The 57671-nt window shown below is 38.0% G+C and carries 37 protein-coding genes (2 of these 37 cut by a window edge); 18 read left to right on the forward strand and 19 right to left on the reverse strand.

From position 1 onward, the window contains the following. A protein-coding gene (locus tag MSVAZ_RS00705) for a DUF1616 domain-containing protein (RefSeq protein ID WP_048116774.1) crosses the window boundary here: on the reverse strand, positions 1-259 show its start. It extends 638 nt beyond the left edge of the window; only the first 259 of its 897 coding nucleotides appear in the window; the start codon lies at positions 257-259; its stop codon lies beyond the left edge, outside the window. A gap of 988 nt (positions 260-1247) precedes the next feature. On the opposite strand from MSVAZ_RS00705, the gene MSVAZ_RS00710 reads away from it, so the two are divergent. Beyond that, the gene (locus MSVAZ_RS00710) at positions 1248-2210 is read left to right on the forward strand and encodes a glycosyltransferase family 2 protein (RefSeq protein WP_048116777.1); all 963 of its coding nucleotides are present in this window, start codon (positions 1248-1250) and stop codon (positions 2208-2210) included. Between the two features lie 209 nt (positions 2211-2419). On the opposite strand, the gene MSVAZ_RS00715 is transcribed toward MSVAZ_RS00710, so the two are convergent. From MSVAZ_RS00715 to MSVAZ_RS00755, 9 genes are all read right to left on the reverse strand, one after another. After that, positions 2420-3913: a lipopolysaccharide biosynthesis protein gene (locus MSVAZ_RS00715; protein WP_048123467.1), complete on the reverse strand. Its 1494-nt coding sequence runs from the start codon at positions 3911-3913 to the stop codon at positions 2420-2422. Between the two features lie 640 nt (positions 3914-4553). Continuing rightward, the gene (locus MSVAZ_RS00720) at positions 4554-5600 is read right to left on the reverse strand and encodes a polysaccharide deacetylase family protein (RefSeq protein ID WP_048116780.1); all 1047 of its coding nucleotides are present in this window, start codon (positions 5598-5600) and stop codon (positions 4554-4556) included. Between the two features lie 57 nt (positions 5601-5657). Then, the gene (locus tag MSVAZ_RS00725) at positions 5658-7085 is read right to left on the reverse strand and encodes a nucleotide sugar dehydrogenase (RefSeq protein WP_048116783.1); all 1428 of its coding nucleotides are present in this window, start codon (positions 7083-7085) and stop codon (positions 5658-5660) included. A gap of 96 nt (positions 7086-7181) precedes the next feature. Continuing rightward, positions 7182-8120, reverse strand: a complete 939-nt coding sequence (locus MSVAZ_RS00730) for a UDP-N-acetylglucosamine 3-dehydrogenase (RefSeq protein WP_082090996.1) — start codon at positions 8118-8120, stop codon at positions 7182-7184. A 45-nt stretch (positions 8121-8165) separates the two neighbouring features. Further along, positions 8166-9248, reverse strand: a complete 1083-nt coding sequence (locus MSVAZ_RS00735) for a DegT/DnrJ/EryC1/StrS family aminotransferase (protein WP_048116786.1) — start codon at positions 9246-9248, stop codon at positions 8166-8168. A 63-nt stretch (positions 9249-9311) separates the two neighbouring features. Then, entirely contained in the window at positions 9312-9980 is a 669-nt protein-coding gene (locus MSVAZ_RS00740; RefSeq protein ID WP_048116788.1) for an N-acetyltransferase, read from the reverse strand. 503 nt (positions 9981-10483) lie between these two features. Continuing rightward, on the reverse strand, positions 10484-10732 hold the full coding sequence (locus MSVAZ_RS19890; RefSeq protein ID WP_048116790.1) for a hypothetical protein: 249 nt from the start codon (positions 10730-10732) through the stop codon (positions 10484-10486). Positions 10733-11280: 548 nt separating this feature from the next. Next, positions 11281-12123, reverse strand: a complete 843-nt coding sequence (locus MSVAZ_RS00750; protein ID WP_052727838.1) for a CPBP family intramembrane glutamic endopeptidase — start codon at positions 12121-12123, stop codon at positions 11281-11283. 2 nt (positions 12124-12125) lie between these two features. Beyond that, positions 12126-13025, reverse strand: a complete 900-nt coding sequence (locus MSVAZ_RS00755; protein WP_232316164.1) for a DUF1616 domain-containing protein — start codon at positions 13023-13025, stop codon at positions 12126-12128. An 889-nt stretch (positions 13026-13914) separates the two neighbouring features. On the opposite strand from MSVAZ_RS00755, the gene MSVAZ_RS00760 reads away from it, so the two are divergent. From MSVAZ_RS00760 to MSVAZ_RS00770, 3 genes are all read left to right on the forward strand, one after another. Next, the gene (locus tag MSVAZ_RS00760) at positions 13915-14814 is read left to right on the forward strand and encodes a glycosyltransferase family 2 protein (protein WP_048123474.1); all 900 of its coding nucleotides are present in this window, start codon (positions 13915-13917) and stop codon (positions 14812-14814) included. Positions 14815-14836: 22 nt separating this feature from the next. Continuing rightward, positions 14837-15850: a glycosyltransferase gene (locus tag MSVAZ_RS00765; protein ID WP_048116794.1), complete on the forward strand. Its 1014-nt coding sequence runs from the start codon at positions 14837-14839 to the stop codon at positions 15848-15850. 185 nt (positions 15851-16035) lie between these two features. Beyond that, positions 16036-18015, forward strand: coding sequence for a hypothetical protein (locus MSVAZ_RS00770; protein ID WP_048116796.1), 1980 nt, complete (start codon positions 16036-16038; stop codon positions 18013-18015). A gap of 513 nt (positions 18016-18528) precedes the next feature. On the opposite strand, the gene MSVAZ_RS00775 is transcribed toward MSVAZ_RS00770, so the two are convergent. Next, entirely contained in the window at positions 18529-19734 is a 1206-nt protein-coding gene (locus MSVAZ_RS00775) for a glycosyltransferase (protein ID WP_048116798.1), read from the reverse strand. A 202-nt stretch (positions 19735-19936) separates the two neighbouring features. On the opposite strand from MSVAZ_RS00775, the gene MSVAZ_RS00780 reads away from it, so the two are divergent. From MSVAZ_RS00780 to MSVAZ_RS00805, 5 genes are all read left to right on the forward strand, one after another. Then, positions 19937-21121 carry a glycosyltransferase family 4 protein gene (locus MSVAZ_RS00780; protein WP_048116801.1) on the forward strand — a complete coding sequence of 395 codons (1185 nt, stop codon included), beginning with the start codon at positions 19937-19939 and terminating at the stop codon, positions 21119-21121. Positions 21122-22174: 1053 nt separating this feature from the next. Next, the gene (locus MSVAZ_RS00785; protein WP_198146772.1) at positions 22175-23650 is read left to right on the forward strand and encodes a right-handed parallel beta-helix repeat-containing protein; all 1476 of its coding nucleotides are present in this window, start codon (positions 22175-22177) and stop codon (positions 23648-23650) included. A gap of 880 nt (positions 23651-24530) precedes the next feature. Then, positions 24531-26576 carry a right-handed parallel beta-helix repeat-containing protein gene (locus tag MSVAZ_RS00790; RefSeq protein WP_048116805.1) on the forward strand — a complete coding sequence of 682 codons (2046 nt, stop codon included), beginning with the start codon at positions 24531-24533 and terminating at the stop codon, positions 26574-26576. A 766-nt stretch (positions 26577-27342) separates the two neighbouring features. Beyond that, positions 27343-30249 carry a disaggregatase related repeat-containing protein gene (locus tag MSVAZ_RS00795; RefSeq protein WP_048116807.1) on the forward strand — a complete coding sequence of 969 codons (2907 nt, stop codon included), beginning with the start codon at positions 27343-27345 and terminating at the stop codon, positions 30247-30249. Between the two features lie 761 nt (positions 30250-31010). Then, on the forward strand, positions 31011-32480 hold the full coding sequence (locus MSVAZ_RS00805) for a flippase (protein ID WP_048116812.1): 1470 nt from the start codon (positions 31011-31013) through the stop codon (positions 32478-32480). A gap of 60 nt (positions 32481-32540) precedes the next feature. On the opposite strand, the gene MSVAZ_RS00810 is transcribed toward MSVAZ_RS00805, so the two are convergent. After that, positions 32541-33500 carry an NAD-dependent epimerase/dehydratase family protein gene (locus MSVAZ_RS00810; protein WP_048116815.1) on the reverse strand — a complete coding sequence of 320 codons (960 nt, stop codon included), beginning with the start codon at positions 33498-33500 and terminating at the stop codon, positions 32541-32543. A 210-nt stretch (positions 33501-33710) separates the two neighbouring features. Between MSVAZ_RS00810 and galU the strand changes: the two genes are divergently transcribed. Continuing rightward, on the forward strand, positions 33711-34598 hold the full coding sequence (galU, locus tag MSVAZ_RS00815; protein WP_156150925.1) for a UTP--glucose-1-phosphate uridylyltransferase GalU: 888 nt from the start codon (positions 33711-33713) through the stop codon (positions 34596-34598). 188 nt (positions 34599-34786) lie between these two features. Here the strand turns inward: galU and MSVAZ_RS00820 are convergent, their stop codons facing one another. Next, a complete protein-coding gene (locus MSVAZ_RS00820; RefSeq protein WP_048116818.1) occupies positions 34787-36070 on the reverse strand; it encodes a UDP-glucose dehydrogenase family protein in 1284 nt (427 codons plus the stop codon). A 233-nt stretch (positions 36071-36303) separates the two neighbouring features. Here MSVAZ_RS00820 and MSVAZ_RS00825 point away from each other — a divergent pair, with 233 nt between their 5' ends. From MSVAZ_RS00825 to MSVAZ_RS00850, 6 genes are all read left to right on the forward strand, one after another. After that, positions 36304-36582 (forward strand): hypothetical protein, encoded by a 279-nt coding sequence (locus tag MSVAZ_RS00825; RefSeq protein WP_048116821.1) that lies wholly within the window; start codon positions 36304-36306, stop codon positions 36580-36582. A 596-nt stretch (positions 36583-37178) separates the two neighbouring features. Then, positions 37179-38252: a DUF354 domain-containing protein gene (locus MSVAZ_RS00830; protein ID WP_048123480.1), complete on the forward strand. Its 1074-nt coding sequence runs from the start codon at positions 37179-37181 to the stop codon at positions 38250-38252. After that, positions 38236-39285, forward strand: a complete 1050-nt coding sequence (locus MSVAZ_RS00835; protein WP_084626037.1) for a polysaccharide deacetylase family protein — start codon at positions 38236-38238, stop codon at positions 39283-39285. Before MSVAZ_RS00830 ends, MSVAZ_RS00835 begins: the two co-directional genes overlap by 17 nt. 19 nt (positions 39286-39304) lie before the next feature. Further along, entirely contained in the window at positions 39305-40201 is an 897-nt protein-coding gene (locus MSVAZ_RS00840; RefSeq protein ID WP_269746815.1) for a glycosyltransferase, read from the forward strand. A 51-nt stretch (positions 40202-40252) separates the two neighbouring features. Next, the gene (locus MSVAZ_RS00845) at positions 40253-41467 is read left to right on the forward strand and encodes a glycosyltransferase family 4 protein (protein WP_048116831.1); all 1215 of its coding nucleotides are present in this window, start codon (positions 40253-40255) and stop codon (positions 41465-41467) included. A gap of 128 nt (positions 41468-41595) precedes the next feature. Next, positions 41596-42603, forward strand: coding sequence for a GNAT family N-acetyltransferase (locus MSVAZ_RS00850; RefSeq protein WP_048116833.1), 1008 nt, complete (start codon positions 41596-41598; stop codon positions 42601-42603). 282 nt (positions 42604-42885) lie between these two features. Here MSVAZ_RS00850 and MSVAZ_RS00855 read toward each other — a convergent pair whose 3' ends face one another. The 3 genes from MSVAZ_RS00855 to MSVAZ_RS00865 form a co-directional block, all read right to left on the reverse strand. Further along, entirely contained in the window at positions 42886-44370 is a 1485-nt protein-coding gene (locus MSVAZ_RS00855; protein WP_232316165.1) for a lipopolysaccharide biosynthesis protein, read from the reverse strand. A 72-nt stretch (positions 44371-44442) separates the two neighbouring features. Continuing rightward, positions 44443-46380: a hypothetical protein gene (locus MSVAZ_RS00860; RefSeq protein ID WP_048116836.1), complete on the reverse strand. Its 1938-nt coding sequence runs from the start codon at positions 46378-46380 to the stop codon at positions 44443-44445. Between the two features lie 185 nt (positions 46381-46565). Further along, positions 46566-47363 carry a polysaccharide deacetylase family protein gene (locus MSVAZ_RS00865; RefSeq protein WP_048116839.1) on the reverse strand — a complete coding sequence of 266 codons (798 nt, stop codon included), beginning with the start codon at positions 47361-47363 and terminating at the stop codon, positions 46566-46568. Between the two features lie 1015 nt (positions 47364-48378). Between MSVAZ_RS00865 and MSVAZ_RS00870 the strand changes: the two genes are divergently transcribed. After that, positions 48379-49980: a glycosyltransferase family 2 protein gene (locus MSVAZ_RS00870; protein ID WP_232316166.1), complete on the forward strand. Its 1602-nt coding sequence runs from the start codon at positions 48379-48381 to the stop codon at positions 49978-49980. A gap of 434 nt (positions 49981-50414) precedes the next feature. Here the strand turns inward: MSVAZ_RS00870 and MSVAZ_RS00875 are convergent, their stop codons facing one another. Continuing rightward, entirely contained in the window at positions 50415-52502 is a 2088-nt protein-coding gene (locus tag MSVAZ_RS00875) for a disaggregatase related repeat-containing protein (RefSeq protein WP_048116843.1), read from the reverse strand. Positions 52503-53469: 967 nt separating this feature from the next. Between MSVAZ_RS00875 and MSVAZ_RS00880 the strand changes: the two genes are divergently transcribed. Next, positions 53470-53856: a serine O-acetyltransferase gene (locus tag MSVAZ_RS00880; RefSeq protein ID WP_231592330.1), complete on the forward strand. Its 387-nt coding sequence runs from the start codon at positions 53470-53472 to the stop codon at positions 53854-53856. A 330-nt stretch (positions 53857-54186) separates the two neighbouring features. Here MSVAZ_RS00880 and MSVAZ_RS00885 read toward each other — a convergent pair whose 3' ends face one another. After that, positions 54187-55983 (reverse strand): hypothetical protein, encoded by a 1797-nt coding sequence (locus MSVAZ_RS00885; protein WP_048116847.1) that lies wholly within the window; start codon positions 55981-55983, stop codon positions 54187-54189. Between the two features lie 870 nt (positions 55984-56853). After that, positions 56854-57671, reverse strand: the 3' portion of a protein-coding gene (locus tag MSVAZ_RS00890; protein WP_048116850.1) for a polysaccharide deacetylase family protein. 79 nt of this gene lie beyond the right edge of the window; only the last 818 of its 897 coding nucleotides appear in the window; its start codon lies off the right edge, out of view; the stop codon is at positions 56854-56856.

Consider the following 57671-nt stretch of genomic DNA (forward strand, 5'->3'; position numbering starts at 1 on the left):
TAAGGCCAAGGCCTATTAGTGGCACAACTGCAATACTCAGTCCGAAAGAAAGAGCGACCCGTTCGATTCCGTCAAGATCAGATTTTGCAGGAAAAAGAGCTGCAATCAGAGCATACCCTGGCAGAAATAACACAAGAGGCAGTCCAAGTATGTTCCGGAACATTGTTTCATTTATTCCAGGAGTGAGCACAAAGATATCTGTTAGGAGCACGAGCCCCATAATAATAAACAGATCTGAGGAAATTTTTTTTACAGTCATGCAGGTCATCCAGCTTATAATAAAAATTATACTCTCTTCAGTTTCATTTAGATGAGTAAATATTTTTCTAATCCATTTTATTCTTTCGATCTATTTTTCCAAGATTTAAAATACTCAAATTTGAAATACTCAGGTTTTTTCTCCGATTTTTGTGCCCATCTTTTCCGATCCACGCCAATTGTCTTCCATTATCCTACAAAGTACTTTCTTCTTTATTTGCAGCTTCCTTTTTATTTCTTTTCCTGAATCTTTTTTCTCAACCTTTCTGGCTGATACTTTTTTAATAGCGCAGCTTAATTAATTTAGGCTCTTCGTTGTTTTATGTGGAATCCTCATAATGTCTTCATAAAAACCAATGCATTCTCGAATTTAAAATCATCTTACCACAGGGAATGACAAAGGACCTTAATTCACATCGAATATTTTTTATGCTGCTTCACTTTCTTAATAGCTCTCTTTTCCTCTAACTAAAACAAACTCTATAATTTATTTTATCTCATATGATTATCTTTATTTCTTATTTCTCAATATTAAAAATTGCGGCAAGTGGTGAGCAGGAATAATAGAGTTTTGAAACTTGAAATATTTCTAAATAGATTCTCACAAAGATCCAGAAGTTTGCGGGACTGAAATCTTAAAGGTCTGAGCTTCCATACTATTGATTCTCAAGCTTACTTTTTCATATATTTGTCTATATTTTTAGAATATGTCAGTTAATACAGATTTTTAATCGTCGATATTTCAATTGTCCAATTTTATATTTGTACTAACATAGGGTCGAAGCATACTGATGCCCACTACATACTATTCTTTTTAAAGTCGACCTGTCAATAAATTTATATATGTATTTTTCCAGATTTCACTTTAAAAACTAATCTTGTTGTAATGTTTAATAGATCTAATCTCTTTCCAGATTTAACAACTTTTAGGATCTTCATAACTAATCTTCTAAATATATACGTGGCTATACGAAGGGGGGTTATCAAGAATGAGTGATCAGTTACTTATGAAAAGTGGTACAGGGCCTATAATAAATAAAAGAAATAAATGTACTATAAGCAGAGTCTCTAAAAATGTCACAGTTGTCCTTTCTGCCTATAATGAAGAAACATCTATAGGAAGTATTGTACTTCTCACCAGGCTCTATGCTGATAGGGTGATTTTGGTTGATGACGCCAGTTCAGATCAAACAGCAGAGATAGCAAAAAAAGCCGGGGCTGAAGTGATGATAAACAAGACTAGTAGGGGCAAAGGTGCGTCTCTAGAAACAGGTTTTGAAGCTGCAGTACATCTCGGCGCTGATGTAATTGTGACAATGGACTCAAGAGGTCGCCATAACCCTGAAGACATCCCAAGGCTCATTGACCCGATAATAACAGGAGGTGCAGATGTGGTCAATGGGACTCGGTATTTAAACAAGGTGAGCAAGAACACTCCTGTTTACCGTCGTGTTGGGCAAACAATTCTGGGTAGATTCGCCAATAAAAAATCTGACAAAATTAGAGATTCTCAGGTCACTTTTCGCGCCTTTACAGCCTCTAAAAAAGATATTATCTTCGATGCCCGGGACCTGGCAACAGAAGACGAGATGCTTATAAATGCAGACAAATCTGGCCTTCGCATAAAAGAAATCGAGATAGGTACCCATTATACCTTTGAAGACCCAATACAAGCTCCAGTTAAGTATGTTCGTGGAGTACTAAAGACTGTAATCAGGGATATAGAGGCCAATAAGCCACTATACTTCTATGCAGTGCCAGGTTTTGCCCTTGCAACATGCGGTTTTTGTATGGGTGTGAAGTTTCTTGAAGTCTTAGTCCTTGGAATAGAAAGCCTTCATTTCTGGTATGTAATTATAATGATTTTTCTATCTGTTGCCGGAGTATATATGACAGTGAAAGGAATTGTACTGCATTCCCTGGCAGAGGTGACCCAAACTGAGGCTACATAATACCTGATACACAATTACTCAAGATCATATTCTGGGAATATCGTCAAATAGAACATGTTGAAATGAAAAATAAGATACAGAAAACGCTTTTAACGGTGTGCGAAGTAAAAAGTTCAGTTTTCTTTTAGTTTGCTTGAACAGGCTTTCTTGGGGTTTCTTAATTAAAGCCTGACTTCATGTTTTCAGGTTTCATTGTTTGAACGAATTCTTCAATTTTTGAATTCTCCAAATATCTTTTTTATCTGTTCATCGCTTTTCAAGATATACAGATAGTATAAACAGACAATTACACCGGAAAAGATAACAAGCAGTATCTGGTTTATTTCTATAATTTTAAGGGCAATAATGATAGCTCCTGCAGGAACAAAGAGAATAAAATTCGAAAATACTATTTTCAGGGCTCTCGAAGTCTTTACTCCGGCATAGGACATCATCTTTAGGCAAAGGTAACCGTATACTGCAATACCTGATAGTGAAAAAAGAATCAGTGCCGCACGGGCACTTCCAAGCAAGCCGCCGATTATAAGGGAAAGGAGGCGTGTTATCAGGTTGAATAAATTATAATGAAAACCGAAGTGATATTTTTCGACTACTACGTATATAGCAGTTAATGGAGAGGAGATAAACCATACAAAAGCCCAGAGACTAAGAATCTGAGCGTAGATGCCTGCTTCTGTCCAGGCTTTTCCAAAAATAACCGTAAAGACGTCGCCGCCGACAATTGTCAGGATAAGTATCGGGAACATGCCTATAACCACAAGCATTCTGAACACATTCTCAACAAGGGAAGGGAGAGTGCCCTCGGTGAAGGCTCTTGAGGCTCTCTGGAAAAATACCTCTGAAATCGAACCTCCAATGAAACTCATCGGCAGCTGCAGAAGGCGAAAGCCGAGAGAATAAAAACCTACTACTGCAGGAGTGAAGAAAGCCGAAAGAAGGAAGGCAGGAAGCTGCCAGGATACTGAGTTCATGAGGGCTCCCCATGTATCTACAAATGAAAACTTGCGGTACTTCTTAAACCCCTCATAAATTTTTTCCCAGCTCAGACTTTTTACAATTAATTTCCTGTCATCTCTCCAGATCTGTCCTCCAAGTACAAATGTTGCAATAGACTGACCGGCAAGGCTTCCAACTATCAACCCTCCTGCTCCAATCTTTTTTGTAACCCCCAGGCCTATCTGTGTTGCAGTACTCGAGAACGAACTGAAAACTTTTGCAAATGAAAGCCTTTTAAAAAGTTTTGTTCTTGTATTCCAGCTATTCAGTGCAAGAAATAACCCGTTTACAAAAATAAAAGGAGGTACAAGCCAGAGATAGTTTCCTATCTGCTGAGAATTTAGAATATTAACTATTGGTTCTTTAAAGTACCATATGACTGGAAAGGTCAAACCTGTTACGAACAGCACTGCTAGAAAACTCAGTCCCAACAGGTTTACAGCCTCTTCACTCGATTCAGGTAGCATTATGGAATATTCGTATCTCATGCAGGCAATAACACTGATAATGCTGGTGATAGAAAGGTAAAGAGCCCAAACTCCAAAATCATCAGGCCCATAGAGGCGAGTCAATACAGGAGCAGCTAAAATTGTAAGGATTTGAGCAAAGGTTGTTCCGCCTGCAAGTGTTATCACATCAAAAACAAAGCTTTCCTTTTTGCTGTTATCAGGCTTTTTCTCTGCTGCATCTGCTGTTCCTTCATCCATTTCCGGTACCTTAAAGAAATTTCCTTTAGAGCTGAAATCCATTTAGTCCTACATTTTCAAGCCGCGTCAAAACTTTAAAAATTAAGTTATATCTTATACTAATGTATGATATTCTCAAGCTGATACTGAATATTAGACTTTTTCCCTCTAGACCCCCTATAAATAAACACCTTGAAATAAATCTATCGGTTTCCTCAGTCTATATAAACGTTAACAACTGGAACCATATATTTTCTCCTGACTCCTCATTTTCTCTTCCGTTATCTTTAAAACCACTTTATCACATTTTTTTATAAATTCTAGCGAGTTACAGTCATAATGAATATTTTTAACGCAACGTCAGTGTTAATTTTTAAAGAATTTCGGTCCCAAAAACGGTAGTATCCGCTTTACCAACCTCAAGCCCGTTCTAAATTGAAAAAAGTTATTAATTATGCTTGTCTTCGGCGGTGATTTTATATTTTTTCAATGTGTTAATATATTTGGTTTAATTTGATAGTGTTAATTTGATAGTGTTAATTTGATAGTGTTAATTTGATAGTGTTAATTTGATAGTGTTATCTTGCTTATGTAGAGAAACTAATCTATCTTAGTGCCTCTGGTGATTATCAACTGATTCCGATCCTGTACCTGTTTTTTTTCAATATCGTGGTTCAATATTGGTAGACCACCAGTTATATATTTCCTCTCCACTTGCAAGCCAGGCTTTTTTGCCGGAAACATATTTGAGGAATTTTTCGTAGTATTTAAGGCCTTCTCCATCAATGGATGTATTGTTGTGCCATAGAATTGTGATTACACCATTGTACTGTTCAACTTTATCAACAAGGCTTTTTGTGAGTTCCCAGGCCGTTTTAACGTCAAACCGCATGTAACTTTTTAATAACGTCCGGTCCATAACTATGAGAGGAAGCTCAATGATATCTATTTGTTTTCCAGTGTTTATATTATATGGCCTGAAAGGATGACACATACCATTTCTAAAGCCTGCACAATCCGAATACCCAAATGTTGTGTCATACTTAAAGTTTGCTTTGCTTAATAATTCCCATGTGTCCGGTACTTTAAACCTTAAATAATGATTCCTGTACCCTATAATTTCCTTACCCAATACTTTTTCAAGTCTCTGCTTTTTTTCCTTTATATCTTCCAAGCTTCTGTAAGACTCATGCCCTCCATGCAACCCTACTTCCCAACCATGAGTGGATATATACTTCAATTCAGCTTCGAGATCCTCAATTTCATAATTGAAATCTTTCTCTCCAGGCCTCAAGGCCAGAAAATAAAAGCTGGATTTTGCATTATATTTTGCCTCCAGCTCCATTATTTCTCTAAAGTTCCAGCAAGGGTTAAACTTTTTGCAAATTCTACAAAAAGGCGTCTTTATAGCATCTGTTAAATTTCCTTTAGCAAAAGCTTTGGCAGTTCCAATGATCGTGTAGATCTTTTCCGGATATATCACATCAATATCATGAGTAAGGCAGACTGCGAATTTTTTTCCGTCTGGATACTCAGGGTGTAACCCGTTTTCTACCAGAAACCTGGAAACACTGGGATCAAAAATATTCCTCTGGCTGCTTAAATAGTACGGAAACCTATCGTACTGGTCAGTAAAGGTCAAATTGTATTCTTCTTTTTTGCTAAATAGATCCCAGAGTTCCTCATTTTGTTTCAGTTCCTCGATCATCTTTCATCCTTTTTCCAGATTTTAATGCCCTAACTTTTTTTTTAAATAAATTTTAGTTTACATTAATAAATGTTCGTTTTTATCGCCTCTCCCTATTCCCTTATAGACAAATCCCTTACTAATAAATTCGTCCGGTTCAATTACATTTCTTCCATCTACAATAACTGGGTTTTCTTTGTCTGTAATTTTCTTTACCCAATCAGCCTTTATATCAGAGTATGCACTGTGCCCTGCAAGAATGACCACAGCATCCGCGTCTCTGATAACATTTTCAAGATTATCTGAAATCTCAATTCCTGGATAGTTCACAACATAAGGATCATGCACAGTAACTATTGCACCTGCCTTCAGGCAGAGTTCCCTGTAAGGTTCTGAAGGCGTGTTCCTTGCATCATCCGAGTCCCGGATGAAAGCCCAGCCGAGAATTGCAATCTTTGAGCCTTTCATTTCCTTTCCAATCCTTTTAAGAGCTGCAACAGTCAGGTTGTACATATGGGCAGGCATGAAATCATTGACTTTTCTTGCGAGCACGTAGATTGAATCTGCACCTTCCGGATAGTCAAGCTGTCCATTACCTATCTTAACTCCTCTCTCCAGGTGGTATGTATCTTTTGTAAGGCAGTGGCCTCCAACACCTGCTCCTGGCCAGAGTATAGCTCTTGTAATGCCTTCTCCTTTTAGACTGTCTACTCCAGTCCTTACATCGTACACGTTTATTCCCATAGCTTCACAGTAAAGGGCAAGCTGGTTGATTGCTGCAATCTGGAGGTCGCGGAAAGTATTTTCTGCAGTTTTCGTTACCTCGGCTGCAGTTGCACTCATAGGAATTACTTTTCCCACAGTCAATACAGGAGAATAGAGCTCGATAGCCCTCCTGGTACTTGCTTCGTTTATCCCGCCTACAATTCTATCATGTTCCCTGATATTTTTTAAAAGCCTGCCTACCATTACTCTTTCAGGTGCATGGGCAAGAGCAAAGTCTTCTCCGGCTTTTAGGCCTGATTCTTCCTCAAGAATCTTTTTTGCCATACCTTCGGTTGTACCAGGGGTAATTGTGGACTCAAGAACTACGAGCATTCCTGGCCTCAGGTATTTTCCTACGTTTCTTATACCTTCAATAAGTGCGGAAAAGTCAGGTTCCAAATCTTTAGGATTTGCAAAAGGAGTTTGGATTGCAAGCGTTACAGCATCAAGTTCTGATATCCTTGAGAAGTCTGGGGTGCATTCAAATTTGCCGGCTTTTACAACTTTGTTAATAAGGTCTTCCAGACCAGGCTCCTCTCCTTTAAGAGGACTTTCTCCACGGTTGAGCATACCAATCTTGTAACTTGAACTTTTTGAATTGCGCTGGAAGCCAAGAACTTTATTGAAACATGGAGCATCTGCGAAAAGAACCGCTGAAGGAATACCTACATAGCCCATTCCAAGTACTCCAATTTTTTTTATCGGGCCTCTTTCCTGGAAAAGTTTTTCTAATTTACTCATGCATATCACTTTCTAAATTGTTTTTTTCAGATCTTTTCAAACCTTTCTCATTTTCAAAAGTTGTCGAGATTTTACTTTTTCAGAGTCTTTTTCGGCTTATTGTCCTACTTCAATTAATCTTCCTTCTTCATAGGATTTTATAGCGGCCATTGCCACTTCAAGGGCATGTTTTCCGTCTTCTCCGCAAGGGTTAGGATTTTTACCCTTCGTAGCACAATCTATGAAATAGGTGAGTTCGTTTTTCAGGGGTTCGCTATGTTCTACTTTGGCTTTTCTTATCCATTCGTTATCGTGTAGCTGTACTGTCTGATTAATATAGTCCAGATAGGCAACTCCCTTAACTCCAATCGCTGTTAGCTGCCTTATCTTGTGAGGAGTCAGCCAGTTTGTTTCCACAACCCCTGCAAAATTATGGTCCATACGCAGGATAATTGAGGCGTGATCTTCAAATGAGTGAATGTCAGCACCTGCAATTGCATAAACACTATTTATTTTCTTGCCGTAAAGATATGAGATCACATCAATATCATGGACACCAATATCCAGGATTACTCCCACGTCTCTTATTCTCGGGTTATAGGGTCCTACTCTTTTGGTTGAGATTGAGACTATCTTTCCCAAAATGCCTGAATTTATAATCTCTTTGAGTTTTATAACTGCGGGGTTAAAGCGCTCAATGTGCCCAACCATAAGGATTTTTCCCGCTTTTCTTGCAGCTGCTATCATCAGGTCCGCGTTTTCAGTCGTGTCTGCAATCGGCTTTTCTACAAGGACATGTACGCCTGCCTCAAGAGCATCAAGTACGACTTGCTTATGCAGTTTGGTGGGCACAACCACACTTACCGCATCAAGTCCTTCGGCTAACATTTCCTTATAATCTGTAAAGGCTTTTGTCTTGAACTGCGTAGCCATTGCTTCAACACGCTTCTGGTCTACATCCGAGATTCCGGCAAGCTCCACGTCATTCATTTCATTGTAAATCCTTACGTGGTTCTGCCCCATAGCACCTGTACCTATTACTCCTACTCTAATCAAAAGTTTCACTTCCTGATTCTGAGAATGCGGTGGCTGGAAAACTAATCAGTCCTTTACATAAAATTCTTTGGTCGCGTCAATTATTTTCTGTAAATCAGTTCTGGATAATGCAGGGTGCACAGGGAGAGATAGAACCTCGTCGGCTGCTTTTTCTGCGACAGGCAGTGAGTCCCTGTATCCAAGTTCCATGTAGAAAGGTTGCTTGTGAATAGATATAGGATAGTGGACTCCTGTTCCTATTTCTTTTTCTTTCAGGAAAGTTGCCAGTTGATCTCTCTTTTCTGCTCTTACCGTATACTGGTGGAATACGTGGGTGCAGCCGGTTCTTATTACTGGTGGCATAATTCCAGATATACCTTTTAACCCTGCTGAAAGAATCTCCGCATTCTTTTGTCTGGTTGCTGTAAAACCATCTAGCTTTCCGAGCTGTACAAGTCCGATTGCAGCTGCAACGTCAGTCATGCGCAGGTTAAAGCCCAGCATTTCGTGCAGATATCGTACTTTTGAGCCATGGGCTCGAATCATTTTTGCTTTCTCTGCAATTTCCTTATCGTCTGTAGTGAGCATTCCACCTTCGCTGGTTGTCATATTTTTAGTAGGGTAAAAGCTGAATGCTCCTGTTCCGAAGCTGCCCACTTTTTTTCCAAGGCATTCTGCGCCATGGGACTGGCAGGCATCCTCAATTACAATAAGCTTATTATCATCTGCAATTTCCATTATCGCTTTCATGTCTGCAGGGTGCCCATAGAGGTGAACAGGCAAAATTGCTCTGGTTTTTGGAGTTATTTTCTCCTGAATTCTTTCAGGATCTATATTATATGTATCTGATTCAATATCTGCAAAAACAGGTTTTGCCCCGGTATAAAGGATGCTGTTTGCTGTTGCAATGAAACTGAAAGGACTTGTAATCACTTCATCTCCTTTTTCTATACCATTGGCAAGAAGCGCAATGTGCAAAGCTGCAGTGCCAGAGTTCACAGCAACTCCATGCTCACAACCAGTGTATTCAGAAAAAGCAAGTTCAAATTCTTCGACTTTCGGGCCCTGTGCAATCATGCCTGATCTCAGGACCTCTGTTACTGCATCAACCTCTTCCTTACCCATCAGGGGCTTGGCAATTGGGATCATTTTAGAACCTCTTTTAATAATCTTGATAAAACTAATCTTACTTACGATTGAGTTTTTATAAGTTTATATCTGATTCAATTCCTTTAAATCTTTGGGGAGTTCTTGTATTCTGGCAGGCGCTCCAATTGCAAGTTTCCAGGCGGGCACGTTTTTTGTCACAAGTGCTCCCCCTGCAACCATTGCTCCTTCTCCTATTTCAACATCGGGAAGTAAGGTGGCGTTTGCACCGATAGACGCACCTTTTCTCAATACAGGACCCTTCAATTCGTATTTCTTTCGAATAGGATATTTATCGTTGGCCAGAACAGCACAGGGCCCAATAAATACATTGTCCTCGATAACAACATTGGTTGGAATGTAGACATTTCCCTGGATGCTTACGTTATTTCCTATTTTTACATGTCCATCTATGATGACATTGGTTCCAATAAGAACATTGTTTCCAATTTCTGTATTTTCTCTAATCATTACGTTATGCCCGGTTTTGAAGTTTTTTCCGGTTTTTACATTGGAAAATATCGTTGAGCCAGCCCTTACAATTGAGTTTGGACCTATGGTACACCCTGGAAAATCAAAGTTTTCAATTTCGACGTTTTGCCTCAGGATTTCCATCAGGACCCTATGTTCAGGGTATCCTAGAATCACATTTTCCATTATTACTGTGTCTTTCCCAATTACAGAGGTTCCGTATATCTTAGAGGAATTGTGAATTTTAAATTCAGTAGAGTTCATTGTTCCCCCCGTTCTTCTGGTTTTTCTTAGCCAGATAAACTTTCTGTTGGAGCATAAAAACATCTGCTTACTTTATGCAGTTTTTCATAATCATTCATTTCATAGTTTTTCATGTTCCCGAGAATCGGGCTATTCAAGCTCTCAGGACAAACCCAATATATTGTTATTGCTTTTTTTATATTCATTTCTTTGATTTTTCTAACTACCTCTAAATTTTTAGTTTAAAGGGCTCTTTAATTATTTAATGATTTGGTTCATTTTTCTACTCTTCTTTCCTATCTTTTCTAAGAATTATTCAATTATATTCTGCGTTTATATTTTTACAATATAATTTTTAATTTTATTCTTTTGATTGCAAACTCAAACTCATAGTATTTTCTTTATCTATTAAGGAAATTTCCTACCGTTTTCCAAAATTCGAATTTTATGCCTCTTCTCTTGATGTTTATCAATTGTATGAGGAGGATTTTTATATCTTATCGCGTATTTGTTCCTGTAATATGCTAATCAACTCTAGGAGTGCTGACTACGCTTACAAGTTTAATAACGTCCAACTCCGTTTCTTCAGGTGTGCTCTCAGTAACTACCGTAACACCGGGAATTCCTGAAGGCGCATCTGTGGCTGCGGCAGTTTTACTTTTATTGCTTTTGCTCAGGGACTTCCTCCCTGCATCGAAACACTGGGAAAGTACGGTAAAGGTTTCTTTGAATATGGGAATTATTCCACTGATGTTTTCCTTTGGTGCAATCATTCTCTTTAAGGTTGTCGCACTATTTTAATGGCTTTTCAGAGGGCTTCCGTCAGGTGTTCGCTCCGATTCCCATCTCGGCAGAGTGCGGCTCTGCAGTTCACTGCCCTTTCTGCTCCACTTTTCTTCGCTCATGAGGGCTGAACTATGGGTAAGTAACAGTAATCTTGTCTCATGAAGTATTTCTGGATATAATCACACTTTTTTAAGAATGATTGTCGTACTTGACTCGGTTTCGGCTGCCGGGGTAATTTTGGTTATACTCGGCAGTTGATGAGTTTCATTTACTTTTTTATTCTGGCAGAATACAGTTTATACCTGAATTCTCTGGTTAATTCTCAAAAATGTAAAAAACGCGAAAAGCATAGGGAACTGCTAATATTTACTCTATTCTGTCTCCATTATTGTAGAAACCTAAGTGAGTTTTTCCTGATTATAATCGAGAGTAAATCTGTAAAGAAGTTCCCGCTATATCGAAGATTTTGCCTTTGGCTTAATTTCCTTTGATCGAATCCTTTCTTTTTTGGAATACATTAGTAGACGTAGAGAGTTTAAAGGAGAAGGGGGATAATCCCGAAAAAGAACACATTCATAAACCCATGAATTAATGCAACCAGCGGTAGGCTTCGGGTTCCGTAATATAGGTAGCCTATAACAGCACCCACTAAGGTTATGTAAAATATTTCGTAAATGCTCCCATATCCTGAGTGCATTAACCCGAATAAAATACTTGTAACTATCAACGCTTCCCGGCCGCCTAATACTATTTCTAACCGGGTCTGCAGGACTGACCGGAAGATCATCTCTTCTATAGGGCTCACGAGAAATACCATAATTATGGTGAGATTTATGATGTTAAGGATTGAAAGATCCTGAATAAGAGGATTTTTTCCTACTATGATATATTCTCCTGCTCCTAATAAAAGGCCCATGAATATTGATAATGGAATATATATCCCTATTTTTTTGAAAGTTATCCCAAGCTGTGCGGGAGTAAACTCCTGATTAATGGCTGCAATGCTTACAGGAATTGCCAGAAGGCAGTATATGAAAATAAGGTTGTAAAGTTTTTCTTCATAGAAAAGAGGCATTGAAAAATCTACCAGACGCAGGATCGGTAGAAGGAGAAAACTCTGATAGGTTTTCTGAATGTCCTTGTTTTTTATATATATTATGGAAAAGGAAAGCCCAAGCAGAACTAATGCATGTATTTCCATGCCTGGGAGTTTCCTTCCCGAATATATCATCAGTTCCGCAAGAGCAATAGCTACAATCGGGATTCCGAGATAAACCCATTTGTTTTCGATCTCGGATGTTTTTTCCTTTAGATTCTCAGACATCTTCGTTTTTATGCCTTCCGGAGTCTCCACATTATAAATCTCAAATGCTCCCATCTTCACACCTCCTCTCCAACATTTATCCAGAGGCGCAGATCTTTGTATGGTATATTCTTTTCAGTTTCATTGAAAAGCAGGAACTCAAGCTTCATATTATCTCCTTCAACAGAAGGTGTAATCTCAAAAGGTTCTACAAGGGTCTTATTATTGGCAAGCCTGATATGCTGCAGATTTTCCGGAAGAGGCAGAGATTGATTTTTAAGCCTTACTTCCATTGTATAGTCCATTGTTCTGTGTTCATTATTTGTTATTCCTATAAAGTAGGTCCCACTTTCTCCCTGTATATAATCTGTTTTGTAGTCGTTAGCCGTTCCATTGGCCCCAAGAACGTAGAACTCCGTATATGGTTCTTTGTCCTGAGGCACAAGAACGACATAAACTCCAGTTCCTATCAAGATAAGGAAAGAAAGAGCTAGAATTATTCTAAGGTTTTTCTCTGTTCTAGATTCCGGCTTTCCTATTATTCCTGATAGCAGGGTGATAGCAAGATCCTTGAAAGGGACATCAAATTTACTGTCTGCAGGTAGATAGTTTCTTCTAACGTATGCTGTTGCCAACATGATCAGGGTAAATATGGAGATACTTGTTATGAGAGGTATCTCTTTGATTCCCCAGGAGGTATAATTGAGTGCAAGCCCTATCAAAGACACAATTGAGACACTCATTGCGACAGAAAGAGCTATCCTTTCCATTCCTTCAAGTCCGCTTTTTTCTGGAAAAAGCATGGCTATGAGAGCGTATCCTGGAAGGAAGAGTATCAGTGGTAGACCAAGAGCTGTGCGAATAAGGCTTCCGCTAAGTACAGGAATTAGTACGAAAATATCTGTAAGAATTACAAGGCCTGCTACTAACAACAGGTCAGATGGGAACTTCTGGTTTCCGGCCATATAACTCCTCATAAAACGGTTTTATGTTTTTTGGCTTCCCAGCCTTTTCGTTATTCGGGCTAATCTGCCAATTTCTCTGTTCCCTTATGAGGTTTTTCGGAAACCTTCCGATTTCCTCTTACCGGCTGCTTTTCAGTCTTCAATTGCGAAGAGTTACGCCGGAAAGGTGAAAGTTGTCCGAGCTTTAATCCCGGTTTTTTTCTTATTTAGCAGAATATATTTCCTGAATTATATTCGTTTTCAAGAATGTTTTAACCCGATCTACTCAATAACTTAGTTGTATAAAATATCTTTCCCTTTTCCTGAATTGTATTTAAAATACTTTTCCCTTTTTTTCTATATCCCTTAAAGAACTTTTAGCCTTTTGAGTCTCCCTCTTTCTACTTTTTTAAATATACTTTCGGGGTTGAATCCGCAGGGTTGCAAACGTTGACATCTAACAAGGAAGTCTTTGAGTTCTTATATCTGTATAATTTTTTCTTTTATTATTCTCTTATTTTTGTAAATAATTGATACCTTTTAAGCTACTATTATGGTTAACAGGCATTTCACATGGGTTTAATTATTTTTCGTTATCGGGGTTACTGGCTAATTATTTTTCGTGTCTAAATGCTTATATAGCTCGTATATTAAAACAGATACAGGTCTTGCATTAAATGCTGTGACTCACTTACGGAGTATTTATGTTCCTTCTTTTGGGTAAAAAGAGGAGAACAAGTCCCCCAATTGATTCTCTGTAAATGTAGCCGTAAAAGACCTTTTGAAACCCTCTAAAAATTATGGAGCGATGACTCTGAAAAATATATTTGCAGAATTTGGACTTTTTACTGATTTTTCCCTAATAAACTATGTTATCAAGGAGACTTCTTACCTTTATCTTCAAAGAGGTAGATGATTGCATATGGCCATTACGATTGCAGCCATACCTGCTTATAACGAAGCCCATGCCATTGCAGATGTTATCAAGGGTTGCAAAAAATACGTCGACAGAGTAGTAGTTGTAGATGACGGAAGCACCGATAATACTGTCGATATCGCCGAATCTCTTGGTGCCTATGTAGTTCGTCACGAAACAAATAAGGGATATGGAGCAGCCCTAAGAAACTGTTTTGAAACCGCCCGTAAGCTCGATGCAAATGCTATGGTCATAATTGACTCTGACGGTCAACATGACCCCTCCGAAATTCCCAAGCTCCTTGAACCCTTGAAAAATGGGTTTGATCTGGTAATCGGCTCAAGATTTGTCAATGGCAACGGTAAAAATGTCCCTATTTATCGTAAATTCGGGATGAAAGTCCTTGATATCGCAACCTATATTGCAGGCGGTCTGAATGTAACGGATTCACAAAGCGGATTTCGAGCTTATGGAAAAAAAGCTATTGAAAACATAAATTTGAATGGAACAGATATGTCTGCGGGCTCTGAAATTCTGATTCAGGCCAAGGATTATAAATTAAAGTTTACTGAAGTGGAAATCCATTGCAGATATGATCTTGAGGACTGCTCAAGTGAGCATCCTTTCATACATGGTCCTAGAGTCCTGTTCCGCATCCTTAAAGATATGGAGTACAGACGGCCTTTGTACTATTTCTCTGTTCCTGGCTTGATTATGACATCTACGGGCTTTCTTATGGGATTAATATTTTTACAGGATTTTCTTATGGGAGGATCCCTGCGCTTTGGGCCAACACTCCTTATGGTCATGCTGACGGTTATAGGAGCATTCATGGTGTTTACCGGAATAATACTGCATGCCATCTCAAGAATGATATTTTTAAATGAGAATATTCGAAAACAGTAATTTTAAAACGGGGCCAATTTGTATGAAATACCCTTTTGTTTCAGTCGTAGTAGGTATTCGTAATGAAGAAAAATTCATTGAAGAATGTATTGAGTCACTTCTTAATCTAGATTACCCGAGAGATTCTTACGAGATTATTATCGTTGATGGTATGTCCACCGACAAAACGCGAGATATTGTACAAAAATATCCTGTCACACTTCTTTTGAACGAAAAAAAGAATGTTGCTGCGGCAAGAAACCTTGGTGTGGAGAATGCCAGGGGAGAACTTGTCGCGTTTACCGACGGAGACTGTAAGGCCGATCCTCAGTGGTTGAAAACCCTTGTCCATGAAATGCAAGCTTCTCCAGATGATGTTGTGTGTTTTGGAGGGCCGAACCTGATCTTTGACACTGATCCTGTATTTGGCAGAGTTGTGGGATATGCCCAGGAGTCTTTCTTGGGGTCTGGAGGTTCGGCTCAGTCTAAAAACTCCACAAAAAAGCATTATGTCAGCTCTCTTCCTAACTGCAATGCAATGTACAAAAAAGCGGCAATTAAGGAAGTTGGAGGTTTTGATGAGCGGTTTGTGGTGGGTCAGGACGGAGACCTGAACTACAGAATCAGTAAGAAGGGTAACAAGTTTTTGTATATCCCGAATGCAAAGGTCCTGCACCATAGAAGAGGAACTTTCAAGTCCTTTTCCGTAAGGATGTTTAAGTATGGTGTGTGGATGGCAGAACTTTTCAAGAAGCATGGAGAATTTGTCCGTTGGTATGCTTTTTTGCCTTCGATTGCCATCTTATTTGCAGTCATTTTGCTTATTACTTCTATTAAATTTTTCATCCCAAGTTTGCTTCTTCTTGCACTCATGGCTGTGTACTTTATTCTTGTCTTTATTACCTCAATCCAGGTTACCTATAAAATGAAATCAAAATACGGTCTTTTTACCCTTTTTATTATTCCTGTGCAACACGTTGCTTATGGGCTGGGGTTTTTGTACAGCTTTACAAATTCCCCTTTGATCTCAAAAGACAGTTCCTGTTCAGATATTTAACAATCACGAACGATGTCATTTATTTAAATAGAAACCGAAACACTTGAATATATGTGAAGCTTTTCAGGGCAAAATCTTCTTAATCAATAAAGCCCTGATGAATTCTTGCTGATTTTCAAACACAGAAGTTTGGATGCCAGGTTTGTTAAATTTATTATATGATTATTTAAGGTCATGGAGATAGTATGTTCGGATTAAGTAAAGAAACAGGACTCGGATTAGATAATGACCGTCTAATGAGGTTAATTTCTTTTCTGTTTCCGTTAGCTATAATCTTCGCAGTAATATTCGCGTTCTTATGGATGTTTGCAACCGGAAAGTTCGGTTATGCACTTCGGGGGATATTTACAGGAATACCTGCAATACTTTCCTGTCTTTTCATATTTTTCATTTACAAAAAAGATGTAAGTTTGCACGATATCGATATCTTTCCATCATTGAGTACAAAGTCCCTTGCGTACCTTTTCGGGATATTTTATATTGGTTCCCTAGTTGTACTTTTGCTGTCTCCGGGAAGCAGGCCTCTATGCTATTTCCTTTTTATTTTAGGACTTTATCTGTCGGTATTCTTCCAAATTTTCTCTAAAAATATAAATCCTTCTCTTATTCTGGCGGAATCTATCTTAATCGCGGGTAATTTAATTTTCAGTGTGACTTTAAATTATGATTTCTATGTCGGTACCACAGACATCCTGCCCCATATCTTTATTTCGGAAGTTACTGCACTGACCGGGAAAATAATTCCGACTTCCTTAAGTGATTACGCTTACTTTCCTCTTTATCATGTGTTTATTGCAGAAGCTTCTGAAATCTTGAAAATAAGCATAAAGAACTCACTTTTTGTGGTAACTGCACCTGTCTATGCAATAACCATAATTTTCCTTTATTACCTTTTTAATTACATAACAAACAACAGGCAGATCTCACTCCTTTCATGTGTACTTTTCTCCGCAAGTTCTACCGTACTCTATTATGGTACAAATGTAATCACTCGCACAATGGCATTCATAATGTTTATTGTATTATTATACCTGATTTATAGTGTCAATTTCAAAGAGGATAAACTTTCCTTAAAAACCCTTTCAGTAATTGTTGCAGTTTTTTTAACTTTAGTTCACAATGTCTCCCTTCCACAGCTTGTTATATTGCTGATCATTCTTCTTGCATCGGAATATGTGATAGGGAATAACAACTATATCAGCAAACCCTTCTTTATACTGCTTAATGTCATTTTTTCCACTTACTGGTTCTTTGTAGCATACATGTTTGTACAGAGGAGCCTGGCTCCCCGTTTGCAGAGCCAGTTTTTGGATTCTATAGTTTTAACTGCTGGAGGTTCAGAAGTTCTTCAGGAAAGTTTTACTGATTTAGCAGGGCTTCTGGATAAATCGGTATTTTTATTTTTTGCATTGATAGGAATAGGTTTTCTCCTGAAAAATTACAAGAAAAATTATGCTTCTGTATTAGGGTTATTTGCTCTGTTGACTCTTATATTTTATATTCCCAATCCCCTCAATACGATCTGGCAGTTCAAAGTCCTTTTCAGAGTTGACCGGTTTATGCTTTTCGTCAGTCCCTTTATGGCTTTCATTATGGGGTACGGATTGTATATATTCTGGAATTATATGACTAAGTATTCTTCTAAGAAATCGAACTCTGCTTTCTTAGTGATCTTATTGTTTTCGATTTTTGTTTTAGTCTCTTCGGTCTACAGTATTTCAGATTCGGGTTTTCTTGGTCAAGAAGCAAAACACGAATACTTTACTTCCGAAGAGTTGAGCGGCTTTAATCATATTTTTAAGTATGTTCCTGTCAATTCTCCAACTAAGTCGGTTTACACCGATTATTACGCTTCAAGGTTCTTTTATGTCCCGCTGATTCCTTCGAAATCTGCGGAATTGAATATCTCATCTTACGATAATTACAGAATCGGTGATGTAAATAAACTCCCGGAATACAAAGGTTATATCGTTCTCAGAACCAGAGAGTTTTTCAGGAGTGGATTATACTTTGGCAGTGAGGAAAGCACCCTGAAAGATACTGCCAACTATTTCTATCAGGGGTTACCCAAAAATGAGCTTGAGCTGGAAAACAACCTCAAAGGCCTTGACAAAATCTATTCAAATCCATCGACAGACATTTACATTCCGCATAAGGGGATTTAATAACCCCTTAAATTTATTCTTTAAACTCACATTCCGATTTCTAATTTTTTTGTACAATTTCAAATCACAGAAGTATTATTATAATGGTTATCTATTAACGAACTGGCCAATATCAAATGATTATTATCTCAAGTTGGCAGGGGTTCAGAATGTGCATTTAAAGATGCTTTTTTTCCAGGTGCCCATTTTACTTCTAGTGTCATGGCAACTTAGTTATGATACTTCAATACATAGACAATACTTCATCTGTAGTCCCGTTCTTAATTATAATGATCCATAACTAAATTGCTTAGACACTAGTGCCGAGTCAACCGCAAAATGTCGTATAAAATCAATTGCAGTTATTAAGAATCATTGAATCCTTGATGATTGACTCAACATAGGGTGAAATGGTACAGCATTTGTATATGAGTATAAGCTTTTACGAATTTTTATTTTCTATTTTGTGGATTTTAGGGTCTGTGATTTACAGCAGACTAAGGAATTAAAAAAGTAGGCTGGAGGGATTGGGACTTATTTCAAAGTCTTCTCCAAAAGCTCTGAGTATATATCCACAGTCTTTTTTGCATGGGCTTCCCAGGTCAGTTCTCTCTGAATTATGCTTTTACGCCCGAGCTTCCCCATGTTTTCTCTCTGGTTTTTATTCTCAAGCAGTTTATTAATTTTTCTGGATAATTCTTCAGGGTTTTTTGCAGGTACCAAATACCCTGTTTCCCCATCGACCATAAGTTCAGGTATCCCGCCGACGTCGGTTGCTACAACTGGAACCTCACAGGCAAGGGCTTCAAGTACTACATTTGGTCTCCCTTCAGAAAGTGAAGGCAATACGAGGATATCCGAAGCTGAGATCCAGAGCGGGATGTTCTCATGGTTTACAGGCCCAGTGAATTTAATGTGATCTGCAATTTTGAGCTCCTGTGCTCTTTTTTCCAGACTTTTTTTCAGGCCATCGTCCCTGCCTACCATAAAAAGATTGGTGTTTGTGTTCACAAAATCCTTTGCAGCTTCAATAAGGTAGTCCACACCTTTTATTTTTCTAAGGGCTCCAACAAATAGGACGATATTCTTATCTTGTGGCAGGTTTAACAGATTCCTTGCATGTGCTTTTCCTGCAGGTTTGAACTTTACGGTGTTAACACCGTTTGGAACCACATGGACCTTTTCTTCGTTTATTCCCAGATTTACTATGTGGAGCTTGAGGTCCTCGCTGACAGAAAGAATCTTATCTGCAAAATTCATTGCCTCTATAATCTGCTTTGATGTATAGGAACCTTCATAAGCAACTTTTCTTTCTATTGTTCCGAGTGCACTTATTACAAGAGGGACTTTCCATTTCTTTGCAAGTTTCATCATCCCATACCCGTCGGGATATGAGAAGTGTGCGTGGATCAGGTCTGGTTCTGGATTTATATTTTTGATTGCGTATTCGAAAATGAAGTGAGAGTACGAAAACCCTGTTATGGGATAAAAATATTTTTTGGGGACAGCATATATATAACGTGGATAATGAAGGTCATATTTTTCGGTATGCTCAATCCGAGGCAGTTTAAAAAAGTTATAATATGGAAATACGGAAAAAGGAAGGACAAAGGGTTTTGGCGAGATGACAGTAACATCTACGCCCTGGTTTGCAATTGAGTCTATACTCTGTTTTATGAATGTCCCAAGTTGAGGGTAATACCTGTTAGGAAATTCCTGACATGCTTCCAGTACTTTCATAATCTTTTGCTCGTTTTCGATTCGGATGCATCAAAAGCAGACAGAGGAGAGAAGTAATCCTATAAATACTTCTCTGCAAAATGCATTAAATTCTTGTCCATGGATTTTATGCTAAACCCTCGTCCTTGAACTGAAAAAAATAATAAATAAAGCCATGGGATAAACTAATTAACTACTTTTGCTATTCTGGTAACCGGCTACTATGTTTAAAAAAGTAAATAATATTTTCCTGGTTTATTACGGTTCTTTCAATGCTAAATCAGGTTCGAATATCCACATTCTAGAACTTCTGAAAAATTTAAAAAAATATACTGATATAGTCCTGTTTGCACCCGGACAGAAGAGTGTAGACCGCACTCTTCCAGGGATAAAATGCGTGCCTGTAATAGACAATAAATATCTTGTACAGCCCTCTTACGAATTCATGCTTTCTTTTTACCTTCTTTATTCTTGCATAAGAAATAGGCCTGACGTGCTCTATCTTCGCCAGAATTCTTTTCCGTTCTTTCCTATACTTCTATGTAATATTCTAAAAATTCCTTCCATAGTAGAAGTTAATGGGATAGTTCTGGATGAGTTAAAGGTCGATCCAAATTCACAGTCTTTTGCGTATAGAGTTTTCTCTCATCTTGCACTCAGGTCTGAAAACTTTAATTACAGGCACTGCGACAGAATTGTTTCAGTCACGGATAAACTCAGGGACGAACTTGTGAGACTATACTCAGTTCCTGAGAGCAAAATCTATGTTATTAACAATGGGGCAAATACTGATGTATTCAAGCCTCTGGATTCCAAACAGACCAGAGAGAAGCTGCAGCTTGAAAACTCAAAAAAGTACATATGCTTTGTCGGGAACCTTGCAGCCTGGCAGGGAGTTGAATATCTAATTCATGCCTCTCCTTTGATTCTGGAGAAATGTCCTGATGCTCATTTCCTTGTTGTAGGAGACGGAGTTATGAAGGAGAAACTGATGGAAATAGCTTCTAGGTTAGGGCTTTCGGATAAATTTACTTTCACCGGAAGAATTCCCTACGAACAGGTTCCTCTCTACATCAACGCGGCTGATGTTTGCGTTGCTCCTTTCATCAAGGAAAGAAACTCAAAAATAGGACTTTCAGCATTGAAAACTTATGAGTACCTTGCCTGTGGAAAGCCTATTGTGGCAAGCGGTATTTCGGGAGTCAAAGATTTAATTGAAGCTTCAGATGGCGGAATTTCCGTAACTCCTGAAGATCCTGAACAACTTGCGATTGCTGTAGTCAAATTACTTCTCGATGAAAATACCCGAGCTCTTATGGGAGAGAAAGGCCGAAGATATGTCGTTGAGAATCACAGCTGGGACGGAGTTGCAAGGAAAATTCTTGACATATGCAAAGATATTATTTAATTAACTCTTTGTAACTTGTAAAAAGAAAGTCTACAGCTTTATTCATGGCTGTATTCATAAAACAAACGCAGGCTGAGATAGTATTTTTTGTAACTTACGGCATTTTACGGCTTGAGTAAACTACCAATCTTCAATCCTGCAATTCTTCATTATTTGCTAATATTACAGCGCTGCTGTAACAGAGTTCGGCAACTATGTGATATTTATCCATGTGTCTTCGGTTAAGGAATCATTTAACCATAACATGGCTACTAAAATTATTTACACATCTTGATTTACTTTACAGGTTTACAGAAAAACATGATAATAGTAACATTTTTCTAATAGATCGTATCTTAACCAATGACGAATGGATATTTATCTTAATTGCACTGTTTATTGCAAGGGGTTAATTAGAAACTAACAATAAATTCACTCTTTTCTCAAGATGAATTTGTGTAATTTGGAAAACTGTAATTTGGAAAACTTAACCTGAGAAACAGGCGATTTATTTTGAATTCTTTACTATAGCATCTTGTCTGGCAGTGTACCGAAAGTTCTATGAGTTATTAGTTCAGTACTTTTTCTCACATCTTTAAACTCATATAACTATCTTTTATAAAAATTTGACAAACAGTATGAAAAAACGGCCGAATTTGTAAATATTTTTTGTAAGTGTTCTTAAATTCTGCGACTGTATACGCTGTTACTACACAAATATCTATCTAACAGAAATAATTATGAATTTTTGTAATGATTAATACTAAATCATTTCGATGTTAAAACGAGAATTAGGAATCTTTTTATCGATGGGTTGCCTTATCCTTAAAGGTGTTATTATATATTAACCCTTTACGCTTTCAAAAATTAATTTGCGTATATAAAGCCTTTAAATTCTGAAAGGATCTAATGTTTGTAATATCTTGCCCAATATATCTGAAAATATGGGCAAACTTCCTCAAATTTTTAGCAAACAATTGTAATTTTTGCGGAGGTGTGGACACGTTACTGCACAAATATTTAATTATCAAAAATATTAATAAATTTTATTCTGATCACCTTAAGATGATCCCGATGTCAAAACGAGAATTTGGACTCCTTTTATTGGTAAGTTGCCTTATTCTTGCAAGCGTTCCTACTGCTTTATGCCAAAGTCCTGCGCCAACTGTTTATGTTGCAGGAGATGGTAGTGGAGATTTTAACTGCGATGGAAAAGATGATCATGTACAGATAAATCAGGCTCTTAAGTTTGTGGCTGATAACTCTGAATATACCACTGTCCACCTTAAAGGTCCGTTTACGTATGTTATTAACAATACTCTTCTCATCGGCAGCAATACTATTCTTGAAGGTGATTCGACTGCTGTGATCAAACTGGTTGATCACGCAGGCTGGGTTACAATGAAACCTTTGATCCAGCAGATGAGTAGTTCCGGAAATAATAACATTGTAATAAGAGGTTTCGAGGTTGATGGAAACCATGACGGTAATTACGATCAAAAAAAATATCCTAAGGGTAAAGGGTTCTATAATGTGATGTACTTCCTTTATTGCAATAACGTAACCGTATACGATATGTACATGCACGACGGGCTCGGAGACGGACTGAGGATAAAATATGGCAAGAACGTCCAGTTTTATAACAACAAGATATACAAGCTCGGACACGACGGTATGTTTGCGATTCAGTGTCAGAATGTAGAGGCCTGGAATAATATAATAACTTGCAGGACTAACAGTGGTCTTAGAATCTGGAACTCAAATGATGTAAAACTCCATGATAATTTCATCGATTCTTTCTACGATTGGAGCGCAGGCGGCCCGGGCATTCAGGTAGAAAAGTCTTCAGGTGCTATGGATGATATTGAGATCTACAATAATATGATCAATAATACCTACGGCCCTGGTATCTGGCTTTTCAACTATGATACCTCTGCTACCAAAGACGAGGGGAAAAATGTCTATATCCATCACAACATTTTCTATGACACGGGCACCAATCCTAGCATTACCTGGGTTGGGGGTATCTTGGGAAGTGGATTCCATGATACACTTATAGAAAATAATGTCTTTGACAGTGCATATAATGTTGCCATTGTCAGCATGAGTCCCGAAGGTTTTTTCTCAAATTATACGTCAGAATACACAACAATTGTCCGCAACAATATAATTGTAAATACCCAGAAGCGTACAAAAAGTCCGAGCGGAACAGGATATGGAATTGCCAATTACCTACCTGAAACACATTCCTTTGAGATTGCATATAATTGCCTTTACAATAACTCAGCGGGTAACTATAAAGACTGCACCTCGAAAGCCGATATCCACATAAGGCCATTATTTGTAGACCAGGAAAACCATGATTACCACCTTCAATCAAGAGGTGGAAGTTGGAACGGGAAAACATGGGTTAAATACAAAGTGAGTTCTCCATGTATTGATACCGGATATCCATCTGCTGACTATTCCAATGAACCTGAAGATAACGGAAACAGGATCAATATCGGAAGGTATGGGAACACAATCTATGCATCGAAATCAAAGCACTGATGCATCGATATGTTTATCGTTTCTTATATTGCGAATCCAGAGACTTGAGGTTGCATTTAAATTAACATTGATATAAGTGCCATAGCCGTTAGGAAAAACTAGACACGCGTTAAAAATTATATCCGGGAGGGATTTGAAAAAGATTCTGTATAACTTTAACGATATCATTTGATTGTATTCTTAATGATATTGCAAAGGCTGTCTCAAAACGACATTCAATTCTATAATTGGGATGATTCATTGATGGTAGGGGTTCAACCCTGCGTAAATTTTGGGATGATTTCCGGCTGAATTAAGTCAAAAATGTTTCCCCCAATTATAGAAATTGTTGGAGTTTTGAGATCTCCCGTAATGTTACTAAAGCTGTTTCTGACTTCGGGCCTGGCTAAAATCTTTATAGACTCTTCTTTTCATTTTACAAACTGATTAAAAATTCAAAAAGACTGCCAAAATATTTTTATAACATAGTGATTTAGTTCATAGTGTTGGCTATAGAAATTATTAAAGTGTTTATAGTGTTGACTATTAAAATTATTAAAGGCTAATACTCAATTTATTCACTATGATCCTTGGGGGGACTTAGATGAATTTGAGGAATTAGCCTGAAATAAAGGGTGATTTCTTCTGGATTCCTTTGTTCCTTTGATAGGATTTAGTAGTTTTTGCTATGAACAATTTCTCTAAGAATTTCTATAGTCTTGAATGTTGGAGAGTGGATACTATTTGAAAAATCTCATCCATTATTCAATGAACTGAGTAAGAAATTTGTCTAATTATTTGACAGGCAATTTTAATTTTGTAGACAGATGGGTACTTTTTGCCCAGCACTTACTCTGTAAATATTTTAATATACTTTTTATAGTAGTCTCAGGTGATATAGATGCTAAAAAGAGAATTAGGGATCTTTTTCTTGGTAAGTTGCCTTATTCTTGCAAGTATTCCTACTGCTTTATGCCGAAGTCCTGCACCAACTGTTTATGTTGCAGGAGATGGGAGTGGGGATTTTAATTGCGATGGAAAAGATGATCATGTACAGATAAATCAGGCCCTTAAGTTTGTAGCAGGTAACTCTAAATATACTACTGTCCACCTCAAAGGTCCTTTTACTTATGTTATTGACGATACTCTTCTCATTGGTAGCAATACTATTCTTGAAGGGGATTCAAATGCTGTTATCAAACTGGCTAACAACGCAGGTTGGGTTACAATGAAACCTATGATCCAGCAGATGAGCAGTTCCGGAAATAAAAACATTGTAATAAGAGGGTTCGAGGTTAATGGAAACCATGACGGTAATCCCAAAGTTTCTAAGGGTAAAGGGTACTATAATGTAATTTACTTTACTAAGTGTAGTAATGTAAAAGTATACAACATGTATATGCACGATGGACTCGGCGATGGGCTGAGGATAAAATCCGGAAATAATATTCAATTTTATAACAACAAGATATACAAGCTCGGGCACGACGGTTTGTTTGCAATTGAGTGTCAAAACGTAGAGGCCTGGAAGAATACAATAACCTGCAGGACTAACAGTGGTCTGCGAATCTGGAACTCAAACCATGTAAAATTCCATGACAATGTAATTAATTCTTTCTACCACTGGAGTGCAGGCGGCCCGGGCATTCAGATCGAAAAGTCTGCAGGTGTTATGGATGATATAGAGATCTATGATAATACTATCTCTAACACCTATGGCCCAGGCATCTGGATTTTCAACTATGACACCTCTGCTACCAAAGACAAAGGGAAAAATGTCCATATCTATCATAATGCCTTCTACGGGACAGGCACCAATCCTAGCATTACCTGGGTTGGGGGTATTGTAGCCAGTGGGTTCCATGATACTCTAATTGAAAATAATGTTTTTGACGGCGTATATCATGCTGCTGTTATTCACATGTATCCAGAAGTTTATTCTCCAAAGTACTCGTCAAAATACACAACAATTGTCCGTAACAACATAATTGTAAATACTCAAAAACGTACAAAGTCTCCTAGTGGGACAGGGTATGCAGTGATCAATTACATCACTAAAAACCATGTTTTTGTGTTGGAGAATAATTGCCTTTACAAGAACTCAGCAGGCAAATATAAAGGCTGCACTTCGAAATCTGACCTCTACTTAAACCCATTATTTGTAAACCAGAAAAAACATGATTATCACCTCCAGTCAGTTGCAGGTCACTGGAATGGGAAAAAATGGGTTAAGGACAAAGTTAGTTCTCCCTGTATTGATGCCGGATACGCCTCTTCGGACTATTCTAAAGAACCTGAAAATAATGGAAATAGGATTAACATAGGCAGATATGGAAACACAATCTATGCTTCACTGTCATCCACACAAGTAAAGACTGTTCAGTCTTTGTTAACAGACTCAATCTCTGAATATACAAATGAGACTGATGAAAATGAGACTGATGAAAATGAGACTGATGAAAATGAGACTGATGAAAATGAGACTGATGAAAATGAGATTGATGAGGATCTTAACTTTACGGAGGAAATTTTTGACGAGGACGAAGATAATTTCACATACTCCGAAGATCTTTCTGTCGATACACAGGGTCCGGTTATTGAATCAATTCCCGAAACTACAGTTAAGATTGGAGAAACTTTGAACTTTACAGTGAAAACGTCTGATGTGAATGGAGGCAATCTTACCTTTTCAGCATCTGATCTTCCTGCAGGCGCAAGTTTTGACAAAACAGGGGTTTTTAGCTGGACGCCTTCAAACGGACAGGAAGGGGTATACACTGTATCTTTTGAGGTAAGCGATGGCATTTTCAACGATTCTGAAGTTGCGATAATAAGTGTGGTTGAAGAAGCCGCTTTGAACCTTTCTAACGCGTACGACACCTACCTTTACGAAGTATCTCCTGAAGGCCTTTGTTTGAGCAATTTATCTCTCGGATTGGAGGAATGACTGATGCTTAGTAAGTTCTAAACCAAAAAACTCGCAGTCTGTGGTAAAACCAGCTCTGTTGAATCAATTCTAAATTGTGTAAATAAAGCAAGTTCTCAGAAAAATGGTCGGAATATCTTAAGAACGCAGTTAGAATGGAGTTGCAAGAATGGAATTGGAGCAATATGATCTGACAATACTTTTATGATATGTCAGAGTTTTACTCCTAACTTCCACATTCTTCTCCAACTTTTATGTTTTTTTTGTATGGTGTTTTCTCTTTCTACAAATTCATTCTTTCTGCAAATTTATTCTTTCTACAAATTTATTTGTTCTCTCTAACACTATGCAACTCTTTAAATATTTATCAAGTTTGCACAAATATTTTTATAACATTACAATATAGTTTACAGTGTTGGCTATAGATCTTTAATTAAGGGCTAATACTCAGACCGTTCACTATGTTTCATGGGAGGATTTGGTGAAGTCGAGAATTGGCCTGAAAATCAGGGAGATTTATTCTGAGTCCCTTATTCATTGCATTTTATCGGATTCAATATTTTTTGCCATGAATAAATTCTCCGGAACTTTTCTATAGCCTTGAACGTCTGAGAGTGAGCACTATCTAAAAAACATTATTCACTTTATGAGAATCAGAATATTAAGTTTAAGCAAATTTTTGATAAATAGTAACAAATTTTATGGGGATATTGATACGTCACCACATGAACATCTACCTACCAAAATTAACAATATGCGCTGTTGTGATCAATCCCAGATAATCCCGATGTTAAAACGAGAATTTGGACTCCTTTTCTTGGTAAGTTGCCTTATTCTTGCAAGCGTTCCTACTGCTTTATGTCGAAGTCCTGCACCAACTGTTTATGTTGCGGGGGACGGTAGTGGAGATTTTAACTGCGATGGAAAAGATGATCATGTACAGATAAATCAGGCTCTTAAGTTTGTGGCCGATAACTCTGAATATACTACTGTACACCTTAAAGGTCCTTTTACTTATTCTATTAACGATACTCTTCTCATCGGCAGCAATACTATTTTTGAAGGGGATTCGACTGCTGTGATCAAGCTGGTTGATCACGCAGGCTGGGTTACAATGAAGCCCTTAATCCAGCAGATGAGCAATTCTGGAAATAATAATATTGTAATAAGAGGTTTCGAGGTCAATGTGAACCATGACGGTAACACCGAGTTCGCTAAGGGTAAAGGATATTATAATGTGATTTACTTCCTTTACTGCAATAACGTAACCGTTTGCGATATGTATATGCACGACGGTCACGGAGACGGGCTGAGGATAAAATATGGCGAGAACATCAAGTTTTATAACAATACTATCTACAAGCTCGGGCACGACGGTCTGTTTGCGATTCAGTGTCAAAATGTAGAGGCCTGGAATAATACAATAACCTGCAGGACTAACAGTGGTCTTAGAATCTGGAACTCAAATGATGTAAAATTCCATGATAATTTCATCGATTCTTTCTACCACTGGAGTGCAGGCGGGCCAGGGATTCAGGTAGAAAAGTCTGCAGGCATTATGGATAATGTAGAGATTTACAATAATACTATCAATAATACCTATGGCCCTGGAATCTGGCTTTTCAACTATGATAGCTCTTCTGCTACCAGAGACCAGGCGAAAAATGTCTATATCCATCACAATACTTTCTATGACACGGGCACCAATCCTAGCATTACATGGGTAGGCGGTATCATAACAGGTGGATTTGAAGACACTGTCATTGAAAACAATGTTTTTGACGGAATCTACCATACTGCAATTGCCAATATGTATATCAACAGTTATTCTCCAACCTATGTGCCAGGAGGCGACGGATTCACAACAATTGTCCGCAATAACATAATTGTAAATACCAGATTGCGCACAAAGTCTCCGACTGAAACAGGGTATGGAATTATGAATTATCTGCCTGAAACGCATTCCTTTGTGCTGGAAAATAACTGTCTCTACAATAACTCAGCAGGTAACTATAAAAACTGCGCATCAACAACTGATATCTATGTAACCCCTCTTTTTGCAGACCCAGAAAACCATGACTACCATCTTCAGTCGGTCTCAGGCCGCTGGAACGGAAAAACCTGGGTTAAAGACAGAGTTAGTTCTCCCTGCATTGATGCCGGATGTTATTTCTCGGATTACTCTAACGAGCCCGAAGATAATGGAAACAGAATCAATATAGGAAGATATGGAAACACGATCTATGCATCTCTTTCAGGGGTTTCTGAGGAAAATCATGCTCCCATAATAGAGCCTATTTCTGAGGTCACGGTTAAAGCCGGAGAGAACCTGAATATTCTAGTAAAAGCTTCTGATGAGGATGGAGACAGCCTTACATACTCAGCTTCTGGCCTTCCTGCAGGTGCAAGTTTTGATGGGAATTCAGGGCTTTTCAGCTGGAGGCCGGCAAATGAGCAGGAAGGTCTCTACGCGATATCTTTTGAAGTGAGCGATGGTAAGCTCAGTGCTTCTGAAGTTGCAAATATAAGTGTTGTTTTGAATCTCTTTGGAGATATGTACGACAACCGCATGCGTGAAGCTTCTCCTGAGGATGTTTTTTCGGATAAATCATTTCTCGATGTAGGAGGAATTAGCAGCGTTGGTAGATACAGAGACCTCATATGGTTTAACGTAAGCGAATACACCAATGCTACTGAAATCAGTAGTGCAAATCTTTCTCTTTTCTGGTATTATCCTTCCAGCACACGACCAAATGATACTGTTATCGAGGTCTACAGGCCTGTTTCCTGGAATCCTGATTATGTGAGCTGGAATAAAAAGAATAAAGACATTGCCTGGAATAACGCAGGAGGAGATTGGTATGACAGAAATGGTGTCCTCCAGGGAAGTACTCCATATGCTACATTAACCCTGAGAGCCAGTAGTTTGCCAGATAACAGGTACTATGAGCTCGATGTGACCGATCTTGTAAAAGAATATGTCAATTGCAGTTATGAAAACACAGGTTTCCTTATAAAAGCCCGCAGTGAAAATAATAACTATATTGCCTTCTACAGCGCTGACTGCGGAAACACAAGCCAGGTACCAAAGCTTAATATTAAGAAAAGGGTAACTGCAAATGCAACTATTACTGGCGCAAAAGATAACCGCCTGCGTGAAATCTCACCTGAGGGCGTCTTTTCTGACACATCATTTATCGATGTAGGAAAATTGAGCAATGTTGGGAGATACAGGGATGTTATTTCGTTTAATTTAAGTGAATATACCAGTACCACAGAGGTAGAAAGTGCAAATCTTTCTCTTTTCTGGTATTATCCTTCCAGCACACGATCAAATGATACTGTTATCGAGATTTACAGGCCTGTTTCCTGGAATCCTGATTATGTGAGCTGGAATAAAAAGAATAAAGACATTGCCTGGAATAACGCAGGAGGAGATTGGTATGACAGAAATGGTGTTCTCCAGGGAAGTACTCCATATGCTACATTAACCCTGAGAGCCGATAGCTTGCCAGATAACAGGTACTATGAGCTCGATGTAACTGATCTTGTAAAAGAATATGTCAGTGGCAGGTATGAAAACACAGGTTTCCTTATAAAAGCCCACAGTGAAAGTGATAACTATATCGCCTTCTACAGTGCTGACTGCGGAAATATAAGTCAGGTACCAAAACTGAATCTAGTTTACAGGTAAGAGTTGAATTCTCAAAAAAGATTTTCCATAACTTCCGACCCGAAAATAAACTTCTGCGGTCGGATATTTTGGAACTTTTTTCTTTTAATGCACGAAAAACATGAATTTTTAAAATTTTCCATAAGTAATTTTTTAAGTAAGTTAGTGTGGTTTATAGACCTACTAATCAGGTTTAATTATTTGTTTTTGCTTCCAAACTTATTCTTCTTTTTAAACGTCTTATTCTAATTTCTGGCTATCTTTTGGATTTATGCCTACATCGTGTAAAATTTTTAATTATATTTCCTAATAAGCCAGAACTTGCGGTGTTCGCATCTTTAATTCTTTTTGTCTCAACTGCATGTTTTTTAGAAAATCATGTCCATATATGCACTGAACTTCTGCCAAAATTTATCTCAACACAAAGGCTTTTATCTTTTGTAGAAATCTCTTATTGGGGGCAGTTAAAATTTGTCGTTGTTGAAAAAAAATGCCGCTAAAAAAATTTGAAGTTAACACTGAATATAAGTATAATATATCGAAACTTTTGAATTCAAAATTAAAGGTACTTTGTATGAATGAAACTTATTATAATATAGTTATAAATAGAACTTCTACTGAGAGATTAAAACTTGAGCAAGATGAGAAGCATTCAAAAGGGTTTAAATATCAGGCGCTGGATATTGAGCCGGGTCAAGTCTTAAGAAATACTTTCATGTAAGGCTATTTTCATAACTTCTTTCAATGGAAATTCTTAAAAACGGAATTCTTTTTAAGGTGATATGGTGTCATATCAAAAGTTTGCAAAGGATGTTGGTTTTATCGGGACAGTTCAGGTACTTACAAGCCTGGGAACTTTTTTCCTGCTTCCGATAATTACAAAGACCCTTGGAACATACGACTATGGACTCTGGGCTCAAATCAATATCACTGTATCTCTCATCTCTCCACTTGCACTGATGGGCCTTTCTATGGGTTTTGTCAGGTTTTTATCTTCTGAAACGGAAATCAAAATAATAAGGGAAGCAGTATATTCAATTCTCTTTTTTGTAACTGTATCCGGTCTATTTGCCTCTTTTTTACTCTATACGTTTGCAGAGCCGCTTGCAACCTTCGGTTTTAAAGACCCTCATGCAACTTATTTTATCCAGGCAGGTTCCCTTTTAATTCTTCTGAGCGTGATCGAGTCTATATCTCTTTTTTATTTCAGGATTTTCAGGCAGATTCAGACATTTTCTTACTTAACCCTTTTTGAAACATTTGGAAAATTGTTTTTTATTCTCTTTCTTCTCAAAATGGGATATGGGCTTCTTGGTGTAATAGCAGCTACTCTACTTGTACAGGGCTTCATTTTTTTAATTTCTCTCCTGATGATCATATCACAAATAGGATTCGTTATCCCGAGATTTACTTACATGAAAGAGTATCTGCAATTTTCTCTACCGTTAACTCCCAATTCACTTGTAAGGTGGATTACAGAATCAAGTGACAGATATATGGTTACTTATTTTCTCGGCCTTAGAAGCGTGGGCGTATATTCGGCAGCCTGCTCAATTGGCAGTCTTATCCAGCTTTTTGTAAGCTCTCTTCAGCTCATTCTTCTTCCCGAGTTATCAAAGCTTTTCGATGAAAATAAAATGGATGAAGTCAGAATTTATATGTCTCATTCTCTAAGATATTTTCTTCTCGTCTCAATTCCTGCAGTCTTCGGGCTCTCAGCTCTTGCAAAGCCTTTGCTTGGGATCCTTACCACTGATGATTTTCTTTCGGGTTGGTTTGTAATTCCCATTACTGCCTTCTCAGGTCTTCTGGCAGGAATTTTCCAGATATTTGTCAACACAATGCTCCTTATAAAGCAAACAAAAACAGCAACTTACATTAATATTGTTGCAGCAGTTTCGAATGTATTGATTAATCTTCTACTGATACCTTCTATTGGAATTGTTGGAGCCTCACTGTCAACCTTATTTTCTTACTTTTTAATGTCTGTGCTTTGTATGCATATTTCCTTAAAACATTTTAAACTTGATTTTTATCTTCATGATATTGCAAAAAGCGTTCTGTCCTCAGTAGTTATGTATCTCTTTGTTTCCTACTTCGCTATCTCAAGCATCATTGAGCTTTTTGAGATTGCAGGTATAGGTGTACTTATTTATCTGGTTATGATGTTCCTGGTAGGCGGATTCACAGACCACGAACTTTCTTTAATACGAAGATACTTATTCAGAGTCAAAAGCGAAGTCAAGCAGTAATTTTGCCTTTGTTTTTATACGGATCCACAAAAAATTGTTAAAAAAAAACTGGAATAAAAGTTAGTCTACTAACTTTTCTCCAAGTAATGCCCTCGCCGTTTCCCTAATACTTCTCTCCGATGTATAGACCGGTTTCCAGCCCAAACTTTTCATTTTTTCAATCCCTAATCTCATCCTTGGCACATCGCCTTTCCAGCCTCTGTTTCCTCCTGTATAGGTAAATTCAACATTAGAAAGCCCCATCTCTTCTATAACAACCTTTCCTATCTCTGTGGCACTGATGGTGTCTTCGGAGCCGATATTAAATATATTTACCTTTTCTTTGCTGTTCTCGATTAAAAATAATATTGCATCAACACACTCTGAAACATGAAGATAGGATTTTTCCTGCTTGCCATCTCCCAGGATTTCCAGCAGACTAGTGTTTTTCCACAGTTTTTTTATAAAGTCAACCGTAATTCCGTGTGTACTGCGTGGGCCAACGATGTTTGCGAAGCGAAATATCCAGGCCTGCATATCAAAGGTATGAGAATATGAAGTAATAAATGCTTCACAAGCCAGTTTAGAGGCACCGTAAAGAGATATCGGAATAAGAGGGCCATAATCTTCTGGAGTAGGCATAATACTCGCTTCGCCATAAACTGTCGAGGTGGAAGTAAACGCAATTTTTTTGGTGTTGTTTTTCCTCATTGCTTCCAGAAGGTTATAGGTCGCCAGAATATTCTGATCCAGATGAACTCTGGTATCCGAAGCTCCGAGCCTTACATCAGGATTTGCGGCCACATGACAAACAAAGTCGATACCTTCACAGGCCTTCTCTATCGCCTCCTGGTCAAGGAGGTCTCCTTTTATCAGGGTGAAGTCAGGGTTTTCAAGATGATTTTCGATAAATCCCATTTTTCCTGAACTCAGGTTATCAAAAACAGTAACTCTGTTCCCTTTTTCTATAAGGTGATCTACGAGGTGGCTTCCTATAAAACCGGCTCCTCCTGTCACAAGTATTTTATTCTTTGCAGGCATGGAAAATCCTCCTAACAATCTTTCCAAATAATCTTTCTTTCGATTAATACTTTATAATTCTTAAAGTAATCAGAAAATGCTTTTATCTCATTTCTTATATGTGGAATGAGTAGAGAACCAGAAAATATTAAAGATATTCTGGTTAAAGAGTATTATTTGCTTAACTATATGAATAACTTTTCACAGAAATCTTTTACCGGAGAGTTTATTTTGACCGTTAAAAAAGCACTTATTCCGGCAGCTGGTCTTGGGACCCGTTTCCTGCCTGCCACCAAGTCGATGCCAAAAGAGATGCTTCCGATTATTGACACACCTGTGATTCAGTATGTTGTAGAGGAAGCCATTGCCTCGGGAATTGAGGATATAATCATTATCACAGGCAGGGGTAAACGGGCAATTGAAGATTATTTCGATGATTCTCCCGAACTCGAAATGCATCTTGCGAAAAAGCACAACACTGAACTTCTTAAACTTGTCCGGGACGTTTCGTCCCTTGTGGATATTCACTATATCCGTCAGAAAGAACCTAACGGTCTAGGGGATGCGGTCCTCAGGGCAGAAAACCATATTGGAGACGAACCTTTCGCCGTGCTTCTTGGAGACGATATTATTGTGAATGACAAACCCTGCACAGCTCAGCTCATTGAAAATTTTGAAAAGTATGGGAGATCCACGCTCGCAGTGGAAGAAGTTCCTCGTGAAAAATTAAGTAGTTATGGAATTATAAAGGGCAAGCCTCTTAGTAATTCTCTCTATGTACTGGAGGATATTGTCGAAAAGCCTTCACCTGAAAATGCTCCTTCAAATCTGGGAGCAATAGGTCGCTATGTTTTCACTCCTGAAATCTTTGACTGTATAAAAGAGGCCGGGACAGGGGTAGGAAACGAAATCCAGCTGACTGACGGAATTCGGGTCCTTAACAGGTCGCAGATGATCTACGCATGCAGGTTCAAAGGAAAAAGATTCGATACCGGTGACAGGTTAGGATACGTAAAATCAATAGTGGATTTTGCCCTTGAAAACGAGAATCTTAGAAAAGACGTACTTGAGTACCTGAGAGAAATTCTAGCATCGGTCAAGGAACCTTCAGATAAATAAGGTCCCATACATAAGGGAGTTGGCCAAGTTAGTATATAAGTCACTATAGTCACGAGGCTAAATAATGCAACTACCCAATGAGGTGCAATGAAGTTTTTTGTTGCAACAATTACAGACGTTACTATAAGGAGCTAGCAAAGTATATCATATAACTTTATATAAAAAGAGTAAATGATTTCTGCTGGTTTTTACCAGCAGAGTCCCTCATAATCTATATTTTTCGCTTTAATTACCCGCCTTCCGTCAACTACTATCTTTTCTTTCATGACTTCAAATTCAGAATCAAGTTGCTTGAACTCATCCCATTCTGTCATTACAAGGCAGGCGTCAGCACCTTCAAGAGCGTCTTTAGCTTTCCCACAGTATTCAATTGTTGGAAATATCCGTTTCATATTCTCAGTTGCCATTGGATCGTAAGCCGAAACTTCTGCTTCTAATCTTAAAAGTTCAGCAATGACAGGGATAGATCTGGACTCTCTTATATCGTCTGTATCGTTCTTGAAAGCAAGCCCAAGGACCGCAACCTTTTTTCCCGCAAGGCTTCCTATTTTCTTCTGGAGTATTTCGGTCATAAGAATTGGCTGTTTTTCGTTTACTCCAATTACGGATTCCAGGAGCGCTGGAGAATATCCTATTTCTTTTGCCTTTCCTATAAGTGCTTTTACATCTTTTGGGAAACAGGACCCTCCAAATCCTGCTCCTGAATTCAAAAACTTTGGGGATATCCTGGAATCCTTACCTACAGCTTTCATAACCTCGTAGGTATCAACGTTTAACCTTTTGCAAATGTTGCCAATCTCGTTAGCAAAGGATATTTTGGTAGCCAGAAGGGAGTTATTTGCATATTTGATCATTTCCGCTGTTGATACACCCGTGCGGGTCACCTCACATTTAAAGGTCCGGTAAAGTTCTGAGACAAGATCTCCCGATTTCTGGTCAATTGCTCCTACAACTATTTTATCAGGATGCATGAAGTCGTAAACGGCTTTTCCTTCTCTGAGGAATTCGGGGTTCATTGCAACTCCAAAGTCTTTTCCTGCTACCTTTCCTGAAGTTTCTTCAAGGATTGGAAGTACAAATTTTTCAGTTGTCTCGGGAACGACTGTGCTTTTAACAACGACTACATGGTATCCTTCTTTCTTTGCCAGTACTGCCCCTACACTTGCTGTTGCCGCACGAACAATTGAAAGGTCTATGCTTCCATCTTCTGCGGAAGGAGTTCCTACACAGATAAAAGAAATGTTTGTATTCTTGATCGCAAATTCATAGTCAGTGGTTGCAGTGAGACTTTTTCCGGCATATTTTTGCAAGAGTTCTCCAAGTCCCTCCTCATAGATAGGGGGAATGCCTGCATTTATCTGATCCATTTTTTTCTTGTCGATATCTACACAGATTACTTCATGCCCGACTTCTGCAAAACATGCGGCTGTGACCGAGCCCACATATCCTGACCCTATAACGGAAATTTTCATAAATTGAACCTCTTTATTGAGAATTGGAGAGTAATCAATTCCAATTCTTATTTATTTTTTGATAGGAACTCTTTCCAGGTTTACTATAGAAACCTCCAATCTATACGGTTTTCTACCACAAGTTCCTAATAATTCTTCACAAGTTTATATAGTTTAAAGGCTAATACCTTGTATAATTAGGGTTTAATACATGTTTTGATAACTCCTTTACAGAAGTTTTGGGGGATCTTATAATGTTTTCAATACTTGGTTTGAGCACAGAGTTTGCAGCGGGGAAGTCTCTTTCAGATTTAGGTATCTGCTTTCTCTCGACGGATTTTGGAATCCCTGTGTATTATCGGATAACGGTCGTGGGACTAATCGCTCTTGTAGGTATGAAGGAAATGCTGCTGGCTTCTAGAAAAGAAGATGAATTTTCTGTGGATTCAATGGATATGGGAATTTATCCACTTATAGTATGCTTTATTACTAGTTTCCTCTTTGCAAGCTTTAACATAATTCTAACAAAGTAATCCTCATATACATAATACATTTATTTCTTCAGTATTTCTTCAGTATTTCTTTTGTTTCTTCCAGTAAGTTTATTTTCTTACCAAATTAAAAAAAGCTAAATAATGTTTATTTTCCTATTTTTTAGAATATAATGTCTATAATTCTCAACACTGATAATTCTCGTTATCTTAGTTCAGTAACTATGTTTTCCATAGCTATTTATCTTTGAGCCATTTATCTTCTAATCATAATGTTGTTTGTTAATAACTCTAACTATCTTAAATAATTTAATCAATCAGGGGCACTATCAAGGGGGGGCTCCATCCACTGGAGACGGATAGTTACCACTTTTTAACATTATATGGGGGAGAGTTCTGTCTGATAGAACAGTTTGAAATCGGGGTTGAGTGAAAACCAGGATTTGACTGCATATTTTTGTCACAGTAAGAGAGAAAAAGGCAGGAAAATTTCCTGATTTGTTGATATTAATTTATCTCATATACTTTTGAATCAGGTTCAAGGTTAGTTTCCTAACTCTCAATCTTGAAAGACTACTCAAGCAGACAGACTTTCTTTTGATTATAGTCATGGGAAATATTTATTGGGGAGTGAAAAATTGAGAGTTCTTGTCGATATAGGGCATCCAGCCCATGTTCATTTTTTTAAAAACGCTATATGGAGTCTTGAAAAAAAAGGGCATCAAGTATTGGTGGTCTCTCGAGACAAGGATGTAGTAATAGATCTCTTGAACGCCTACGGAATTTCACATACAGTTTTGAGTAAAGTTAAACCAGGAAAAATTAATCTGCTTGAAGAATGGTTCATAAGAGAGTTCAAAACTTTTAAAATTACTCAGCAATTTGATCCTGACCTTTTTATAGGTATCCTTTCTCCAGCTGTAGCTCAGGTAGCCTGGATGCAGCGGAAAAAATCCATAATTTTTAACGACACCGAACATGCAGTACTGGCACAGAAGTTAACCTATCCTTTCTGTGACGTAATCTGTACTCCTTCATGCTATCTAAATAATGAAGGGCCAAAACAGATCAGGTATAGTGGATATCATGAACTGGCTTATCTTCATCCATCTTATTTTACTCCCAATCCTGAGATCCTGAAAGACCTCAAAGTAGAGGAGGGGGAGCCTTTTACGGTCCTTCGCTTTGTTTCATGGGGTGCACATCACGATGTCGGACAACATGGAATAAAAAATAAAGTAGCACTTGTCCAGGAAGCCGAAAAATTCGGAAAAGTATTCATAACTTCAGAAGGCCCTCTGGAAAAAGAGTTTGAAAAATATAGAATCTGTGTATCTCCAGAAAAAATTCACCACTTGCTCTATTATTCCACTCTATATGTTGGTGAAGGAGCAACGATGGCTGTTGAGAGTGCAATCCTGGGGACTCCGTCAATCTATATTTCCACTCTTGCAGGAACGATGGGGAACTTTTCCGAACTCGAAAAGAAGTACGGTTTGCTTTTTAATTACAGCGATTCGCAATCTGCCCTGACAAAAATTTCAGAACTTTTCAAAGATTCGGAACTTAAGAAAAGCTGGAGTTTGAAAAGAGCGGCTCTTCTCAAGGATAAAATCAATGTTACCGAGTTCATGGTCAATCTCATAGAAAGTCTTCCTGAAAAAAAATCTGGGCTTTCTTTATCTTCGGTTTCGGATGAGTCTTATGCATGAATTACTGATGAAAAACCAGGATTTATGGGATCTTTTCACCCGAAAAGAAGAGTATTATCCCGAAAAGCTGGATGAGCACCAGCGTTTTCTTTTCTCTGAAAAAGATCTCCTAAATGCCTCTGAGCCCAAGGTCTCCAGGTATCTTATGAAAAACGGGATGCAGGTCGAATTCCCTGAAAATAAATCATTTGCCGTTTGTTTGACTCATGATATAGACGATATTTACCCGCCTCTTTCCCATAGCTTGTTGTCATCAGTTTACAGCCTTAAACGGTTAAATTTCAAGGATTCTGCAGCTCAGTTATTGTGGAAATTGAGGGGAATAGACTACTCTCCTTACCTTAATTTCTCTAAAATTATGGACATTGAAGCCAGGTTTGAAGCAGAGTCCTCTTTTTACTTCATTGCTGCAGAAGCCGATCCAGTAAGATTCAGGTATGATATAGAAGACATAGAACATCATCTGGGAGAAATTTTAGATAGGGGATGGGAGGTTGGTCTTCACGGAGGTTACTATTCATACGGCAGTCCAGAAAATATAAAAAAAGAAAAAGAAAGACTTGAAGCCGTTTTGGGTAAAAAAGTAATAGGCTTTCGCAATCATTACCTCAGGTTCAAAACTCCAGACTCCTGGGAAATTCTTGCAGATGCCGGTTTTAGCTATGACTCCACTTTCGGGCACAGATACTCAGTTGGCTTCAGGAATGGAATGTGCCACCCTTTCAGTCCTTATAACCTTAATACAGGAAAAGAAATTGGTATCCTCGAAATTCCGCTTATCGTTATGGACACTGCTCTTTTTGCTACTTCTAAATCTTTTGAAGAGGCCTGGGAACGCACAAAAAATCTGATTGATACTACAGCAGGCCTTAACGGTGTTATTACTCTTTTGTGGCATAATTTCGCGTTCAGTTGTAATTTTCGAAAAGATTGGGTGAGGCTGTATGAGAAGGTGCTTCAGTACTGCTCCGAAAAAAGGGCATGGGTGACAAGCGGAGAAGAAATCTACAGGTGGTGGGCAGATAGGAGCTGAATTAAAAGGAAAGTATCTGCTGGTTACGCCTGCAAAGAACGAAGAACAAAATCTGCCAGAAGTTTCAAAGGCTGTAATCGGACAGGAATTAAAACCTGAGTTATGGATTATAGTCGATGATGGAAGTATAGACGAAACACCACGTATTCTCGAAGACCTGCAGTCAAAATACTCATGGGTCCAGAGTATAAGATTACCTCCAAGACCAAGAGACATCACTTTTCACTACAGTTATGTCTGCAAACAGGGCTTTGACTATGCGCTTGAGTATTGTAAGGAAAATAATATTGAATTCGAGTATCTAGGCCTTCTTGACGCTGATACGGTGCTTGAAAAAAATTATTTTGGAAAACTTCTGGCTGAGTTTAAAAAGGATAGTTCTCTAGGAATTGTTAGTGGGGGAATATATTATGATAATGACGGAAAACTTTCCCTGGAAGTAACTGCAAAAGAGCTTCCTCGAGGCACAGGAAGGATCTGGAAGAAAGAGTGCTTCCTCGAAACTGGCGGTTATCAGGTCGAACCGTCTCCAGATTCAATTTCAAATATAAAGGCTCTTTTGCGAGGTTGGCGGCTCATGCAGTATACTGATGTGGTCCAGATCCAAAAGCGTAAAACAAGTGCAGCTGATGGGCTCTGGAACGGGCATCTTAAAAACGGCTGGATGGCCTATTACCTTGGCAAAAACTCTTTCATGGCTCTTTTAAACATACTTCATCTTTCCGTGAAGCCTCCCTACTATACGGGCATTGCCTATTGCTGGGGGTATTTTGGCTCGGCAATTAGAAGGGAGAAAAAAATCCAGGACTCTGAAGTAAGGACTTACTACAGGAATCAGGGATTTTCAGGGTTGTTTTCCAGAATCTCAAAAAATTTTGGCCACAATTCGAGACATGTAAAGGAGAGAGAGCAGTGAAGATTAGCAAACATCTCGAAAAGGCAATTCGTTTAAGGTGATAACTTGAAGATGCTTTTTCTTGACATGGTAAGGCCACTTTCTCTTGCTGATGGCTCGTTTATTCACAGGTACGAGCTTGTTAGCAATCTTGCCAGGCTTGGCAATGAGATCCATATTTTTACTGTTGGCAAGACTTCCTTTTCGAGCATGACCAATATTCACAGCTATTATATCCCTCCTGGAAATTTCCTTTCACTTACTTTGAGCTATTTCAGAAACTCCATATTTCTTCTGGGTTCCGAAACTTTTGATGTGCTATATACCCGCAATCCCAATTTTGGCTTTCTTGCTGGACTATTCTGTAAAAACAGATGCAAAAGAATTATTTATGAATTAAATGGAATTCCTGAAGACGAAAAGAACCTCTTCAGGGAAAAATCTGAAGGAGATAAATTCTCACATCCCGAAAACAGAAGCAGTTTCTCAAACCGATATTTCTCTACACACGCCAGGTTAAAATTATTTATTCTCAAGAAAGCTCTTGAGTTTTCGGATAAAATTATTGCTGTGACTCCCGGGATAAAATCAAATCTTGAGAAGGGCTATAACGTCCCGGGAGATAAAATAGTCGTAGTTTCTAATGGGGCAAACACTTCCCTGTTCCGGCCTCTGGAACAGGAAACCTGCAGACGAGAACTTGGTCTGGACCTTAAAATTCCTTTTGTATGCTTTGTGGGTAACCTTGCTCCCTGGCAGGGGGTCGAGTATCTAATAAAGGCAGCTCCATCCATACTTTCCAGATTTCCGGAATGCCACTTTTTGATTATCGGAGATGGGGTTATGAAAGATAATCTTCTCAAACTCTGCAGGGAACTCGGAGTCGAAAATAGGTTCATTTTTACGGGTGTGATTGCCTACGATCGCGTGCCTTTCTATATTAATGCGAGCGATATTTGCACCGCTCCTTTTATATTTGCCAGAAACGCAAAAATAGGCCTGTCTCCTTTGAAGTTATATGAATACATGGCTTGCGGAAAACCTGTAATTGCAAGCAATATCAGTGGGGTCTCCGATGTACTTGAGGCTTCTGAAGGGGGGATTCCCGTCCTTCCTGAAAACCAGGGTGCTCTTGCAGAAGGCATCTTAAAACTACTTGAAAATCCCGATTTAAGAATGAAATTGGGTTCAAAAGGTTTAAGTTATGTTACTGAAAATTACAGCTGGTATAGCGTTGCGAAAAAGGTTAATGAAGTCTGTAAGTCAGAAATTGAGGCCAGGAAATGAGGGCTTGAAATCATCCTTATGTTTCCTATGACTCATCAGGATAAGAATAGTCATCTATTTAAATCATCCTTATGTTTCCCTATAACTCATCAGGATAAGAATAGTCATTTATTTGTACGGGGCTTAAAATGGACGAAATTGAAGTTAGAGAATTAGCGCCATCAGAATATAATGAATGGGATTTGCTCGTAGAAAACGCTCAGTCTGGTACACTCTTTCATACCAGTGAATGGCTTGGAATTTGCAGGGATGTCCTATCAAAGGATCTTAGAATTTATGGTTGTTTCAGAAAAGGCGAGCTTGTGGGAGGATGTCCTCTTTTTGTTAAAAACATTAAGGGCGCTTTAAAGGTAGCGAATTCTACCTGTGATATGACCAGCTACAGCGGGCCTCTTATAAAAGAGAGTCCCAGCTCTAAAGCAAGTAAACAGGTCCAGGAAGTTCACGACATTCTTAATCCTCTCAGGGAATTCCTTTGCAAGCAGGGATTTGATAGCATTCACCTTGCGTTCGCTCCAGGTTTTAAAGACGTAAGACCTTTTACGTGGTACGGATGGGATTCCACTGTGCACTATACCCATTATTTGAATCTGAGCGAAGATGTAGATAATAACATTGCAAGAAAGATTCGAAGAGAACTTAAAACCGCAAATGAGGCAGGACTTAAAACCAGGGTATGGAACGATCCTGAAACATATTACCATCTGCTCTCAATGGTCTACGAAAAACAGAAATTAGCTCCTCCTCTTCCCAGAGGATTCTTTGAAAGAGTGTTTAAGCTAATTCAGGAAAAAGATATCGGCTACATGTTTGTTACAGAGACCCCTGAGGGCGAAGTTGTTGCAGCTCACTTAAACCTATATGGTAAAAAATGCACTGTAACCTGGACCTCGGCCCTTAACCCGGATTTTGGCCGTCTGGGTCCCAATGCTCTTCTGTATTATAACGAATTTCTTGACCTGAAGTCCCGAAATTTCGAGTATATGAACGTAATGGCAGCAAATATTTCCAGGTTTGCGGATTTCATTATGGGCTTTTCTCCTGAGCTAATTCCCTATTATAGTGTGACTCTTGAGAGCAAAAAATATTCAATTGCAAAAGCCCTGTATAAAACTACTCACAAAGAAACTTACTGATAAAAATCAAAAATATGGCTCTTCGTTGTTTTTTGTGGATATCCTTATAACGTCCTCATAAAAACCAATGCGGTCTTGAATTGAAAATCATTTTATCCATAGGGAATAGCGAAGAGCCAAAAAATAAAAGTCGGGGAAATCCCAAAATTATTTTTTCATTATGTTTTTCTAATGTTCTTTCCTTTTTCATTCCTGACTGAAACTCTACTTTTCCTTCATAAAAGTGATTTCTTAAGAGATCAACTTTCAGTAAGTTTTTTTCTAAAAAGGAATTACACCCTTTCAGGTTCTATTTTTTATATTCACGAGAAAGGCTGAAAGTAACTTCTTGAAAGCAGGATCGTCACGAAGAGCTATTCCATAATATATAGGGGTTATGATGATAGCTGCAAGCATAATAATATAAAAATTCGCAGAGAGCGTTTCCAGTAGAATCAATGGGATTGAGATAACTACCCCAATTGTTGTATATTTAATGAGGATTTCCAGGCTTTCCCTTTTACTGATCCCTACAAGATTAAGCAAGTATGCATTATTCCATAGAGCGAATATAACTCCTGTGAAGCTAAACAAGCAAAGGGAAAACTCGGCACTTTTTGCATAAATTCCTCCTATGGCAAGTGCCACGAACCTTGAGATTAAAAGAGCCGTACTGTAAGTAAACCAGACTTTTTGCTTGTCAAATATACTATAGAGAGTTGAAATGGGTAAGGCAAGGAAAACAAGGAATATGAATGGCACAAGGATTTTTACATAAGTGCCTGCTATGTACCAGTTTTTCCCAAAAGCAAACGTAAATATTTCTTCTCCCAGAATTAACAGGAGTATCATAGGGAATATTCCTATTAAAATTAGCTTTTTGTAAACTTCGCTTACAATAGCTTTCATATCGCCGCTCGAATTCCCATTTTTCACCTCACTGATTTTCTGGAAGAAAACCTGTTGTATAGCTGTCCCGACAAGTCCCATGGGCATATTTACTACCTGATTTGCAAGTGAAAAATATCCAACAACGGTTGTGCTGTAAAAATATGCAAGCAAAAAAGTAGGCACCTGTGGCGAAATTGTATTTGCAAGTGTTGACCATGAACTAAATAAAGGAAAATTTTTATATTCAATAGCCATTTCTTTCATTTTTTTAACTGAAACTTTTTTGAAGACCGTTAAGTCTTCTTTTACTCCTTTAAGCATGGCCAGGTCTGCGAGTCCATATCCAAGGGTATAACCTGCTATTAGACCCAAAGGTGATGCAGTCCAGAGAGGAATTAACTGAAGTACTTTGGTCGATAAAGCGTTTAACACTCTGGACCCTGCAACAACTCCAAAACGTAGTTTTCTTGAAAGCCAGTAATTCTGCACGAAAAAAAGGCCATTAAAAAATACTATTACAGGAAGATAGATTAAATATTTTGAGGATCCCTTAGTATGAAATATATACTCAATAATATGCTCAATATCCTCTGGAAAGATTATCACTGCTACAGCTGTGAGTAAGGATATAAAAGTGACTAAAATCGAGGAAAGGAAAAACACATTTGCGGAATCCTCTTCGGATTTTGGTAACATAATAGCAAACTGGTATGAAAAAGTAGAGAAAATTACCAGTATACCTGATACTGCCACAAAAAGCTGAAAGACTCCCATATCGTCAGGGCTGTAAATTCTAGTGACTATTGGTACCAGAAGTATACCCAGAATCTGAGCAGCAACGCTTCCTGATACAAGTTTTAACACATTACCGATAAAGTTTGACATAATTATTTCCAACTTTAAAACATAAACCCCAACATATGGGCTTTTTTTCATTCCGCAATAAGTAACGGAGACTATCCTGAGCTCTTAGTTTCTGGACGTTTTTCTTTCCTTTGTGTAAGCAAACACCTCGTCGTTATCATATACTCGGGCATAATCATGTGTGTTGAATCTATTGAAAAATCCCTCTGGCAATGTCTGGATAATATTTACTCCATAGCGTTCAGGATCATTGATAGAGATAGGTTCTTTAACAGTTGACTTTCTCAGCAAAACCGTAGGACTGCCATCAATCTCTCCAGTCTGTATATGCTGAATGTTAAAATATGTTGCGTTACTGGAATCATATGCTCTGTCCCTGTAAAAAAGACAACTGTCATAGGGAGAGTCCATCAAAATATTTCCAGAGTACTTCATGGTTACTGTTTTAATGGCCTCGATTTCAATACTTTTAAACTGGTTTCTTACAGTTGTGTCCTTTGCCACAAGTGGGTTGTCTTTATTTATGCCTGGTGTTGTAACCATTACAAACGAAAATAGAAAAATGATTAAGAGCATCACAGAGATCTTTGCTTTTTTTGAGTTAAAGAGACTTATCAATTTCAATATATATGAGGCGGATACAAGTACCAGGAACACTGCTATCAGTGGGAACCAGCGGCTTGTAAGGAAATTCCTCATTCCAAGCAAAGGAATTCCATAAGCAAGACTGTAAAGTATTATAACAACTAAGGCAATAGAAAATTTATTGACTTTTTTGATGTCTCTGTGAGAAAGCCATGCTAATACCCCTCCTATTGCAAAAAAAGGTAGGGCGAGATAGCTTATATGGAGTAAGAGCGTTTCCAGTGTTTCCTGATTATTTATGGAACCTACAATAAGTTCATCACTTGAGTAGCTTGATCCGATTTTAAGGACATCCATAAGAGGACTGAGAACCATTTCAAGAAACGAGGTATTTGAGTTGACATACGTGAACATCCAGTATGTTTGTAAACTAATTATAAAAAAAAGAATGTAGTTAAAACTGTTTGTTTTCACGAAAAGACTCTTATATACACGATTATGCAGATATTTGCCTGCGCAAATTGAGACTAAAGAAAGAAATACTACAAAAGTTGTCAACTGGTGGGTCAGAACCATTAGAATGGTAATTAACAGAATGAATCCTGTATATCTCAAGTTCTGGTTCTCGCTAAATATCGCGTATATAATGAATATAAAGTAGCAAAGAACAAGAGAACCAGGAGTTATATTTGTAATGCCTGCAACGATATTATGATTATTTATGTTTATTAATAAAGTCGCCAGCAAACCCATCTGAACACCTTCAAGTTTCTTTCCTACAAGGTAAACGCCTACTGTACTGAAAACGCTGGCAAACCCTATGGAATAAAATATTGCGTCTTTGATATCGGTTTCGCCCATTACCTGGATAATTGAGACAAAAATATGAAAAAGTGGGTAGTAGAAGTACTTACTGCTTGTTTCAATTGGAGCAACAAACCCGGTATCAGTAACTGCCCGCGCCATGCTGGCATGGAAATAAGCATCATAGCCCATTAGACTTGGAAAATTATAAAAAATTCCAACTCTGATGAGAATTGATAGCAGGAATATCTGCAATAATAGAGAGGACACTCCATCTCCCTCTCTAACATAAAGAATCTGGGAAGCGATAATAGCTGCAAGGATACATATCAATATAAAGGAAGAGATTGGCCTGTAGTACAGATTCGTGCTATATATAAAAATGCATGCCAGAAAAATGAGATAAAACGAGATTTCCAGTATACTTTTAAGCCTGTCTTCTCGGGAAGATATTGCGGTCTCACTCTTAAATTTATTTCTAAATATAAAGTAAATCAAACAAGAGGAAAGAATGGCAATTCCAATATCTTTCTGGTTCAGGTTGATGATGTAGTATAAAGAAATAATTAATAATCCTAAACCAAATCCCATGACGCTGAGAATCACATCAAGATTTGTTGTAAATCTCTCCGCGTATCCTTTTGCAGTTTCCATACAACCCCACAACATAATAATTTTTATAATTTATTTTTTCAACTTATTTTTTCAACTTATAATATTTTTTGTTGTAAGCCCAGATGAATTTTTACGTACTTCTTCTCCTTTTCATGTCCTTTCTCTTTTGCATTTCAGCTTGTCTTAATTTCAATATTATTCTTCCATCATCTGTATACTTCAGCTCACGATGCCGTCCAGCCGTCCTTTTCAGCGCAGCACTGAAATCTTTTTTTGTAAAACTCCAGGTAATCCCCCTCTGGATAGTTTCCCTCTGGATAGTTCCCCTGATATATATTATACCAAAGAACCATAAGTACGCCTCGGAATTCAACTGTATCAATGAGCTTTTCTGTAAGCTTCCATGCCTGATTGAAGTCAAGATGCATCTGGTTGAAAAGAGTGGTGTCTATTACACTTAACGGGATTTCAAGGATATCAATTTCTTTTCCTGTGTTAAGATTATATGGACTGAAAGGATGGTCCATTCCGTTCCTGAAGCCTGCACAATAATGATGTCGGAAAGTGGAATCATAGCTGAACCCCGCATATTCAAGGGTCCGGAAATAAAAAGTGGATTTCTCTCCGTAGTTTTCTTCAAGTTCCATAATTTGCCTAAAGTTCCATAAAGGACTCCAGGTTTTGTTTATTCTTGAAAATGGAAGGATAGATGCCCGTACAAACTGCCCCTTTTTAAGAGTTTTTATGGTTCTGGCTGCGGTCTTCGACATTTCGGGGCATACAAAATCGATGTCATGAGTAATGTCATGAATAAGGCATACAGCAAATTTTTTTCCTTCAGGATATTCGGGACTCAAGCCGTTTTTTATCAGAAAGCTTGAGACCTCTGGCTCAAAAACATTTCTTTGACTGCCTAAATAATAGGAAAGCCTTCCGTATTTATCTAAAATAATAGGATTATACTCTTCTTTTTTTGTAAATAGTTCCCACAGCTCTCTGTCTTGTTTTACTTTTTTGATCAAAGTATCCCCCTTAACCATACTTCTTGGATCTTTAACTTTATTAAATATTTGGTCCAGTCTTCTTTTGTTTTTCCCATTTAGGAACCTATCTCGATGATCCTGTCATACCAATCTCGCCCCCATTGAAAAACCGAATCGATTTCTCATATCTCTCTTATATCTTTCAAATCACGACTGAGAAATCTTAACTTTTATCTCTTCAGTACGGGTTTTTCCATATTCTGCCATTTTCTTATTTAAAAATCGATTGTCTTTGATGATCAAGAAAAAACAATTATTCTATTAATCGATATATTTAATATAAAAATAACAAAGTGATCCTAAATATTTTATAGCTTTGTAATTAAGTCGGGGCCAAAAAGTCACCCTTATTTTATAATGTAGCCCCACCAAACAAATAAAAATTATTATAGTGTAAGTTCTGGCGGTGAATTGAAATTCTTTTTCCAGTGCTCTTTCACTATTATACTATTTTGCTCATTTTGCCTGTTGATTTTTAAGCTGTTCAGTATCTTCCTGCCTTAGTATTTCTGGTAGTTACCCTCTGGAAAGTCGCTAGCTTAGTTTCGGCTTACCCTATATTGGGAATCTATAGTTTGCAGGTGCCAGCTTCAAACCCCTGTTATACTGTATGACATTAATCCTTTCAATATACTAATCAAACTCTTGCTAAACTTATAAAATTATCTTCACAATACACTAATGCTTATTTCAATATTTACTTTAGTGGCAAGCTTTGTTCTTCTCTATTTGAATTATCCTTCTCTATTTGAATTATTCTTTCCTATTTGAATTATTCTTCCCTATTTGAATTATTCTTCGTTTTTATTTTTATTCATAAAGATCATTTGTAAGGATAACTTTTCCTTATTAATATTTTTACGAAACTATCCTTGTCAGATGTTAACCTTATATATATCTAACTCTCATAATTTTTAGTATGATAGCCTTTAATATTTTTCCACTTATACAGATAAAGGGGGTTATAGCATATGCATATGTATAAGGGGGTGGATTGGGTTTGTTTTCAGCCCTTGCACTTGGTCTTAATTCTCTAATCTCTGATCCTATTAGCATAGTATCTTCGCCATCTCAACTTCCCGATAGGTTGCTCAGGCATGAATTTACGGTCTTAATTCCAGCTCAGAATGAGGAAACTTCAATTGGAAGCAAAGTCTTAATTGCGGCAAGTTACGCGGACCGTGTACTCGTTCTTGACGAAGGTTCTACTGATCGAACTATGGAAGTAGCTGCTTTGGGAGGGGCACGAGTTATTCCTGTCTCCGGCGGGGAGGAGGCATTACTTGATGTCTTCTACAAGGTATCTCTTGATTCTGAACTTGTGGTTCTTATCTATCCGGAATGCATGCAGGACATAGATTTGCTTTCTCATGTCCTTGAGCCTTTAAGAAATGGGTTTGACCTATCTGTGGGTTCGTGGCCCTGTCGCATTACCTGTGAGCAGGAAACAGTAATGCTCTTCAATGGAAAAAACACCTTTAAGGAAAAAATAGGCTTTCTTGCAATAACTGCGGATTCAATGCAGAAAATCAGTTCACACAAACAGCATTTAACTTTAAAGTCCTTGCTTTCTGCAGCGAAAACCGAAGGACTCAAGGTTAACTATCTGAGTTTTGATGTGGACCCTATATTCAGGAAACTTGAGAGCACGCGTATTGGAGTTGTCGTGCCTGCTTATAATGAGGAATTACTTATAAGCGAGACTCTAAGCGGTATCCCCGAATATGTGGACCGAATTTACGTAATCGATGACGGTAGCACAGATCGGACAGGGGAAATTGTAAAAAAGTTCGGAGACTCCAGAATCGTCTATTTGCGCCATGAAGTAAACAAAGGGGTAGGTGCGGGAATAATTGACGGGTATAAACTTGCCCTGAAAGACGAGATGGATATCGTTGCGGTTATGGCCGGAGATAATCAGATGGATCCTGTTCAACTTCCCAGGTTGATTTTCCCAATCATTGAGGGAAGAGCTGATTATACAAAAGGAAACAGATTACTCACTGACAATTTTAGGACCGGAATGAGCAAATGGAGATCTCTTGGAAATCTTCTCCTCAGCTTTATTACAAAAATAGGCAGTGGTTACTGGCATGTTATGGACCCTCAGAATGGATATACAGCTATTTCCAGGCAGGCTCTGGATGTTATCGATTTAGACTCAGTCTACCCTTATTATGGCTATTGTAACGACCTGTTGATCAAGCTTAATGCCTTTGGAATGAGAGTAATGGATGTGGTAATGCCCGCCCGGTACGGTAGAGAGAGATCAAAGATTCACTACGGCAAGTTTATTCGCAAAGTAGCTCCCATGATCTTTAGAGGTTTTCTATGGAGGCTGAGGGTCAAATATACGGTGCTGGACTTCCATCCACTTGTACTATTTTATTTCCTTGGAATGGTTGCCTTGCCTGTGGGTGTTATTTTAGGACTATGGGGTCTTTTGCAGGTCTTGTTGCAAAATCCTCTTCCTTCTTACTACCCTCTGCTTGGTTTCCTTGTGTTGGGCATGGGGCTTCAGATGCTTCTTTTTGGAATGCTTTTCGATATGCAGGTCGAGAAGAAAAGGAATGAAAGAGTAGGATTCGCTCGTTAAGGCCTGGAAGATTATTCTTCCATATTTTTTTTAATTTTTCCGTTTTTTTATTCATTACTCTTTGAATGACAGTGTACTGGTTTTTCTGTAAAATCACAAATCTCAATAAGTTATTGAATAAAAAATTCCCTCTCGGAAGGTCAATTTCTCCATAGTACTCAAAAACTTGTCTTCAAATTTACAGCAAATCCGATATACTGCTCGATTTTCCTATTGTTTTGTCTATTAAGTTAGGCAGGAGAGTTCCAATAACAAGATATTTCTGATCTACCAGAACCTTCAGTTGGGGTATAGAAATCCCAAACACTAAAGGTAACCCCAAAGTAATCTCAGATGTTCAAAGAGTAGCATCAAAAGTTAAATACTTCTTCATTTATGCCTATATGTTCTTTTCTTCATGAATCAAAATATTTCCAGACCAACTTTATTGACATTCAGGTATACTCTATAGTGAGTTTGGGTCTCTGATTTTTATTTTGCCAGTTAGAACTGTAAAAAGCTATATAGTTTTCATCTTCTTCGCGAGCCTTTATAAGGAAACCTGTATCCTCGTACTTTCCACTTATATATTCCTGCACAAGTTCTGTTACATCCAGGTCGTAGTAGCGGTTGTCAGGGGTCTCATCTCCACTGATAGTTATCGTGGCATATGGGGTGCTTCCCTGGAAGACCCCATTCCTGTCATACCAGTCCCCTCCAGAATTTTTCCAGGGGTCATTAGATTCCCTTTGCTGCCAGGTAACATGTTCTCTGCACCATTTCATAGGTCTGTATACTTCCAGTATAGTATCTTTTGATCTTATCTGGTTCTCCGGGTAGTGCCAGAATAAAGATAGAGTTGCCTCTTCAACCTGGTCAGTCTGATTAAGTGAACTCAGCTCAAAGATTATAACGCCTCTATAAATGCCCCCATCGGATTTTTTTCCGATATCGATATATTCACTATCACTAAAAGTGGTATTTGGGGCTTCTTCTCTCAGCCTGTTGTCAGAAATAATTAAAGGTAAAGCAATTTTAAGGTTTTCCGCCTTATCAAACTGCATCGAAATATTTAATAATAATTTTTTCAGGAACTTTATAAACTCTGAAAAAGCTCTTTTAAGGCTCGACTCAAAGCTTTCTTCCTGGCCGGTCTGGGCTTTGCTTTCATTTATCTCATAAGGCGTCTGCGGTCCGGCAGACATAGCTTCACTCCAGGGAAAGTCCTTGCCCAAAGACTCATTGGCGTTCAACTTTGCTGCAAGTTCGGAGTCAGCTTTAACGTCTGAGGTAGAGTTTGCACCCATATAGTTCCCGCCGGCGTTGCCTGAAAGACAATTGCTTTCCAGGATAAAGGAATGGGTATTTTTTAGCTGGTTGTATACAGCATATCCTTTCCCAGCTGCAGGACTGGACTGTGTATTAATTATTATATTATTTTTCACGATAGTCATATAGCCTGAACCTGGGGCTGAAAATTCATCACTGACCTGTTTATGGGCAATAGCAGCGCCATAGCAGCCATCGAATTTATTATTCTCTATCACAGTATTTTGGAAACCACTAAGCACTATGCCCCCTGCCCAGTCCGCACCCTCGTTAATCCCGGTTTTATAAAATTTATTGTGATGTATGAATATGTCTTTTGCAGAATCTTTCGAATACTCGGGCCCATAGCCTGTGATCCATATGCCTGCTGCATTCGTCTCGTATAGCAGATTATTGTAGATTTCAATATCATTCATCACAGTTGACGGACCAATTTTCTGGATTTCAATTCCTGCCCCTCCTCCTCCTTCTGAGTCAATTATATTGTTATAAAATTTTACATGGTTTGTATTGTAAATTCTCAAACCGCTATTCGTTCTGCACGTTATTTTATTATTCCAGGCCTCTATATTCGAAGAATAGATAGCGTAGAGGACGTCATGACCTAACTTATATACCCGGTTATTGTAAAACTTAACACCTGAACATTTTACGACTTTAAGTCCATCGCCGTGACTGTCATGCATATACATATCGTGAACCTGTATATTCTTGCAATTAAGGAAATATATCAGGTTGTAATACCCCTTTCCCCTATTTTTTTCATTATTTTTGTCGTGATTTCCGTCAATCTCAAATCCCCTTATGGTAATATCATGATTTTCAGCACTGTTCATTTGCGTAATCATAGGTTTTTCTAGAGGCCAATCTGCTTTATCTTCAAGTTTGATTACGGCTGTCGGATCTCCTTCCAGAATAGTATTGTTTCCAATTAAAATACTGCCCGAGATGATGTATGTACTGGGGCCTTTCAGATGAACGGTTGTGCATTTTGGGTTTTCTGCAGCATATGCAAGAGCTTTGTTTATTTCTACCTGGTCATCACTTCCATCACAGTTAAAATCTCCACTTCCGTTGGTAGCAACATAAACTGTTGTACAGGATGTCTTTGATAGAGTGAGGGTTATACTTACAATTATACAAACAAAAATTATACCAAGAAACAATAACTTTTTTCTGTCTCCCCATTTGTACGTTTGCTTCTTTCCATTCATTTCAAATCCCCAATACATTGAACTATAATTCTTCAATGTTAAAAAAATTTATCTTTTCAGGACTGTAAATAAACTCCCCTTGAAATTATTTGCATTCTTTCCGTTGTTTAAATCCCACGAATAAAATTCTAAAAAGTTCATCTTAACTTTAAAAATAAAAGTAAACTCATGGGAAACCTGAATTTTTAAAATTTATTTGATTTTAATTTATTGATTGATCTCTTCCTAAAATCAATTTTGTTCCTAAATTGATAGGAAAGTCAGAACTATTTCCCACGATAAAAAACTCCCTTGATTATTCAGAATACGGATTAAGAAACTTAATTTTGAGTTTTGGGGTCAACTAAAATTTTAAAATTTGCCTATTAATTTTCACTTCAATGTTGAAGTAAAACTAACCATTAATAAGTAATTCTTATAAGAAGTACTCTTACTCTAATTTTTATATAAATCCTTACCATAATTGATTGGATTGTTTACGGTTATATATTTTAGGCTTCTGAGCGCGTAAATCTCTTAGGACTTACGCTGTTGGACTGAGAAATCGATAGCATTAAACCTTCAATTGTCTAAAACACTAAACAAGTCACAATGTCGAAAGTGCTTGATTTTGTACTTCAAGTGCGTAAGTCCTATCTCTTTAATCCGTAGGGTTTATCGTTTTACCTATATTCTACTTCAGGGAGTTTGGGAAGTTAAACTTTATCAGATTCTAGGAACTATCGAAACTTCTAAATTCTGCAAAAGTAAGTAAAGGGGTATAGTTATTATTAAGTCGAAAGCAGATTATGATTTTTACGTAAAAGCAGACAAGTTTGCTTTAGGGAAACATTGTAGACGCCCTAGACTAATTGGTGATGATATATGGAAATTTCAGAGATTACTACGAAAAACTGAGTATTATAACAACTGTAAGAAATCTCTAATTTCCAAATTATATCTCAAATACTTGTTATTCAGGTTCTACATGATGAGTGTTCATCTAGGGTTCAGTATTCCAATAAATGTCTTTGGTCCAGGGTTGTGTATTGCCCATAGAGGAACTATCATCATAAACAAAAATGTCAGGATTGGAGAGAACTGCAGAATACATGCATGTACTAACATAGGATCTAATCGGAATGAGGCTTCAGCCCCACAAATTGGAAATAACGTATATATCGGGCCTGGTGCCAAAATTTTTGGAAATATCCTAATTGCGGACAATATAGCAATTGGGGCAAACTCCGTTGTAAATAACTCATTTTATGAAAAAGGCATTTCAATTGCAGGTCTCCCTGCCAAAAAAATAAGCACTAAAGGATCAGATGGCATTATAGTTGAAGCTACGCAAATTGTAAAAAATAATCCCTGATTCTTAAAATAATCCCTGATTCTTAAAATAATCCCTGATTCTTAAAATAATCCCTGATTCTTAAAATAATCCCTGATTCTTAAAATAATCCCTGATTCTTAAAATAATCCCTGATTCTTAAAATAATCCCTGATTCTTATAAGTGAACACTCCGTAAGTGAATGCCACGGTCAGTAAATGAATTTTAAATTGTTTAATCCTGTTTTTCTCATAGCTAAATATTCTGTTAATAAAAGTGCTTTCATTCCAAAAAAACGAAAAAGTCAAACCTTCAAAAATTGGAAATTAACTTCTCTAGAGACCCAACTTCCAGACGAAACAGAGGGGAGTTCACGGAACATATTCATAAATTTCTATGTTAAGGGAATCATAGATCTTATATACAGGATAAGCAGCCTGGGGTTTGAAGGTACTTCCGCTTGTAGAAACTGATGTTTTATTGGATTCCTGTTCCCTGGCATTCAAAGCCTCAGAAAAAGTTGTTTCTGCAATATAGAAAGTTTCGTTTTCTGCTGCTTTTTCTACAGAGATACTGTCTTTAGAATCATTTTTAGAGGCATAATGAGACTTTTGGGAAACCTCATCAAGCCTAGCCCGGCTCATATTGCTGCTAAGTATCTCAGGCTGGGCGATGATTTCGTACTTGTCTGTACAAGACATAACATATGGATAAGTTTCTTTCACGCAGGATAACCACTGAACCCCATCGGCCTCATTTTCCGAAATAGCTTCAGAAACTCCACCTGTATACGGCGAACTGAAACAGGTGAAGAATCCCAGTGTCCAGAGCAGACAGAGAACCAGCACTGCAGAGCCAAGGCCAAGAGTATACCCTTTTCTAAGGAAAATAATGTAAAGGGAATACCCCAACAAAGGAATCTGGGCAAAAATAATGAAGCTCAAATTTGCAAACTTATCTGGAGGGTAAGGAATGAAGGGGTTTAAAAGGAAAGCAATCTCCAGGAAAAAGGTTACTATGTAGAGGACCAGAAAACGGGGGTACCTGCGAACAAAATGATGGCAAAACCTTTTACGATTCTGCCATACGATTACGGAATTGATCAGGATAAAAATTAAAGGAATATAGTATTTGCCGTAGTAGAGATTCAAGAGATGTACAAACTCTAAAACTCCGTTTTCAGTTGATGGAAACGTGGAAAAGCCTGCGGACACTATCATTTTAGTGCGCAGGATAAGGTTTGAAATAGATATATCAAAGAACTGAAGAGTATATTTTGCACAAAGCAGGAAGCCTACCGAGATAAGTGACAGGAAGACAAATATATTCATTTTTTTTCCTGCAGGGTGGGAACCGTCAGAGAAGAAAAAGTTGATACTCAGTATTTTACGGACAAATTCAGGCTTCAGTATTTTACTCGATAGGGCAAGGGATAGGGAGAAACAGACAAGATATGCAAAAATAAAGGGATGAGCTAAAGGAATCAATGGTATCATGAAAAGAAGGCAAACAGCCATTGCCTTGTTTTTATCTGAAATTACGCTTCTCAGCACAAGAAGGTATAGAGGTATCAAGCAAAAGCAAAGATAATAAGGAACTGCTGAGGTCTGGAAATGGCCAAAATACGGAATAAGCGAGGAGAGAAAAGCTGTTAAGACCAATTTTTCCCTGCTCATAAAAATCCGATAGAACAGGAACATTCCAGTAATAAATATTATTGAGAAAAATACTGGCAAGAAGTAAGAAAGTGCCGACGTTTCAAGGCCTGAAATCTGAGCCAGAGCTGAAACGAGCAGAGGACCCGTGGGAGAAAGGTTGGAAAAGCCCGAAAGGTTACAAAATGAACCATGTCCTGCAAGTCCGAGGTACGAAAATTCATCTCCCCTGCCTATTGAAACATAACCAAGCATGTGAGGGGTTATCAGTACTGTAGTATGGACAAGAAACAGTATAAGAACTGCGCTCATTTTTCGGTATGCAAGAAGCAGAACGCAGGCTGAAACGTAACAAAAGAGCAGGGTAAGGTAAAAATGAAAAGGAAGCTGTTCATAGATATCGACTGTGTATCCTTTGGGCTGAATTCCCCTGAGAATAAAAAGGCTATAAACCAATAGTAATAGAGAAATTGAGGTTATAAGGTTTAATATGTTATTAGTAGTTTTAGACAATGTGTCCCCCATCCTTTTTGAAAATTGCAGAGTCCAGTTTCCGCACCTAACTATGATCTATTCCTGAAAACTTGGTTTCACTCTAAAAGAGTTTTTCTTTTACAGGCAGCACACAGGCCCAAAAACTTTCGATCCTAAAATTTTGTTTATTTGTTTCTTCTCTTCCTTATTCCTTCTATATTCAAACGGCCCAACAAATAATTAATGGTTGTGCCCTAAGTGCAGTTTGATATACCTGCCTTAACCTAATTAATGTTTTGATGGTGAAATGTTTCGACAATTAAAGGCTTTCAGATATATACCCTTATCCAGAGACTTTATTGTTTCTGTCACAATAACTCACAGTATATTAAGTATATCCTTTTTGAGTACAGATCCTCCGAAGACTATATGCAGCTTTTAACCTACGAAGTGAACATCATTTATCAGATTTATTTGTTATTCCTGCCAACGTCTGCATGTCCCTAATTAGTCCATCAGAAGAAATCATTCGTTTAAGATCAGGATAATTAGGCGGTTCCCTGAAAAATAGATGGAGTGAGGAAATACATGGAGGAATATAATGTAAAATCTCGCAAATCAGATATAACTAAAATCTATTTAAATAAACAATTAAAGTTTAGGGTATAAATATTTGTCCTATATAATTAATATTCAGTGTTGATTATTCTTTATTATAATTGTTATTATATAGTACTTACGCACTTGAGGAACAAAATCAATTATGGCAAAGGCTGTGGATTAAAGTCGTGTTTTGTACAGCTAACGTTCTGATGCTGTTGACTCTTCAGTTCAACCGCGTGAGTCCTATTTAGACTTGCCAGGATCCTTTTCAAATTTTCAATTATATCTAGAAAACCTTTCTAAAGGTTATATTCCTGGGTAATCCCTCAGGCACTCTTTTTTAACATCAGTCAGGGCTTTCAGAATGTGACGAATTCTACGTTCTATAAGCTTTCCTTTCATACACCAGTAAAATGGCCTGTTGTTCCCTACTGAAGGAAATTTAGTGCAGGAAATATCAATCGGGTGGAAATAAAAGATAGTATGTCCTCTTTTCAAACTCTGGATAAGCCCATTCAATACCAGAGGAGCTCCAAGAAAGCGGAGTATTGGGCCACCAGATGCTGGAATTTTAAGTACGTTCTGATAGTATGCCCAGGGGAACTCAATAAAGTTTCTGTCGTCGCCTGCCTCAAGCCCGTTCTCTAAAGGGTAGTAAGGAAAAGATGAGACTGTCTTGAGGGACGAATCCGTTTTATTATAAAGAGAATTTACGGAAACTGAGGAATCATATTTGAACCCGATGTTTTCAAGTGAATCTAGCATCCAGCCACCTACAAAGGCATTTGGTGCCCTGTAGCCTACAACTCTCTCTCCACTAACTTTTTCAAGAATTTTTTTTGCAAACAATGTTTTCTGCTCGAATTCGTCGTTACTCATTAATCGCTCCTTTGTCTCAGGATTGATTTTGCAGGCGTGATGCAGACCATGACATGCAATTTCATGCCCTCTTTCCGCAATTGTCTCAACAAGTCCAGGATAATGTTCGACAATGTCTGCGACTACAAAGAAAGTAGCAGTCACATTAAACTCATCGAGAATATCCAGTGACTTTTTTGTAGGTTCAGTCAGGTAATCATACCTGCCGTCCCATTTTTCAAAAAACTCATTCACAGTCCTGTAAA

Origin of the sequence: Methanosarcina vacuolata Z-761 (assembly GCF_000969905.1) — an archaeon.
GTDB classification, from domain to species: domain Archaea; phylum Halobacteriota; class Methanosarcinia; order Methanosarcinales; family Methanosarcinaceae; genus Methanosarcina; species Methanosarcina vacuolata.

Bases quoted from the DNA above. Each gene is read 5' to 3' on its own strand.
- MSVAZ_RS00835 (WP_084626037.1), top strand. From the start codon at position 38,236: ATGAGTCTTATGCATGAATTACTGATGAAAAACCAGGATTTATGGGAT.
- MSVAZ_RS00850 (WP_048116833.1), top strand. From the start codon at position 41,596: ATGGACGAAATTGAAGTTAGAGAATTAGCGCCATCAGAATATAATGAA.
- MSVAZ_RS00790 (WP_048116805.1), top strand. From the start codon at position 24,531: ATGCTAAAAAGAGAATTAGGGATCTTTTTCTTGGTAAGTTGCCTTATT.
- MSVAZ_RS00750 (WP_052727838.1), bottom strand. From the start codon at position 12,123: ATGGGAGCATTTGAGATTTATAATGTGGAGACTCCGGAAGGCATAAAA.
- MSVAZ_RS00710 (WP_048116777.1), top strand. From the start codon at position 1,248: ATGAGTGATCAGTTACTTATGAAAAGTGGTACAGGGCCTATAATAAAT.
- MSVAZ_RS00760 (WP_048123474.1), top strand. From the start codon at position 13,915: ATGGCCATTACGATTGCAGCCATACCTGCTTATAACGAAGCCCATGCC.
- MSVAZ_RS00720 (WP_048116780.1), bottom strand. From the start codon at position 5,600: ATGATCGAGGAACTGAAACAAAATGAGGAACTCTGGGATCTATTTAGC.
- MSVAZ_RS00810 (WP_048116815.1), bottom strand. From the start codon at position 33,500: ATGCCTGCAAAGAATAAAATACTTGTGACAGGAGGAGCCGGTTTTATA.
- MSVAZ_RS00860 (WP_048116836.1), bottom strand. From the start codon at position 46,380: ATGGAAACTGCAAAAGGATACGCGGAGAGATTTACAACAAATCTTGAT.
- MSVAZ_RS00735 (WP_048116786.1), bottom strand. From the start codon at position 9,248: ATGATCCCAATTGCCAAGCCCCTGATGGGTAAGGAAGAGGTTGATGCA.
- MSVAZ_RS00715 (WP_048123467.1), bottom strand. From the start codon at position 3,913: ATGGATGAAGGAACAGCAGATGCAGCAGAGAAAAAGCCTGATAACAGC.
- MSVAZ_RS00845 (WP_048116831.1), top strand. From the start codon at position 40,253: ATGCTTTTTCTTGACATGGTAAGGCCACTTTCTCTTGCTGATGGCTCG.
- MSVAZ_RS00785 (WP_198146772.1), top strand. From the start codon at position 22,175: ATGTCAAAACGAGAATTTGGACTCCTTTTATTGGTAAGTTGCCTTATT.
- MSVAZ_RS00740 (WP_048116788.1), bottom strand. From the start codon at position 9,980: ATGAACTCTACTGAATTTAAAATTCACAATTCCTCTAAGATATACGGA.
- MSVAZ_RS00875 (WP_048116843.1), bottom strand. From the start codon at position 52,502: ATGAATGGAAAGAAGCAAACGTACAAATGGGGAGACAGAAAAAAGTTA.
- MSVAZ_RS00755 (WP_232316164.1), bottom strand. From the start codon at position 13,025: ATGAGGAGTTATATGGCCGGAAACCAGAAGTTCCCATCTGACCTGTTG.
- MSVAZ_RS00820 (WP_048116818.1), bottom strand. From the start codon at position 36,070: ATGAAAATTTCCGTTATAGGGTCAGGATATGTGGGCTCGGTCACAGCC.
- MSVAZ_RS00725 (WP_048116783.1), bottom strand. From the start codon at position 7,085: ATGAGTAAATTAGAAAAACTTTTCCAGGAAAGAGGCCCGATAAAAAAA.
- MSVAZ_RS00825 (WP_048116821.1), top strand. From the start codon at position 36,304: ATGTTTTCAATACTTGGTTTGAGCACAGAGTTTGCAGCGGGGAAGTCT.
- MSVAZ_RS00765 (WP_048116794.1), top strand. From the start codon at position 14,837: ATGAAATACCCTTTTGTTTCAGTCGTAGTAGGTATTCGTAATGAAGAA.
- MSVAZ_RS00780 (WP_048116801.1), top strand. From the start codon at position 19,937: ATGTTTAAAAAAGTAAATAATATTTTCCTGGTTTATTACGGTTCTTTC.
- MSVAZ_RS00880 (WP_231592330.1), top strand. From the start codon at position 53,470: ATGATGAGTGTTCATCTAGGGTTCAGTATTCCAATAAATGTCTTTGGT.
- MSVAZ_RS00775 (WP_048116798.1), bottom strand. From the start codon at position 19,734: ATGAAAGTACTGGAAGCATGTCAGGAATTTCCTAACAGGTATTACCCT.
- MSVAZ_RS00770 (WP_048116796.1), top strand. From the start codon at position 16,036: ATGTTCGGATTAAGTAAAGAAACAGGACTCGGATTAGATAATGACCGT.
- MSVAZ_RS00795 (WP_048116807.1), top strand. From the start codon at position 27,343: ATGTTAAAACGAGAATTTGGACTCCTTTTCTTGGTAAGTTGCCTTATT.
- MSVAZ_RS00805 (WP_048116812.1), top strand. From the start codon at position 31,011: ATGGTGTCATATCAAAAGTTTGCAAAGGATGTTGGTTTTATCGGGACA.
- MSVAZ_RS19890 (WP_048116790.1), bottom strand. From the start codon at position 10,732: ATGATTGCACCAAAGGAAAACATCAGTGGAATAATTCCCATATTCAAA.